The organism is Isoptericola sp. NPDC057391 (genome assembly GCF_042668085.1).
GTDB lineage: Bacteria > Actinomycetota > Actinomycetes > Actinomycetales > Cellulomonadaceae > Isoptericola.
Map to the genome: position 1 here is coordinate 1 of NZ_JBHVBO010000016.1, position 46,347 is coordinate 46,347.

At 75.5% G+C, this 46,347-nt stretch carries 35 protein-coding genes; 27 read left to right on the forward strand and 8 right to left on the reverse strand.

Annotated elements, in window-relative coordinates; all coding sequences use genetic code 11:
* Together ACFUVW_RS04095 and ACFUVW_RS04100 are read right to left on the reverse strand one after the other, a co-directional pair.
* The coding region (locus ACFUVW_RS04095; protein ID WP_430570079.1) for an amidohydrolase at positions 1-1,191 on the reverse strand (1,191 nt) is incomplete at its 3' end.
* A complete protein-coding gene (locus tag ACFUVW_RS04100) occupies positions 1,188-2,450 on the reverse strand; it encodes a YncE family protein (protein ID WP_430570080.1) in 1,263 nt (420 codons plus the stop codon). The genes ACFUVW_RS04095 and ACFUVW_RS04100, both read right to left, overlap by 4 nt.
* A 50-nt stretch (positions 2,451-2,500) precedes the next feature.
* On the opposite strand from ACFUVW_RS04100, the gene ACFUVW_RS04105 reads away from it, so the two are divergent.
* The 3 genes from ACFUVW_RS04105 (at position 2,501) to ACFUVW_RS04115 (ending at position 5,144) form a co-directional block, all read left to right on the forward strand.
* Positions 2,501-3,145 (forward strand): GntR family transcriptional regulator, encoded by a 645-nt coding sequence (locus ACFUVW_RS04105; RefSeq protein WP_430570081.1) that lies wholly within the window; start codon positions 2,501-2,503, stop codon positions 3,143-3,145.
* A gap of 197 nt (positions 3,146-3,342) precedes the next feature.
* Positions 3,343-4,518, forward strand: a complete 1,176-nt coding sequence (locus ACFUVW_RS04110) for a sensor histidine kinase (protein ID WP_430570082.1) — start codon at positions 3,343-3,345, stop codon at positions 4,516-4,518.
* Entirely contained in the window at positions 4,515-5,144 is a 630-nt protein-coding gene (locus ACFUVW_RS04115) for a response regulator (RefSeq protein WP_430570083.1), read from the forward strand. The genes ACFUVW_RS04110 and ACFUVW_RS04115 overlap by 4 nt, the downstream gene beginning before the upstream one ends.
* A 14-nt stretch (positions 5,145-5,158) precedes the next feature.
* Here the strand turns inward: ACFUVW_RS04115 and ACFUVW_RS04120 are convergent, their stop codons facing one another.
* Positions 5,159-6,553: an MFS transporter gene (locus ACFUVW_RS04120; RefSeq protein ID WP_430570084.1), complete on the reverse strand. Its 1,395-nt coding sequence runs from the start codon at positions 6,551-6,553 to the stop codon at positions 5,159-5,161.
* Positions 6,554-6,752: 199 nt separating this feature from the next.
* The gene (locus ACFUVW_RS04125) at positions 6,753-9,308 is read right to left on the reverse strand and encodes an ATP-dependent DNA ligase (RefSeq protein ID WP_430570085.1); all 2,556 of its coding nucleotides are present in this window, start codon (positions 9,306-9,308) and stop codon (positions 6,753-6,755) included.
* Between the two features lie 78 nt (positions 9,309-9,386).
* Between ACFUVW_RS04125 and ACFUVW_RS04130 the strand changes: the two genes are divergently transcribed.
* From ACFUVW_RS04130 to ACFUVW_RS04150, 5 genes are all read left to right on the forward strand, one after another.
* Positions 9,387-10,703, forward strand: coding sequence for an MFS transporter (locus ACFUVW_RS04130; protein ID WP_430570086.1), 1,317 nt, complete (start codon positions 9,387-9,389; stop codon positions 10,701-10,703).
* Positions 10,696-11,532, forward strand: coding sequence for a MerR family transcriptional regulator (locus tag ACFUVW_RS04135; RefSeq protein WP_430570087.1), 837 nt, complete (start codon positions 10,696-10,698; stop codon positions 11,530-11,532). The genes ACFUVW_RS04130 and ACFUVW_RS04135 overlap by 8 nt, the downstream gene beginning before the upstream one ends.
* A gap of 10 nt (positions 11,533-11,542) precedes the next feature.
* Positions 11,543-12,319, forward strand: coding sequence for an SDR family NAD(P)-dependent oxidoreductase (locus ACFUVW_RS04140; protein ID WP_430570088.1), 777 nt, complete (start codon positions 11,543-11,545; stop codon positions 12,317-12,319).
* A gap of 21 nt (positions 12,320-12,340) precedes the next feature.
* Positions 12,341-13,519 carry a winged helix DNA-binding domain-containing protein gene (locus tag ACFUVW_RS04145; protein WP_430570089.1) on the forward strand — a complete coding sequence of 393 codons (1,179 nt, stop codon included), beginning with the start codon at positions 12,341-12,343 and terminating at the stop codon, positions 13,517-13,519.
* Between the two features lie 63 nt (positions 13,520-13,582).
* Positions 13,583-13,861, forward strand: coding sequence for a glutaredoxin family protein (locus ACFUVW_RS04150; RefSeq protein WP_430570090.1), 279 nt, complete (start codon positions 13,583-13,585; stop codon positions 13,859-13,861).
* Between the two features lie 4 nt (positions 13,862-13,865).
* On the opposite strand, the gene ACFUVW_RS04155 is transcribed toward ACFUVW_RS04150, so the two are convergent.
* Together ACFUVW_RS04155 and ACFUVW_RS04160 are read right to left on the reverse strand one after the other, a co-directional pair.
* Positions 13,866-14,687: an ABC transporter permease gene (locus ACFUVW_RS04155; RefSeq protein ID WP_430570091.1), complete on the reverse strand. Its 822-nt coding sequence runs from the start codon at positions 14,685-14,687 to the stop codon at positions 13,866-13,868.
* On the reverse strand, positions 14,684-15,646 hold the full coding sequence (locus ACFUVW_RS04160) for an ABC transporter ATP-binding protein (RefSeq protein WP_430570092.1): 963 nt from the start codon (positions 15,644-15,646) through the stop codon (positions 14,684-14,686). Before ACFUVW_RS04160 ends, ACFUVW_RS04155 begins: the two co-directional genes overlap by 4 nt.
* 111 nt (positions 15,647-15,757) lie before the next feature.
* Between ACFUVW_RS04160 and ACFUVW_RS04165 the strand changes: the two genes are divergently transcribed.
* The 4 genes from ACFUVW_RS04165 to ACFUVW_RS04180 are packed head-to-tail and all read left to right on the forward strand — an operon-like array spanning position 15,758 to position 18,845.
* Positions 15,758-16,888 (forward strand): sensor histidine kinase, encoded by a 1,131-nt coding sequence (locus ACFUVW_RS04165; RefSeq protein ID WP_430570093.1) that lies wholly within the window; start codon positions 15,758-15,760, stop codon positions 16,886-16,888.
* Positions 16,885-17,559 carry a response regulator gene (locus tag ACFUVW_RS04170; protein WP_430570094.1) on the forward strand — a complete coding sequence of 225 codons (675 nt, stop codon included), beginning with the start codon at positions 16,885-16,887 and terminating at the stop codon, positions 17,557-17,559. Before ACFUVW_RS04165 ends, ACFUVW_RS04170 begins: the two co-directional genes overlap by 4 nt.
* A 41-nt stretch (positions 17,560-17,600) precedes the next feature.
* Positions 17,601-17,822, forward strand: a complete 222-nt coding sequence (locus ACFUVW_RS04175) for an SCO4848 family membrane protein (protein ID WP_430570095.1) — start codon at positions 17,601-17,603, stop codon at positions 17,820-17,822.
* Between the two features lie 39 nt (positions 17,823-17,861).
* Complete coding sequence (locus tag ACFUVW_RS04180) at positions 17,862-18,845, forward strand: Ku protein (protein ID WP_430570096.1); 984 nt, start codon at positions 17,862-17,864, stop codon at positions 18,843-18,845.
* A gap of 10 nt (positions 18,846-18,855) precedes the next feature.
* On the opposite strand, the gene ACFUVW_RS04185 is transcribed toward ACFUVW_RS04180, so the two are convergent.
* Complete coding sequence (locus tag ACFUVW_RS04185; protein ID WP_430570097.1) at positions 18,856-19,413, reverse strand: TetR/AcrR family transcriptional regulator; 558 nt, start codon at positions 19,411-19,413, stop codon at positions 18,856-18,858.
* 113 nt (positions 19,414-19,526) lie between these two features.
* Between ACFUVW_RS04185 and ACFUVW_RS04190 the strand changes: the two genes are divergently transcribed.
* The 10 genes from ACFUVW_RS04190 to ACFUVW_RS04235 all read left to right on the forward strand — a co-directional run bounded on the left by ACFUVW_RS04190 (position 19,527) and on the right by ACFUVW_RS04235 (position 37,056).
* The gene (locus ACFUVW_RS04190) at positions 19,527-21,104 is read left to right on the forward strand and encodes an MFS transporter (RefSeq protein WP_430570098.1); all 1,578 of its coding nucleotides are present in this window, start codon (positions 19,527-19,529) and stop codon (positions 21,102-21,104) included.
* Positions 21,105-21,233: 129 nt separating this feature from the next.
* A complete protein-coding gene (locus tag ACFUVW_RS04195; RefSeq protein ID WP_430570099.1) occupies positions 21,234-22,949 on the forward strand; it encodes a metallophosphoesterase family protein in 1,716 nt (571 codons plus the stop codon).
* Positions 22,950-22,969: 20 nt separating this feature from the next.
* The gene (locus tag ACFUVW_RS04200; protein WP_430570100.1) at positions 22,970-23,695 is read left to right on the forward strand and encodes a metal-dependent transcriptional regulator; all 726 of its coding nucleotides are present in this window, start codon (positions 22,970-22,972) and stop codon (positions 23,693-23,695) included.
* A 121-nt stretch (positions 23,696-23,816) separates the two neighbouring features.
* Complete coding sequence (locus ACFUVW_RS04205) at positions 23,817-25,034, forward strand: MFS transporter (RefSeq protein ID WP_430570101.1); 1,218 nt, start codon at positions 23,817-23,819, stop codon at positions 25,032-25,034.
* A 60-nt stretch (positions 25,035-25,094) separates the two neighbouring features.
* Positions 25,095-25,763 carry a vitamin K epoxide reductase family protein gene (locus ACFUVW_RS04210; protein WP_430570102.1) on the forward strand — a complete coding sequence of 223 codons (669 nt, stop codon included), beginning with the start codon at positions 25,095-25,097 and terminating at the stop codon, positions 25,761-25,763.
* Between the two features lie 43 nt (positions 25,764-25,806).
* A complete protein-coding gene (leuS, locus tag ACFUVW_RS04215; protein ID WP_430570103.1) occupies positions 25,807-28,764 on the forward strand; it encodes a leucine--tRNA ligase in 2,958 nt (985 codons plus the stop codon).
* Between the two features lies 1 nt (position 28,765).
* Positions 28,766-30,328, forward strand: a complete 1,563-nt coding sequence (locus ACFUVW_RS04220) for a DUF3375 domain-containing protein (RefSeq protein ID WP_430570104.1) — start codon at positions 28,766-28,768, stop codon at positions 30,326-30,328.
* Positions 30,325-31,095, forward strand: a complete 771-nt coding sequence (locus ACFUVW_RS04225) for a DUF4194 domain-containing protein (protein ID WP_430570105.1) — start codon at positions 30,325-30,327, stop codon at positions 31,093-31,095. The genes ACFUVW_RS04220 and ACFUVW_RS04225 overlap by 4 nt, the downstream gene beginning before the upstream one ends.
* The gene (locus tag ACFUVW_RS04230; RefSeq protein WP_430570106.1) at positions 31,092-34,529 is read left to right on the forward strand and encodes an ATP-binding protein; all 3,438 of its coding nucleotides are present in this window, start codon (positions 31,092-31,094) and stop codon (positions 34,527-34,529) included. The genes ACFUVW_RS04225 and ACFUVW_RS04230 overlap by 4 nt, the downstream gene beginning before the upstream one ends.
* Positions 34,530-34,584: 55 nt before the next feature.
* Positions 34,585-37,056 carry a glycogen/starch/alpha-glucan phosphorylase gene (locus ACFUVW_RS04235; RefSeq protein WP_430570107.1) on the forward strand — a complete coding sequence of 824 codons (2,472 nt, stop codon included), beginning with the start codon at positions 34,585-34,587 and terminating at the stop codon, positions 37,054-37,056.
* A gap of 16 nt (positions 37,057-37,072) precedes the next feature.
* Here the strand turns inward: ACFUVW_RS04235 and ACFUVW_RS04240 are convergent, their stop codons facing one another.
* Positions 37,073-38,896, reverse strand: coding sequence for a helicase HerA-like domain-containing protein (locus ACFUVW_RS04240; RefSeq protein WP_430570108.1), 1,824 nt, complete (start codon positions 38,894-38,896; stop codon positions 37,073-37,075).
* A gap of 150 nt (positions 38,897-39,046) precedes the next feature.
* Here ACFUVW_RS04240 and aztD point away from each other — a divergent pair, with 150 nt between their 5' ends.
* The 5 genes from aztD (at position 39,047) to holA (ending at position 46,306) form a co-directional block, all read left to right on the forward strand.
* A complete protein-coding gene (aztD, locus tag ACFUVW_RS04245) occupies positions 39,047-40,372 on the forward strand; it encodes a zinc metallochaperone AztD (RefSeq protein ID WP_430570109.1) in 1,326 nt (441 codons plus the stop codon).
* Between the two features lie 49 nt (positions 40,373-40,421).
* The gene (locus tag ACFUVW_RS04250) at positions 40,422-41,312 is read left to right on the forward strand and encodes a DegV family protein (RefSeq protein WP_430570110.1); all 891 of its coding nucleotides are present in this window, start codon (positions 40,422-40,424) and stop codon (positions 41,310-41,312) included.
* Positions 41,313-41,394: 82 nt separating this feature from the next.
* On the forward strand, positions 41,395-42,576 hold the full coding sequence (locus ACFUVW_RS04255; protein ID WP_430570111.1) for a ComEA family DNA-binding protein: 1,182 nt from the start codon (positions 41,395-41,397) through the stop codon (positions 42,574-42,576).
* Entirely contained in the window at positions 42,573-45,185 is a 2,613-nt protein-coding gene (locus ACFUVW_RS04260) for a ComEC/Rec2 family competence protein (RefSeq protein WP_430570112.1), read from the forward strand. Before ACFUVW_RS04255 ends, ACFUVW_RS04260 begins: the two co-directional genes overlap by 4 nt.
* Before the next feature lie 179 nt (positions 45,186-45,364).
* Positions 45,365-46,306, forward strand: a complete 942-nt coding sequence (gene holA, locus ACFUVW_RS04265; RefSeq protein ID WP_430570113.1) for a DNA polymerase III subunit delta — start codon at positions 45,365-45,367, stop codon at positions 46,304-46,306.
* Positions 46,307-46,347 lie beyond the last annotated feature (41 nt).

Consider the following 46,347-nt stretch of genomic DNA (forward strand, 5'->3'; position numbering starts at 1 on the left):
GGCGACCACCCGGCCGCCCGCGACGACGAGCGCCCGGCGCGGCGCGCGCACCACGGCGTCGGGCACGTTCTCGGCGTCGACGAGCACCACGTCGGCCGGGGCGCCCACGACGAGGTCGTGGACGTCGCGGCCCACGAACCGGGCGGCGTCGGCGGACGCGACGCGGGCCGCGGCGACGAGGTCCTCGTCGTACCGCAGGCCCGACAGCCGGGCGAGCTGCGTGGTGAGCGCGAGCAGGTCGCCCGTGCCGTACGGCGACCAGAGGTCGCGGATGCCGTCGGTGCCCAGGCCGACCGGGACGCCGGCGTCGCGCAGCGCCAGCAGCGGCAGGGGAGCGGTGCCGATCGGCGCCACCGTGGTCATGGTGATCCCCGCCTCGCCCATCGCGGCGACGAGGTCCGCCTGCCGCGAGGCCGGGAGCTGGCCGACCGCGAAGCCGTGCGCGACATTGACCCTGCCCTGGAGCCCGGCCCGCAGCGTGCGGTCGATCATCAGCTCGATCTGGAACGCGCCGAGCTCGCCGCCGTCGTGCAGGTGCACGTCGATCCCCACGCCGCGCTTCTCGGCGATCCCGAAGAGCCCGTCGAGCTGACCCACCGGGTCGCGGTCGATCGTCGCCGGGTCGAGGCCGCCGACGTGCTCGGCGCCCGCGGCCGCGGCCCGGTCCAGGAGCTCCAGGACGCCCGGCCGCCGCAGCACGCCGTCCTGCGGGAACGCCACGATCTCGGCGTGCACGGCGCCGCCCAGCGCCGCGACCGCCTCGCGGACCACCTCGATGCCGCGCAGCCCGACGCCGAGGTCGACGTCCACGTGCGTGCGCACCGCCGTCGTGCCGGTGCGGACCGACTCGCGCAGCACGGCGAGGGTGACGTCCACGCCGGGGATGCCGAGCTCGTCGCGGTGCGCGCGCTCGTGCGCGATGCGCGCCTGGACGCCGGGCTCGCCGCCGTAGCTCACCCACGGCTTGCCCCACCACGACTTGTCGACGTGCGCGTGCGCGTTGACCAGCCCGGGCAGCGCGAGCAGGCCGCCCCCGTCGACATCCCCGTCCGCCTCGCCGGCGGCCGGCGCAGCGGCGTCGTGCGGCACGACGGCGGTGATGACGCCGTCGGCCACGTGCAGGTCGGAGCGCTCGCCGCCCCAGGGCCGCACGTCGCGCAGTACGGTGACGGTGGTGGGGGAGCTGGTCATCGGGCTTCCTCCTCGAAGGGGACGACCACCTGCGGCCGTCCGGGGATGGTGATCTCGTAGCTCTCGTCGACGCCGTCGAGCGCCGCGTCGAGCGGGACGACGGTGGCGCCGTCCCAGGCCTCCTGCTGGGTGTAGCCGCCGGCGAGGACGCCGTACGCCTCGTCGTCGGGTCCGTGCCACACGGCCACGGTCTCGTGCCGGCGGTCGGTGGGCAGCACGACGTCGGTGCCGTCCGGCCCGACCACCTCGATGCTCGGGCCCGACCCGGCGTTGCCGAACGGGCCGTTGCCGGCGATCACGAGGGTGCCGTCGGCGGCGCGCGCCACGCCGTGCTGGTGGGAGTCGGCGGTCAGGTCGGTGGTCGTGACCTCGCCGCTCGCCGGGTCGACGCGTGCCAGGACGCGGCCCTGGTACGGCAGCAGCAGGTCGCCGTCGTCGTCGAGCACGGCGTAGTGCGGCTTCTCGAACGACGCGAGGCCGCCCTCGCGCCCGAACGGCGCCACCTCGACCGCGCGGGCGCGCTCGCGCTGCGGGTCCACGACCGTGACGGTGAACCCGTCGTGGTCGACCGTGTACACCTCGTCGCCGTCGTCGCTCACGAGGACGTCGAAGGGGCGCAGGCCCACCGGGACGGAGGAGACGACCTCGCCGCTGTCCGCGTCGAGCGTCTCGAGGAACGCCGCGTCGCCCGTGCTCACGGCGACGTGCACGCGCTCGCCGTCGGGGGAGACGGCCAGGCCGAGGCCGCCGCGCCGGTACTCGCCGAACGCGCGGCGCGTCGTCCCGTGCTCGTACGCGAAGAGGTCGGTGCGCTCGCGGGTGTCGAGGTCCACGACCGCGACGCCCTCGGCGGTCGAGACGTAGGCGCGGCGGGACGCCTCGTCCACGGCGACGTCCCACGGCGCGGTGCCCACGGTGATCTCGTCGACGACGGCGGAGCCGCGGCGGTCGGCCGGGTCGACCACGGCGAGAGTGTCGCGCTCCGCCTGCGTGGCCAGCAGCAGCTGCGCGGGCTCGCGCGCCGACGACGGTGCGGGAGACGGCGGTGCCGACGAGGGTGCCGTCGAGGGTGCCGACGAGGGTGCCGGCGTGGCCGCCGCCGTCGGGCGCGTCGACGGGCCCGACGGCGCCCGCGACGGGTCGTCCGCGGTGGCGGGGACCCCGGGTGCGGCGCAGGCGCCGAGGGCGAGCACGGCGGCGGCCATGGTCGTCGCTCCCGCCGCACGGGCCGGGCGGCGCGTCGGGCGGGGCGAGGTCACCGTCAGATGGTATGCCATATTCTCCTCCGACTGGCTGGCAAGATGTGCGCATGTCCTCCGAGCGCTCGGCCCCGTTCGAGCCCGAGTCCGTCCGGGTGGCGCGCGTCGTCCGCGAGCAGATCGTGGACGGCTCCCGGGAGCCCGGCAGCCGGCTGGTCGAGCGCGACCTGGCCGCCGAGCTGGGCGTGAGCCGCATCCCGGTGCGGGACGCGCTGCGCACGCTCGTCGCGGAAGGACTCGTCACCCCGCGGCCGCGCACGTGGGCGGTGGTCCGCGAGTTCAGCGACGCCGACGTCGACCACCTGCACGAGGTGCGGGAGGCCACCGACCCGCTGCACTTCCGGCTCGCGGCGACGCGGCGGACGCCGGAGCAGCTCGCGGGGCTCACCGAGGCGTGGGAGCGGGAGGACGCCGCGGCCCGCGCCGGCGACGGGCCGACGGCCCGGCGCGCCGGCGCCGACTTCCACGAGCGCGTCGTGGAGGCCGCGGGCAACCCGGTGCTCCTCGAGCTGCACCTGGTGATCGCCAGCCGCGTGCGCTGGCTGCTCGGGCAGCACCTCGACCTGCAGGCGATCGCCGACGAGCACCGCGAGCTCCTCGACGCCGTCCGGGACGGCGACGGCGAGACCGCCGCCCGCCTGGCCAGCGAGCACCTCGGCACCAGCCGGGCCGCGGCCCTGGAGCGCCGGGCCTGACGCCGCCGGCGTCCCGGTCGAGGACACTGGCGAGGACCCACGCGAGGACACACGCGAGGTCGCAGGCGAGGGCGGGGACGAGGACATGGGGCCAGGCTCGTCGGCCGCGCCCCGACGCCGCATCGGGCCTCCGGGGGGCGGCCGCTCATCCGAACGGATGAGGTGCGCGCCCGCCCCGGACGGCTAGCGTGCTGGTCGTGCCCGGTTCTCTCACCCGCGGCGTGCACCTCGCGTTCGCCGCGCTCGTCGCGACGTCCGCCGCGCGCTACCTCACCAACCACGGCCTCGACGGCCGGTGGTGGTTGGTCGTGGTGCTCGTCGCGGTGGTCGCCGCCGCCTACGCGGCGCTGGTGGTGCTCGCCCGGGCGCCGGGCCCGGCGGCCCGCCGCGTCGTGGTCGACGCCGTCCTGGGCGTCGTGCTCCTGGCGTGGGGAGCCCTCGTGCTCGTCGCGCCGAGCTTCGCCTGGTCCGCCATCCCGCTGTTCTTCGTCTGCCGCACGCTCGTGCCAGTGCCCGCCGCGCACGTCCTCGTCGGTGCCGTCGCGGTCGTGACCGGGGTCGCCCTCTTCGGCCTGTCCGGGCGCAGCGACTGGGCGGCCGCCGTCGCGCCCCTCGTCGTGGCGGTGCTGCTCAGCCTCGCGTACGACGCGATCGTGCGGCAGGCGGGCGAGCGCGTGCGGCTGCAGCGCGAGGTCGCCGTGCTCGCCGAGCGCGAGCGGGTGGCCCGCGAGATCCACGACACGGTGGCCCAGTCGCTGTCGTCCGCGGTGCTGCGGCTCGAGGCCGCCGACCAGCGCTGGGACGCCGAGCCCGACGCCGCGCGCGGCGACGCCCGGCAGGCCGCCGTCGCGGTGCGCGCCAGCCTCGGCCAGACGCGCGACCTCGTGCACGACCTCGTGGACCCGTCGCCGGCGACGGGCGGCGTGGCGCCGGCGGACGTCGAGGCGGCGGTCGTGGCCGCGGCGCGGCGGCACGTGACCGACGCGGCGCTGACCGTGGTCGGCGAGCCCGTCCCCGTCGGGCCCGACGTCGCGCACGCGCTGGCACGCATCGCGCAGAGCGCCGTGGCGAACGTGCACCGGCACGCGGGCCCTGCGCGGCTCGGCCTCACGCTCACCTATCTGCCGGACGCCGTCGCGCTCGACGTCTTCGACGACGGGCGCGGGTTCGACGTCGACGAGGTCGCCGCTCGTGCCGTGGGGCACGGCGCCGGCCGAGGCGGCGGGTTCGGGCTGCGGGCCATGCGCCAGCGGGTGGAGCAGCTCGGTGGCACGATCACGGTGGAGAGCTCGCCGGGCGAGGGGACCGTCGTCGGGGTGCAGCTGCCGGTCGGCGGCGCGACGACCGGCCCACAGGACCAGGAGGACGCATGAGCGACCCGATCACCGTGCTGCTCGTGGACGACCACCACGTGGTGCGAGCCGGGCTGCGCGCCCTGCTCGACTCGCAGCCGGACATCAGCGTGATCGGCGAGGCGGGCAGCGCCGACGAGGCCCTCGACGCCGTCGCGCGCCTTGCGCCCGCGCTCGTCGTCATGGACCTCGAGCTGGGCGCGGCGGAGGACGGGGTGGCCGCCACCCGCCGCATCCGGGCCGCCCACCCCGACGTGCCGGTGCTCGTGTTCAGCGCCTACGACACCGACGCCGACGTGGTGCGCGTCGTCGACGCCGGCGCCATCGGCTACGTGCTCAAGGACGCCCCGCCCGCCGAGATCTTCTCGGCCGTGCGCGGCGCCGTCGTCGGGCGCAGCGTGCTCTCCCCGCCGGTCGCCTCCCGGCTGATGCAGCAGGCCCAGAACCCCGGCAGCGCGCTCACCCCGCGGGAGGCGGAGCTGCTCACGCTGCTCGCCCAGGGGCTGAGCAACCGCGAGCTCGGGCGGCGGCTGTTCATCTCCGAGGCGACCGTGAAGACCCACCTCGCGCACGTGTACGCCAAGCTCGGCGTCGAGTCCCGGGCGGCCGCCGTCGCCCACGCGCTGCGCGGGCAGACGGTGCGCTGACGGCGGCCCCCGGCCTAGGCCTCGGCGGGGACGCGCCGCACGACCAGGGCGCCGGCGAGCAGCCCGGCGACCGCGAGCGCGGAGGCCACGAGGAACGGGTCCGCCGGGCGCAGGGCCGGGGCGAACCCGACGCCCACGAAGAGCGCGACGCCGGTGGCGCCACCGAGCTGGTCGGCCGCGCGCTGCACCCCGGAGGCGATGCCGGCGTCCTCGTCGGTCGTGCCGCTGACGGCGAGGTACTGCAGGCCCACGAGGCCGAAGCCCATCCCCGCCGCGACGAGCACCATCGCCGGGACCAGCCACGGCGCCCCGGCGTCGAGCACGGCGACGACGGCGATGCCGGTCATGGCCGCCGCCGCGAACCCGAGCCCCGCCACGACGCAGGCCCGCGCGCCCCACCTGCCGAGCAGGCGGGGGACGAGGGCGGCGGCCGCGACGAGCGAGACGGCCAGCGGCAGCATCGTGAGGCCCGCGCCCAGCGGCCCGATCCCCAGCCCGTCCTGCAGGACGAAGGTGAACAGCAGGAACGACGTGGACAGCGCGCCGCTGAGCAGCGCCGTGGTGACGTTCGCCGCCACCCGGGCCCGGCGGGCGAAGAACCCCGGCGGCACCAGCGGGTGCGCCGCGCGGCGCTCGGCGCGGACGAACCCGGCACCGGCGCACGCCGCGCCGGCCAGCGCGACGACGCTCACCCACGGGCTCGAGCCGGGCTCGCCCGCCTCCACCACGCCGTAGGTGAACAGCAGCGGGCACGCCGTGAGCAGGAGCGCGCCCCGGAGCTCCACGGGCGCGGCGGCGCGTGGCCGGGGGCGGTCGGCGCCGACCAGGAGCAGGGTCGCCGCGATCACGACGAGGATGAACGGCACCGAGACCAGGAAGGTCCAGCGCCACCCCCAGTGCTCGGTGACGACCCCGGACAGCACGAAGCCGAGCACCAGCCCGCAGCTGGCGACCGCGGCCCACACGCTCAGCGCGCGCGACCGGCGCGGGCCCTCGGGGAAGAGCAGCACGATGGTGCTCATCGCGGCGGGCAGGGCGACCGCCTCGCCGGCGCCCTGCAGGAGGCGCGCCAGCACGAGGACGGGAAAGGTCGGGGCCAGGCCCGCCAGCAGCGAGGCGGCGCCGAAGAGGGTCGTGCCGGCGAGCAGCACGCGCCGTCGGCCCCACAGGTCGCCGAGGCGGCCGCCGAGCGCGAGCAGCCCGCCGCCCGCGACCGTGTAGCCGATCACCACCCAGGTCAGGGCGTGCCCGGCGACGCCGAGGTCCGCACCGATCGACGGCAGGGCGATGTTGACCACGGTCACGTCGACCGCGACGAAGAACTGCAGCAGGGACATCGCGCACAGCACCAGCCGGGCGCGCGCGGGGGACGGGCCCTGCCCGCGGGAGGAAAGGATGCCTGGAGGCATGGGAAAGCTCCGCTCAGAGAGGATGCTGAGCGGCACGACGGTGCCGCTCCGGTCCGATCACGAAGCGGCTGGACGTCCCAGGGTGAGGTTCTCGGTGACTCGGGCGCCCGCCGCTAGCGGGTCGTCCTGGTCACGGCCGCGCAGGCGGCGGAGCTCGAGGCGGCAGACATGTGCTGGACCCTAGCAGCGGTCCCGCCGGTCACGGCTCGACGGCGACGTCGGCGGCTTGCTTGTCGTCGCGCCACCCGCGCCACACCGAGTGCCGCAGCCGCGGACCCTCGTCGTCGGCGCCGCCACCCTCGTGGGCGCCGTGCGCGCCCAGGTCGGAGGGGTCGCTCGTCCAGTCGCCGTAGGACACCTCGGCCACGCGCTCGGGTACGGCCCACCGCGCGTGCACCGCCTCGGCGCGGGGGACGCCGTCCAGCGGCGGGTCGTCCACGGCCCGCAGGCGTCGCACGACCTCGCGCCGCTCCGCCTCCTTGAAGCCCGTGCCGACCTTGCCCACGTAGCGCAGCACGCCGCCGTCGTCGGGCACCGCCAGGAGCAGCGACCCGGCCACCCGCGCGTCCTCGCGGCCCGTGCCCGCGTGCAGCGGCCGCCAGCCCACGACCACCACCTCCTGGGTGCGGGCGTGCTTGACCTTCAGCCAGTCGCGCGAGCGGCGGCCCGGGGTGTACGACGACCGGCGCCGCTTGGCGACCACCCCCTCGAGCCGCATGAGCCGGCTGGTCTCCAGCGCGTCGTCGAGCGTGCCCTCCAGGGCGTCCGGCACGTGCACCGGGCGGCGCGGCGACACGACGCGGGCCAGCTCCTCGCGCCGCTCGGTGTACGGCCGGTCGGTCACCGCACGCCCGCCGACGACGAGCGCGTCGAAGAGCACCAGGTCGACCCCGACCCCGCGGCGCGCCTTCTCGACGTCGCGCGGCCGCGTGAGGTTGGCCCGCTGCTGCAGGCGGCGGAACGACGGGCGACCGTCCGCGTCGAGCGCGACGATCTCGCCGTCGAGCGCCAGCGGCAGGTCGTCGTCGGCGACCATGTCGGCGACCGCCCGCAGCTCGGGGAACGTCACGGTGAGGTCCTGTCCCGAGCGGGACGTGAGCCGGACCGTGCGCTCGTCGTCGTCCGAGCCGGGGAGCACCTCCACCACCGCGCGGAAGCCGTCCCACTTCACCTCGAACGCCCAGTCGTCCGGGTCGAGCCGCGCGAGCTCGCCCGGCGGCGCCGTGGTCGCGAGCATCGGGCGCGGCGCCTCGGCGGGCGCGGGCGGCTGAGTCCGGTCGCGTCGGTCCCGGGGGGCCGCCCGGTCCTCGCCCTCCTGCCCGCCGTCGTCCTCCTCGTCGCCCGGCTGGGCCTTGGTGCGGTGGATCAGCCACGAGTTCTGGTCGTCCCCGCCGCGCCCGCCGGTGCGGATCAGCGCGAGCCTGCGCGAGCCGCGGCGCTCGCTGTGCAGGACGGCGATCACCTCGTCCTCGCGCCACTTCTCCAGGTCGTAGGTGCCCGCGTCCCAGATCGTCACCTCGCCGCCGCCGTACTCGCCGGCGGGGATGGTGCCCTCGAACGCGCCGTACTCGAGCGGGTGGTCCTCGGTCTGCACGGCCAGGTGGTTCTGCTTCGGGTCGGTGGGCTCGCCCTTCGGCAGCGCCCAGCTCACGAGGACGCCCTCGTGCTCCAGCCGGAAGTCCCAGTGCAGGCGGCGCGCGTGGTGCTCCTGGATGACGAACGTGGGGGAGCCGTCGGGCTCGGCGGGGGAGTCGGGGCCGAACGGCTCCGGGGTCTTGTCGGGGTCCCGCTTGGCCCGGTAGGTCTCCAGCTTGTCGAAGGTCGCCATGCGCTCCGGCGTGGGCTCGAGCTGGGCCAGGTGCCCGGCCGCGAGCGGCTCCAGCAGGTCGCCGTCCCGCTCCAGCCGCTCGACCACCTCGGTGAAGGTGAGGTGGCGCAGGTCCGGGTCGTCGAGCTCGTCCCAGGTGCGCGGCGCGGCGACGGTGGGCTCGTCGCGGCCGCGCAGCGAGTACGGCGCGATGGTGGTCTTGGCGCCGTTGTTCTGCGACCAGTCCACGAGCACCTTTCCCGCCCGCAGCGACTTCTTCATGTCGCTGACCACGAGGTCCGGGTGCTCTGACTCCAGGTGCCGCGCGAGCTCGTGCGCCACCGCCGAGACGGCGTCGGCGGTGCGGGACTCGTCGTGCCCGACCAGCGCCGCGTACAGGTGGATGCCCTTGGAGCCGCTGGTCACGGGCATCGGGTCGAGGTCCATGCCCTGCAGGATGTCGCGGGCCAGGCGCGCCACCTCGGCGCATTCGGCCAGGCCTGCGCCGGGGCCCGGGTCCAGGTCGAGGACGAGACGGTCCGGCGGCAGCGGCGTGCCCGTGCGGCCGAACCGCCACTGCGGCACGTGGATCTCGAGGGTGGCCGTCTGCCCCAGCCAGGTCAGCGTGGCGAGGTCGTTGACCAGCACGTAGTCGTTGGTCGACGTGCGGTGCTTGATGGAGCGCCGCGGCACCCACGACGGCGTCGACGCGTCCAGGTTCTTCTGGAAGAACATCTGCCCGGCGACGCCGTCGGGCCAGCGCTTGCGCGTCGCAGGGCGGTACGACGCGTGCCGCAGCAGCGCCGGCGCCACCTGGGCGAGGTACTGCAGCACCTCGCCCTTCGTCGTCCCCGTCGCCGGGTAGTAGACCTTGTCGAGATTCGTCAGCTGCAGGCGGCGGTCGTCGACCGTGACGGTCTGCGGCTTGCTCGACGACGTGCGTGCCATGCGGACATCGTGGCCTCGTCGCGCCGCCTGCGCACGGGGGGTTGACCCCGCCGTAGCGTCATAGTTCTCACTGGTCGCATGAACCTCGTGCCCGTGGCCTACCTCGCGTCCACCCTGCTCTCCCTGCTCGGCAACTCGATCGCCGGCATCGCGCTGCCCCTCGTCGTGCTCCAGGTCACGGGCAGCGCGCTGGGCGCCGGCACCGTCGCCGCCGCGACGGCGGTGCCCGCCGTGGCCGCCGGCCTGCTCATGGGCGTCGTGATCGACCGCGTCAACCGGCGCACGGCCTCGGTGGTGACGGACCTCGTGTCCGCGTCGTCGGTGGCGGCCCTGCCCGTGATCGACATGGTCGCCGGTCTGCACCTCGGCTGGTTCGTGCTGTGCGGCGTGGTCGGCTCGCTCGGCGACGTCCCCGGGATGACCGCGCGCGACGCGCTGCTGCCGGCGGTCGTGCGCCACGGTCGCCTCGGCGCCGAGCGGTTGCTGGGCCTGCGGGAGTCGCTCAGCGCGCTCGCCATGCTGGTGGGCCCGGCCGCCGCCGGGACGCTCATGGTGCTGCTCGACGGCTCCGCCGTCCTGTGGGTCACCGCCGCGACCTCGGCGGCCGCCGCGCTGCTCACCCTGCTGATCCCCCGCGAGGTGGGGAAGGTCCACGCCCCCGGGCACGACCCCCGGCCCGGCGCGGAGAGCCCCGCCGGGGGGTGGGCGCAGCTCCGCGAGGGCTGGCGCGCGCTCGGCCGCAGCAGGTTCCTGCTGGCGGTCACGACCCTCAGCGTCGTGGCGGCGCTGGTGCTCGCCGCGCTGCAGGGCCTCGTCCTGCCGGTCTGGTTCACGCTCGTCGACCGGCCGGGGATGCTCGGGTTCGTGCTCAGCGCCCTGGCGGCCGGGATGCTGCTGGGCGGGGCGGTCTACGCGGCTGCCGGCGCGCGCGGGCGACGGCGCACCTGGTTCCTCGTCGGGCTCGCCGGTTCCACAGCAGGGTTCGCGGTCCTCGTGCCGCTCGCCTCGGTCGCCACGGTGCTCGTCGGGGCGTTCGTGGTGGGGGTCTCGAACGGCCTGTTCGGAGGCCTGCTCGGCGTGCTCATGATCGAGCGGGTCCCCGAGCGGTTGCGCGGCCGGGTCTTGGGCACGCAGAACGCCGTCCTGACGGCCGCCGCGCCCCTCGGTATCGTCGTGGCGGCGGTGCTGGTCGAGGGATGGAGCGTCGAGGTCGCGGCGGCCGGCCTGGGCGCCGTCTGGCTCGTCGCCCTCGTCGTCGGGGTGGCCGCCCGGTCGCTGCGACGCCTCGAGCCTGTCGACGGCGCGGACGGCGCGGAGGGCGGTGACGACGCCGAGGTGCAGGGAGGACACGTGGGGGACGACGCGCAGGACAGGAGGCTGGTCCGCGATGCGTAGCGCCGACCTCGCCCGCCTCGCCGGGGTCACCGTCCGCGCGCTGCGGCACTACCACCAGGTCGGCGTGCTCGCGGAGCCGCCCCGTGCCGGCAACGGGTACCGCCGCTACGACGTGCACGACCTCGTCCGGGTCTTGCGCATCCGGCGCCTCGCCGCGCTGGGCATCCCCCTGGAGCGGATGCCCGCCCTCCTCGACGACGGGGCCGACGACGCCCACGGGCAGGCCGGTGCCGAGGCCGGTGCTGAGGCCGGTGCGTCCGCGGCGCGGCTGCTCGACGAGCTCGACCGCGAGCTGGCCGAGCAGATCGACCGGCTCGTCCGCCAGCGGGAGGTCGTGGCCCACCTCCGGGCCCACCGCGCCGCGCCGGACCTGCCCCCCGAGCTGGCCCCGGCCGCGGCGGCCTTCGCGGCGGCCTCCGGCTCGCCCGAGCTCGTGCGCGTGGACCGGGACCAGGCCGTGCTCGTCTCCCACCTCGTGGGAGAGGAGGGCGCGCAGCACCTGGCCGAGGTCTTCCGGCGCCTCAGCGCCCATGACGTCCTGTCCGTCCTGGCGCCCCTGTCCGTGCGTTTCGCCCGGCTCGACGCGGACACCGACGACGCGGAGGTGGACGAGGTCGTGGACGGCTTCGTCGAGGTGTTCGGGCCGGTCGTCGCCGAGCTCGCGACGACGGAGGCGCCGCCGGGTTTCGATCGCGCCGCCGTGTTCCTGGCGGAGCACTCCGCCGACGTGCTGGGGGCGCGCCAGCGCGAGGTGCTCGCCCGGCTCCAGGAACGGCTCGAACGGGTCGCCGCGTCGCCGGGCCGGGCCGGTCCCGGGGCGGCGCCCTAGGGTGTCGGTCGTGGCACGCGACTACCTCTCGTCCCTGTTCAGCCTCGACGGCCGGGTCGCCCTCGTGACCGGCGGCAGCTCCGGCATCGGCCGGGCGATCGCCGGCGCGCTCGCCCGCGCCGGGGCACGCGTCGTCGTGCTCGCCCGGCGGGAGGCCGCGCTGGACGCCACGGTCGCGGAGCTGCGCGCGGACGGCTGCACCGTCGACCGGGTCAGCGCCGACCTGAGCACCCGGGACGGCGTGCGGGCCGCCGCCGAGGAGGCGGCCGCCGTCTTCGGCGAGCCCGACGTCGTGGTCAGCTCCGCCGGGATCAACCTGCGCCCGCCGCTGGGCGAGACGGACGACGCCACCTGGGACGCGACGATGGCGGTCAACCTCGAGGCGCCGTACCTCCTGGGGCAGCGGTTCGGGCCCGGCATGGCCGAGCGCGGCTTCGGCCGCCTCATCCACGTGTCGTCCCAGCAGGCGCACCGCGCGTTCGTGCAGTCCGGCGTCTACGGGGTCTCCAAGGGCGGCCTGGAGTCGCTGGCCCGCTCGCAGGCGGAGGCCTGGTCGCCCTACGGCGTCACCGCGAACACGCTGGTGCCGGGCTTCGTCCTCACGCCGCTCAACGCCCGCCTGCAGTCCGACCCGGCGCGCGTCGAGGCGCTCGCGGCCCGGACCATGGTGGGCCGCAACGGTCTGCCGGAGGACTTCGCCGGCGCCGCCGTCTTCCTGGCAAGCGACGCCTCGGCCTACGTGACCGGCCAGGCGCTGCACGTCGACGGCGGCTTCTCGGTGCACTGAGGGCGACCAGCTCCGTCGACCATGGCTGTTCCGACGACGACGGGAGGCACGGTGTCCGTCCTCGCGCTGCGCGAGCTGAACCGGGCGACGCTGGCGCGCCAGCTGCTGCTCGCCCGCGCGGACCGCTCGCCGCTGAGCGCGGTCGAGCACCTCGTGGGGCTCAACGCGCAGGACCCCGACCCGCCGTACCTCGGGCTGTGGTCTCGGCTGGCACGGTTCGACCTCCAGGACCTGACGGCGCTGATGACCGACAGGTCGGTGGTGCGCGGCACGTTCCTGCGGGGGACGCAGTACACCGTGACCGCGGGCGACTACCTCTGGATCCGCCCGCTGCTGCAGCCGATGCTGGAGCGCCTCCAGCGCAGCGCGTTCCGCCGGGCCACCGAGGGGCTCGACCTGCCCGCGCTGCTGACCGAGGCGCGGGAGGTGATCCGGTCCGGCGACGAGGTCACCCGTCCGCAGGTGGGGCGCGCGCTCGCCGCGCTCCACCCCGGCCGGGACCCGGCGGCCCTGGCGAGGTCGGCCCAGTTCCTGCTGCCGGTGCTCCACCCGCCGCCGGACAGCACGTGGGGCAGGCGCGGCCCGACGCCGTTCGTGCTCGCCGAGGACTGGCTCGGGTCGGCGCTCGACGCGCACGCCCCGGTCGAGCGGCTGGTGCTGCGCTACCTGGCGGCGTTCGGGCCCGCCTCGGTCCGCGACGTCACGGCGTGGAGCGGTCTGACCCGGATGCGTGAGGTCGTCGACGGGCTGCGCCCGCGGCTCGCGACGTTCCGCGACCCGTCCGGCCGTGAGCTGGTCGACCTGCCGGACGCCCCGCGGCCGAGCGGCGACGTCGAGGCGCCGGTGCGCTTCCTCGCCCCGCTCGACAACGTCCTGCTCGGGCACCACGACCGCACCCGGATCGTCACCGACGAGCAGCGCAGCCACGTCTTCCTGGAGGCGGCGGTGACCGTCGACGGCTTCGTGCGAGGGCTGTGGCGGATCCGTCGGCGCGCGGGCACGGCGACGGTGGTCGTGCGGCTCTTCCGCTCCCTGTCCGCGGCGGAGCGCGACGCCCTGACCGCCGAGGCCGTCGCGCTCGCCCGCTTCGTGGCGCCGGACGCCGACGCGCACGACGTCGCGGAGCTGGAGGTGGACGCGCCGTGGCCGCCCGGCGCCCCGTGGGACCCCTCGGGGCCGGGGGCCGGCGTCCGGCGCTGACTCGTCGGTGCGGACACCGCCCCGGTCACGGCGCACTCACCCCAGGGGGGTATGGTGCTCGGCATGACCGACGACACCACGACCGACCTCCGCCGCCCCGCCACCCTCACGATGTACGGGGCCACGTGGTGCGGCGACTGCCGCCGCGCCAAGCGCGTGCTCGACTCCCGCGGCGTGGAGTACGTGAACGTGGATCTCGTCGCCGACCCCACCCGGGCCGACGACGCCGAGGCGATCAGCGGCCGCAAGAACATCCCCGTCGTGGTGTTCCCCGACGGCGAGTTCTTCGTCGAGCCCACCGACGCCGAGCTCACCGCCAAGCTGGACGCCGTCGGGCTCTGACGCGTCACTCCCAGCGGAACCACGCGGCGGCCGCGGCGCCCGCGACGACGGTGCTCACCGCGAGCCCGACGAGCGCGGAGCCCGGCACCGCGACTCCCGCCCACGCCGCGCCCAGCGCGTCGACGGCGGCGCCGAACGGGAGCCAACCGCCGAGGGTGGCGAGCGCGTCCGGAAGGTTCTCCCGGGACCCGAACATCCCGCCGAGCGCGCCGAGCGCGAAGAACGCGACGAGGCCGATCGCCACCGAGGACCCGGGCGTCGGCGCGACGGCCGCCACCAGCATCCCGACGGCGTACATCGCGGCGATCGTCAGCGCCAGCACCGCCGCGCCGACCCAGGGGCCGGCCGGCGGGGACGCCCCGAGCCACGCGAACGCGACGCCCAGCGCGAGCGCGATGCCGAGCAGGATCTGCGCCACCCCGACGAACGCCTGCGCCCCGAGCACCATGGCCGGCGACGCGGGCGTCACGCCCAGCCGCTTGAGGACCCCGGTGCGGCGGTAGTAGGCGAGGAAGCTCGGCATGTTGATCACCCCGACGGTCGCGACGACCATCGTGAGGGTCAGCGGGAGGACGTAGACGTCCAGCGCGGTGCGCCCGCCCGTGCCGGGCACCACCTGGTCCAGGCCCGGCGCCAGCCCGTTCATCACGAGGATGAGCAGCGGCATGCCGAGCGGGATCACGAGTCCGGCGGTGTCGCGGGCCACCATCCGCGCCTCGGCGACCGTGAGCGCGAGCCACGCCCCGGCCCCCGGTCGCACGGGGCGCGGCGGCGCGCCCGGCTCGGGCAGCTCCAGCACTCGGGGGGTGGTGGGGTGGGCGGTCATGAGGCCTCCAGGCGGCTTCCGGTGAGGGCGAGGAACGCGTCGTCGAGGGTCGGCCGGCGCAGCTGTGTCTCGGTCGCGACGACGCCCGCGCCGGCGAGCGCCGCGCCCACCGCGTGCAGCAGGTCGCCGCGCGTCGGGTCGTCGTCGGGACCGGCCGCCGCGCCGGTGACGACGAGCCGCGGGCCGGTCGCGTCGACGCGCTCGACGGCGGGCAGCCGGGCCAGGAGGTCGACGGCGCCGGGGTCGTCGGTGCGCAGGGTGACGGTGGGCCGCAGGCCGGCCCGGTCGACCAGCTGGGCGGCGGTGCCGCGCGCGACGACCCGGCCGGCGTCGAGGATCGTCACGTGGTCGCACAGCCGCTCCACCTCCTCCATGAGGTGGCTGACGAGCAGGACGGTGACGCCGTCGGCCCGCAGGTCCTCGACCAGCGCCCACATGCTGCGCCGCGCCTCCGGGTCGAGGCCGGTGGTGAGCTCGTCCAGGATGACGGCGCGCGGCGCGCCCACGAGGGCCAGCGCGACCGAGACCCGCTGCTGCTGCCCGCCCGACAGCTTCTCGAACCGGACGTCGCGCGAGGCGCCCAGGCCGACGCGCTCGACCAGGAGGTCGGGGTCCAGGCCGCGGGGGTAGAACGACCGGTACAGGCGCACGAGCTCGCGGACGGTCAGGGCGCCGTGGAGGGAGGCGCCCTGCAGCTGGACGCCGAGCACGCCGCGCACCCGCCCGCGGTCCGCGCGCGGGTCGAGCCCGAGCACGCGCACCCGACCGGAGTCCGGGGCCCGGGCGCCGGCCAGGAGCTCCACGGTGGTGGACTTGCCTGCGCCGTTGCGGCCGAGCACGCCGGCCACCTCGCCCGGCCCCACCGACAGGCTCACGTCGTCGAGCGCGACCACCGGCGGGCGGCCGCGGCCCCTGGTGCGGTACGTCTTGCGCAGGTGCTGCGCCACGAGTGCGGTCATGGCGCCGACGCTAGGGACGCGGCGGGCGCCGTCGCGCGTGCCGCCGGTCACGACCTCCACCCGTGACTTCCGGCACTCTCGCCGCGGCGACCGGCCCGCTAGCGTGGTGCCGTGCGCCGGCTGGGACCCGAGGAGACGTCCGGGCTGACGACCCTCGTCGTCTGCCTGGCGATCGTCGTGCCCGTGCCGTTCGTGGCCGACCCGGACCGGATGCTCGTGCCGCTCGCCGTGTGGGTGCTGCTGGCGGTGGCGTGGCTCGCCGCGACCGTCGTCGCGGCCGTCCTCCCGCCGCGCGGGCGCGCGGCGCTCGCCGTGCTCGCGGCGCAGACGGTCCTCGCGGGCGCCCTCGTGATCACCGTGCCGGGGATCGGCTGGGTGCCGATCCTGCTGGTCTACGGCGCGGCGCTGAGCACCTACGTGGCGCCCCTGCGAGTGAGCGTCGCGGTGATCGCCGTGAACAGCGTCGCGCTGCTCGTCGCGTTCCTGCTGGCACCGGGGCAGCCGCGGATGTTCGAGATCGTGCTGTCGCTGGGCCTCTACCTCCTGCTCCAGGTGGCGAGCGCGGCCATCAGCGTCGCCCTGCAGCGCGAGCAGCGGATGCGCACCGAGCTCACGGTCGCGCACGCCGAGCTCGCCGCCGCGGCCGTGCTGGGCGAGGAGGCCACCCGCGCCTCCGAGCGTCTGCGCATCTCCCGCGAGCTGCACGACCTCATCGGGCACCAGCTCACCGTGCTCACCCTGGAGCTGGAGTCCGCCGCCCACCTGCCGCCCGAGCGCGCGGCGGAGCACGTGGAGCGCGCCCGCACCGTGGCGCGCGAGCTGCTCGGCGACGTCCGCGCCACCGTGGGCGAGCTGCGCCGTCGCGCGCCGGACCTGCGCGACGCCCTGGACGCCGTCGCCGCGGCCGTCCCGTCGCCGCGGGTGGAGGTGGACGTCGCCGAGGACGTCGTCGCGGACGAGGAGCAGACGGCGGCCCTGGTGCGCGTCACCCAGGAGGTCGTGACCAACGCCGTGCGGCACGCGGAGATGGCGACCGTGCTGCGCATCGAGGTCGCGGCGGACGACGACGGCGCGCTCACCCTGGTCGCCCGCGACGACGGCCTCGCCTCGGGCCCGGTCCGGATCGGGCACGGGCTCGCGGGCATCGCCGAACGCGCCGAGGCGCTGGGCGGCGGCGCGACGTTCGACGCGTCGGCGGGGTTCACGGTGCGGGCCCGCCTCGCCGCACGGGCGGCGTCGTGACGGCGGACCCGGCGCCCGGCGGCGCACGAGGGCGGGTGCGCCTCGTGCTCGCCGACGACCAGACGCTCGTGCGGCACGGCATCCGCAGCCTGCTGGAGATCGCGGGCGGCATCGACGTGGTCGCGGAGGCGGAGGACGGCGCGACGGCGGTCGACGCGGTGCGGGAGCACGATCCCGACGTGCTGCTGCTCGACCTGCGGATGCCCGGCCGCGACGGGATCTGGGCGTTGGAGACGCTGCGCGACGAGGGGCTGGAGGTCGCCGTCCTCGTCCTGACGACCTTCGACGACGACGCGCTGGTGCTGCGTGCGCTGCAGGCCGGGGCGCGGGGCTACCTGCTCAAGGACGTGACGCTGGAGCAGCTCGCGGACGCGGTCCGGACCCTGGCCGAGGGCGACACGCTGGTGCAGCCCGCCGTGACCGCGCGGCTGCTGCGGGCGGTCCGCTCGGGGCCGGCGCCGGCCGACGTCGTGCCGGCGGAGCTCACCGGGCGGGAGCGGGAGGTGCTGCGCCTCATGGCGCAGGGCTGGTCCAACCGCGAGATCGCGGACGCCCTGTACCTGGCGGAGGGCACCGTGAAGAACCACGTGTCGAACGTGCTGCTCAAGCTCGGCGCCAAGGACCGCACCCGGGCGGTGCTGCTCGCGCTGCAGGGCGGCCTGCTGTCCTGAGGGTTTCGTCGCCGGGCGGGTCGTGGCCGATACTCGACGCCGTGGAGATCCCCGTCGTCTGGTCCGTCGTCCTGCTCGCCGCCGCCCTGTGGAACCTGGCCGTGTGGCCCTCGTTCTGGCGCCGCGTGACCAAGGACCCCCGCGCCCGCGACGACGCCGGCCGCCCCACCCGGTTCTTCACCGTGCACGCCGTGCTGGTGGGCGTCTCGATGCTGCTCGCGCTGCTGGTCGGCGTCGTGGGGGTGCTCGGCCTGGTGGGCTGACCTCTGGCGCGTATGCGCAGGTCGCGTGACGATGGACACATGAGGGCGATCTGGAAGGGCGCGGTGACGTTCGGCCTCGTCAACGTGCCGGTCAAGCTGTACAGCGCGACCGAGGACCACGACGTGCCGCTGCACCAGGTGCACGACGAGGACGGCGGGCGCATCCGCTACCGGCGCGTGTGCGAGCTGGACGGCGAGGAGGTGCCGTACCAGCACATCGACCGCGCCTACGACGACGGCGAGCGGACGGTGGTGCTCACCAAGGACGACTTCGCAGCGCTGCCCGCAGAGGCGAACCGCGAGATCGAGGTCGTCGAGTTCGTGCCGACCGACCAGATCGACCCGATCATGCTCGACCGCACCTACTACCTCGAGCCGGACTCCAAGAGCCCCAAGGCGTACGTGCTGCTGCGCCGCACGCTGGAGGAGACGGACCGCACGGCGATCGTGAAGTTCGCGCTGCGCCAGCGCACCCGGCTCGCGGCGATGCGCGTGCGCGACGAGGTGCTGGTGATGCAGACCCTGCTGTGGGCGGACGAGGTGCGCGAGGCCGCCTTCCCGTCGCTCGACGGCTCGGTGACCGTCTCCGACAAGGAACTGGCGATGTCGGGGCAGCTCGTCGCGAGCTACGAGGCCGACTTCGCGCCCGAGGAGTACGAGGACGAGTACCAGGTGCAGCTGCGCCAGCTCATCGACGCGAAGATCGAGCAGGGCGACGCGCTCGACACGTCCGAGACGTTCGGCGAGCAGCCGGAGAAGGAGGACGCCGACGTCATCGACCTCATGGAGGCGCTGCGGCGCAGCGTCTCCGGGTCGAAGGGCGGCGGTTCCCGCGGGAAGGCGGGGCAGGAGGAGTCGGGGTCGACGAAGGCCCCGGCGAAGAAGGCCCCGGCGAAGAAGAGCCCGGCGAAGAAGTCGTCGACGTCGTCGAGCACGAAGAAGTCCCCGGCCAAGAAGCCGGCGGCGAAGAAGGCCCCGGCCAAGAAGACGTCGACCAAGGCCCCGGAGCGCAAGACGGGCTGAGCGGCACCGGTCAGGCGGGCGTGCCCCCGGCGGGTGCGCGGGCGGCGGCGACCTCGCGCACGAGCGTCAGCAGCTCGTCGATCTCGTGGTCCTCGGGGCCCGTCGCGCCGACGGAGGCCAGGGTGTAGAGGCCCTCGCCCATGAGGGAGACGGCGCGCGCCAGGACGGGGTCGCCCAGCTCGTCCTGGACGGCCGCCGTCCAGGCGGTCTGCGCCTCGTCGAGGACGGCGCGGGCGCGCGGGGAGGCGCCCTGCGCGACCCGCGACGCGGCGAGGTAGACGACCTCGAACTCGCCGCCGATGACGGTCGAGGTGCGCAGCAGGTAGTCGGTCGCGCCCTCGGGTGCGGTGCGCATCGCCTCGACGTCGGCGGCGGTGAGGACGGCCAGGTGGTCGAGCAGCCCCTCGACGAGGGCGTCCTTGGAGGGGAAGTGGTAGAGCAGGCCGCCCTTGGACACGCCGGCCCGCTCGGCCACCGCGTCGAGGGTGGCGGAGCGCTCCCCGGACTCGACGAGGAGCTCGGCGAACGCGCGCAGGACCTTGGCTCGGGCGGCGGGGGCAGGAGGCATGTCGACAGCCTAGTGGCGAGGTGTTACTGTACCGGCTGGACGGTGCGGAAGTTCGGCGTCAACCACGTCGCCCCGGCCGTCCGCAGCGTGTGAAAGGCACCACAGGTTCAGTCATGGCTCAGACCCAGGTGACGACGCACCCCGCTCCCTCAGTCACGGACACGGCCACGCGCCGCGACACCCCCGCGCGCCCCGTGCGCCTCGCCGGCGCCGGGCGCCGCTGGGCGGCCCTCGCCGTGCTGATGCTGCCGGTGCTGCTCGTCTCGATCGACAACACGGTCCTCAGCTTCGCCCTGCCGCAGATCTCGGAGGCCCTCGCCCCGGGCGGCACGCAGCTGCTGTGGATCGTCGACGTGTACCCGCTCGTGCTCGCCGGCCTCCTCGTGCCGATGGGCTCCGTCGCCGACCGCGTCGGACGTCGCCGCCTGCTCCTGATCGGGGCCGTCGGCTTCGCCGTCGTGTCTGCCGTCGCGGCCTTCGCGCCGACCGCCGGCGCGCTGATCGCCGCCCGCGCGGGCCTCGGCTTCTTCGGCGCGATGCTCATGCCGTCCACGCTGTCGCTGCTGCGCAACGTGTTCACCGACCGCGACGAGCGCCGCCTCGCCATCGCGATCTGGGCCGCGGGCTTCGCCGCCGGCTCCGCCGTGGGCCCGATCGTCGGCGGGGTGCTGCTCGAGCACTTCTGGTGGGGCTCCGTGTTCCTCCTCGCGGTGCCGGTGCTGGCCCTGCTGCTCGTGCTCGCGCCGATCTTCGTGCCCGAGTCGCGCGACCCCGCCCCGGGCCCGGTCGACCCGGTCTCGATCGTGCTGGTCATGGCCGCGATGACCCCCGTCGTCTTCGGCATCAAGACCCTCGCCAAGGGCGCGCTCCCGTCCCTCGGCCTCGCCGCGATCGCGGTCGGCCTGCTCATGGGCGTGCTCTTCGTGCGCCGCCAGCTGCGCCGCCGCAACCCGATGCTGGACGTGCGGCTGTTCGCCGTGCCCGCGTTCACCGGCTCCGTGCTGGTGAACCTGCTGTCGGTGTTCTCGCTGGTCGGCTTCCTGTTCTTCGTGTCGCAGGACCTGCAGCTCGTCATCGGGCTCTCGCCCGTGCAGGCAGGGCTCGTGCTCCTGCCCGGCACCGTGGCGATGGTCGTCGCCGGCCTGGCGGTGGTGAAGGTCGTGCGGCGCGTGCGGCCGTCGCACGTCGTCGCCGCGGGGCTGGCCCTGTCCGCCGTCGGCTACCTCGTCACGGCGCTCGTCGCCGGCCGGGGCGAGGCCGGCTGGCTCGGGCTCGCGTTCATCGTCCTGGCGATCGGCGTCGGCTCGGCCGAGACCGTGTCGAACGACCTCATCGTCTCGACGGTGCCGGCGGCCAAGGCGGGTGCGGCCTCGGCGATCTCCGAGACCGCGTACGAGGTCGGCGCCGTGCTGGGCACGGCCGTCCTCGGCGGGATCCTCACGGGGTCCTACCACGCGAACGTCGTCGTGCCGTCGGGCGTGAGCGCCGCGGACGCCGCGTCGGCGGCGGAGACGCTCGGCGGCGCCACGAGCCTGGCCGCCGACCTGCCGGCCGGCCAGGCGCAGGCCCTGCTGGACTCCGCGCACGCGGCGTTCGGCAGCGGCGTGGTCGTGACGTCCGCGATCGGCTTCGTCGCGGTGCTCGTCGCCGCGGGGATCGCGCTGACGACGCTGCGCAGCACGGATTCCTGAACCGTGTCCTGAGCACCGTACTGAGCACCGTCCCGAGCAGAGCGCTGAGGGCAGGCTCACACCGCGCGACGGCGGCGCCACCGGCGAGGACGGTGGCGCCGCCGTCCGTGTTCGGCGAGGGTGGACGCGATGAGCGACGAGCACGACGAGCCCACCTCGGTCGAGGACCCGGTGGACACGGACGCCACACCGTCCGGTGCGCGGACGCTGCGCGAGCGCCGGACGCCGCCGCGCTGGGTGCGCTGGACCCTCGCCGGGGTGACCGCGGCCGTGGCCTGCCTCGTCTTCGGCGTCAGCTCCGCCACCGCGGAGCTCGGCTTCGGGCCCCACGAGGCCGTCTACTCCGTGACCAACGACAGCCTGGTCGTGGTCGACCTCGGCCCGCTGGGCACGCTGGAGATCGACTCGCCGCTCCCGCTCGGGCTCGGAGTGGACGTGGTGGTCAAGGAGATCCCCGCCGACCTGACGACGGTCGGCGCGGCGAACACCCTCACCGCCCTCAGCCAGGACCTCGAGAGCTACCTGCAGTTCTTCTCCAGCCCCGACGTCGCCGTGCGCAGCGTCGCCCTCGCGCTGGTGGAGAACGCCCTGTGGCGCTCGCTGGGCGCCGCCGCGGTGCTGGTCGCGGCCGGGTTCGCGGTGCGCTGGCTGCTGGGGCCCGCCCGACGGCGCGAGCTCGCCGACGTGATGGCCCCCCGCACGGGGGAGATCACCGCGGGGGTGGCGGTCGTGGCCCTCGTCGCGACGACGGTGACGTCCGGGGCCGTCGGCAGCACCGCCCAGGGCCAGCCCGCGTCGCCCGTCTTCGCCGGGACGGCGCTCGAGGGCGCACGGATCACCGGGCGCCTCGCGGGGGTCATCGACACCTACGGCGGGCAGCTCGTGAAGCTGTACCAGGACAACGAGGACTTCTACGCGAGCGCGGACGACGACCTGTCGGCGGCGTGGGACGCCCGGCTCGCCGCCGAGGCGGCCGCCTCCGCCGCCGAGTCCGGCACGCTGTTCGCGTCGCCCGGCCCTCCGCCGACCGCGCCGGCCGCCCCGCCGCGCGTGGCGCCCAGCGGGAACGGCGAGGACGAGCCGGTGACGTTCGTCGTCATCTCCGACCTGCACTGCAACACCGGGATGACGCCCCTGATCCGCACGACGGTCGAGCGTTCCGGCGCCGACGTCGTGCTCAACGCGGGCGACACGACCATGAACGGCACGTCGGTGGAGAAGGTCTGCGTGGACTCGTTCGCGTCGGCCGTGCCGCGCGGCGTGCCGATGGTGGTGGCGGACGGCAACCACGACTCGCAGGTCACGTCCGACCAGGAGGCCGCGCACGGCCAGAAGATCCTCGACGGTCAGGTGATCGAGGTCGAGGGGGTGCGCATCCTCGGCGACCGCGACGCGCTCGAGACGCGGGTCGGCGTGGGCACGAACGTCGCGCGCGAGCGGACGCCGGAGCAGCAGGCGGCGGACCTCGCGACGACCGCCTGCGAGGACCGGCGCGGCGTCGACCTGCTGCTGATCCACACGCCGCCCGTCGGACTCGAGGCCCTCGAGACCGGCTGCGTGCCGTTCCAGGTGTCCGGTCACACGCACCGCCGGGCCGGGCCGGAGCAGGTGGGTCAGGGCATCCGGTACGTCAACGGGTCCACGGCCGGGGCCGCGCCGAACCAGCCGACCGTCGGGCCGCTGCACGGCACGGCCGAGATGACGGTGCTGCGCTTCGACCCCGAGACGCGGCGGATGCTCGACGTGCAGGTCGTGAGCGTGACGCCCGACGGCGCGGCGACGGTGGGCGAGCGGGAGCCGGTGCCCGAGGTCGTGCCGCCGGCCGACGAGGCGCTCGGGTCGTAGCGCCCGGATAGGCTCGGAGGGTGCCCGAACCCACCTCGAACACCACCACCTCGGCGCCGCAGGCCGTCGACCCCGACGAGCTCACGCCCGTCGCGCAGGACTACCTCAAGGCGGTCTGGTCGGCGCAGGAGTGGTCGGACGAGAAGGTCACCACGGGGCTGCTGGCGGACCGGCTGGGCGTGGGTCCGTCCACCGTCTCGGAGACGGTGCGCCGCCTGACGACGCAGGGCCTGCTGGGCCACGAGCCCTACGGCGGGGTCTGGCTCACCGAGCTGGGCCGGCGCTACGCGCTGGTCATGGTGCGGCGGCACCGGCTGCTGGAGACGTGGCTGGTGCGCGACCTCGGGTACGCGTGGGACGAGGTGCACGACGAGGCCGAGGTGCTGGAGCATGCCGTGTCCGACCGGCTCGTCGAGCGCATCTCCGCCCGGCTCGGCCACCCGCAGCGCGACCCGCACGGCGACCCGATCCCGTTCGCCGACGGTCGGGTGGTGCGACCCGAGGCGGTGCCGCTGGTGGACCTCGAGGCCGGCGCCGGGGGAGTGGTGGCGCGGATCTCGGACGCCGACCCGGAGGCCCTGCGGTACCTGGCCGACCTCGGGATCGACCTGGACCTGCCGGTGCGGCTGACGTCGCGGCGGGAGTTCGCCGGGACGGTCGGCGTGACGTGGGAGGCCGAGGGGCGCGAGGTCGGCGTGGACCTCGGCCTGCTGGCGGCCTCGCGCATCTGGGTCGTGCCCGCGTAGGCTGTCCCGGTTCCCCGACGACGTGAGCGCTGGACGGCGCACCGCCGTCGACGCCTCGTCTCGAAACGATTCGAGCGCGCTCCGCCCGTGACGCGTGCCGACCGATCCCGAGGAGAGGCGAGTGACCTCGACGACCACGCCCGCGAACGACGCCACGGCCCGCGCCGGCCGTGCCCCGCGCCCCGAGCACGTCGGGGCCGCGCTGTTCGCGCTCGCCGTCGGCGGGTTCACGATCGGCACCACCGAGTTCGCGACGATGGGCCTGCTGCCGCAGATCGGCGCGGACCTGGGCGTCAGCGACCCGGTCGTCGGCCACGCGATCACCGCGTACGCCGTCGGCGTCGTGGTGGGCGCGCCGCTGCTGACCGTCACGGCCGCGCGCATGTCCCGCAAGCGCCTGCTGCTGTGCCTCATGGGCTTCTACACCGTGGCCAACGTGCTCTCGGCGGCCGCGCCCGGCATCGAGAGCCTGGTCGTGGGGCGGTTCCTCGCCGGGCTGCCGCACGGCGCGTTCTTCGGCGTCGGGGCCGCGGTCGGCGCGGCCGTGGCCGGGCCGGGGCGCCGTGGGCACGCCGTGTCGATGATGATGACGGGCCTGACGATCGCGAACGTCGTCGGGGTGCCGCTGTCCACGGCCGTGGGGCAGAACCTCGGATGGCGGGTGGCGTTCGTCGTGATGGGCGGCCTCGGCGCGGTCACGCTGCTGGGCGTCTGGCGCTTCGTGCCGGAGCGCGGGCCGGTGGACTCCAGCGTCCGCCGGGAGCTCGCCACCCTGCGCAACGGGCCGCTGTGGATCTCGTTCGCGGCCGGGGCGATCGGCTTCGGCGGGCTGTTCGCCGTCTACACCTACGTCGCGCCGACCGTCACCAAGGTGGCGGGCATGTCCGAGAGCGCCGTGCCCTGGGTGCTCGCCGTGTTCGGCGTCGGCATGACCGTCGGCACGCTGCTCGGCGGCAGGCTGGTGGACCGGAACGTGCTGCACACGGTGATCGGCGCGTTCGTCGCCACGGCGCTGTCCCTGGTCCTGTTCGCGCTGGTGGGGACGTCGCCCGTGCCCGCCGTCGTCGGGCTGTTCCTGCTGGCCGTCACGTCGCAGACCCTCGGCCTGGCGATGCAGACCCGCCTCATGGACCTCTCGCCCCGCGCGCAGTCGCTCGGCGCGGCCCTGTGCCACTCCGCCCTCAACATCGGCAACGCGAGCGGCGCGTTCTTCGGCGGTCTCGTCATCGCCGCCGGCTACGGGTACCTGGCGCCCGCCTGGGTGGGCCTCGCGCTCACGCTCGTGGGCCTCGCGATGGTGCTGGCCTTAGGCCGCCAGCGCGTAGCGCACGCGGGCTGACCTGCGCCCCGACGTTGCGGCGAGGCCGTGCGCCCAGGAACGTGCGGTACGGTCGCGCCCGTGAGCCCGAGCGTGCGCGACGCGACCCAGGACGACCTCCCCGACGACGCCGCAGGGGAGGGCGTGCCCGCGTCCGGCCCGCGGGGCCTCGCCGCCCGCACCTACGGCGTGCTGCTGACCGTGCTGGGCGGGATCGGGTTCGGCGCGGCGTCGTGGCTAGCGATCGAGGAGTACCTCAAGCTGCTGGACCCGAACCGGGTGACGAGCTGCAGCTTCAACGTGTTCCTCGACTGCGGCGTCGCGATGATGTCCTGGCAGGGCACGCTGCTGGGTTTCCCGAACCCGTACATCGGGGTCGCCGCGTTCCCCGTGGTGATCACCACGGGCGTGGTGCTGCTCGCGGGAGCGCGGCTGCCGCGGTGGTACCACCTGAGCCTGCTGACCGTGAGCGCGGCGGCGCAGCTGCTGATCCTCTTCCTCATGTGGTCGAGCTTCTACGCGCTGGTGCGGCTGTGCCCCGCCTGCATGGTGGTGTGGACGATCATGTGGCCGCTGCTGTGGTTCCAGGTGGTGCACGCCGTCCAGGAGGGGCACCTGCCCGCGCGCGAGGGGCTGCGCCGCGCCGTCGTGCGCAACCGCGGCCTGGTCCTGCTCATCGGCTACGTCGTCGCCGTGGGCTGGCTCCTCCTGGCCGTCGGGGGGCCGCTCGTGGAGTCGTTCGGGGTGTGAAAATCCGGCCGGGGCCTGCGGTCCCGGCCGGTAGACTCGCCGGGTGAGCACGCCCGACACCGCACCCTCCCGACCCGAGGCGCCGACCGCGCCTTCCCACGAGCCCGCCCACCGGTACACGCCCGCCCTCGCGCAGCAGATCGAGGAGCGCTGGCAGGACCTCTGGGAGGAGCGCGGCACCTTCTGGGCGGCCAACCCGTCGGGGGCGCTCACGGACGGCGACGGCCGGAACGCTGCCGGCAAGCCGTTCTTCATCATGGACATGTTCCCGTACCCGTCGGGCGCGGGGCTGCACGTCGGGCACCCGCTGGGCTACATCGCCACCGACGTCGTCGGCCGCTTCCGCATGATGTGCGGCGACAACGTGCTGCACGCGCTGGGTTACGACGCGTTCGGTCTGCCCGCCGAGCAGTACGCGGTGCAGACGGGCCAGCACCCGCGCACCACCACCGAGCAGAACATCGTCACCATGAAGCGCCAGCTCCGCCGCATGGGGCTGGCGCACGACTCGCGCCGCACGTTCGCCACGATCGACCCCGAGTACGTGCGCTGGACGCAGTGGATCTTCCTGCAGATCTTCGACTCCTGGTACGACGCCGACGCCGAGCGTCCCGGCGGCGGCAAGGGCCGCGCCCGCCGCATCGCCGAGCTGGAGGCGGAGTACGCCGCCGGCACCCGCGCGCTGCCCGACGGCCGGTCGTGGGCCGCGCTGTCGGACGACGAGCGGCGCGACGTGCTGGACGCGCAGCGCCTGGCCTACGTCGACGAGTCGCCCGTCAACTGGGCGCCCGGCCTGGGCACCGTGCTGGCCAACGAGGAGGTCACGGCCGACGGCCGCTCCGAGCGCGGCAACATGCCGGTGTTCCAGAAGTCCCTGCGGCAGTGGAAGATGCGGATCACCGCCTACGCGGACCGCCTGACCGACGACCTGGAGCTCATCGACTGGCCGGAGAAGGTCAAGTCGATGCAGCGCAACTGGATCGGCCGCTCCACGGGCGCCAACGTCCGCTTCGACGTGGTGGGGACCGGCGACTACGACGCGGCCGGCGCGGGCGCGCAGGTCGAGGTGTTCACGACCCGGCCGGACACGCTGTTCGGCGCGACGTTCATGGTCGTGGCCCCGGAGCACCCGCTGCTGGACGAGGTCCCGGCGGCGTGGCCCGACGGCACCCGCGACGTCTGGACCGGCGGGCACGCCACCCCCGTCGAGGCCGTCGCCGCCTACCGGCGCGAGGCGGCCTCGAAGACCGCCGTCGAGCGGCAGGCCGACGCCGGCAAGAAGACCGGCGTCTTCACCGGGCACCTGGCGATCAACCCGGTCAACGGCGCGACCGTCCCCGTGTTCACGGCCGACTACGTGCTGATGGGCTACGGCACCGGCGCGATCATGGCGGTGCCGGGCGGCGACCAGCGCGACTTCGACTTCGCCGAGGCGTTCGAGCTGCCCGTGATCCGCACGGTCGAGCCCGCGGGCGGCCTGCCGGAGGACTTCGCCGGCGCGTACACGGGCGACGGCGTGGCGGTGAACTCGTCCAACGACGAGATCAGCCTCGACGGGCTGGGCGTGGCCGAGGCCAAGGAGAAGATCGTCGCGTGGCTGCAGGCCCGCGGCGCCGGCGAGGGGACGACCACGTACCGCCTGCGCGACTGGCTGTTCAGCCGGCAGCGCTACTGGGGCGAGCCGTTCCCGATCCTGTGGGACTCCAGCGACCGCCCGGTCGCGATCCCGGCCGACATGCTGCCCGTCGACCTGCCGGACGTGCCGGACTACGCGCCCCGCACGTTCGACCCGGACGACGCGGACTCCTCGCCCGAGGCCCCGCTGGGCCGCAACGACGAGTGGGTGCACGTCACGCTGGACCTGGGCGACGGGCCGCAGACCTACCGCCGCGACACCAACACCATGCCCAACTGGGCCGGCTCCTGCTGGTACTACCTGCGCTACCTGGACCCGACGGACTCGACCGACGGCCCCGCGAAGGGCACCGCCGTCGTCGACCCGGAGCTCGAGTCGTACTGGATGGGCCCGCGGCACAACGCGACGTCCGGCCCGGCCGGCGGCGTCGACCTGTACGTGGGCGGCGTCGAGCACGCCGTGCTGCACCTGCTGTACGCGCGGTTCTGGCACAAGGTGCTGCTGGACCTGGGCTTCGTGTCCTCGCTGGAGCCGTTCGGCACGCTGTTCAACCAGGGATACATCCAGGCGTACGCCTACACCGACTCCCGCGGCGCCTACGTGCCCGCCGGCGAGGTGGAGGGCGACGAGCAGACCGGCTTCACCTACCGCGGGGAGCCCGTCAACCGTGAGTACGGGAAGATGGGCAAGTCCCTGAAGAACGTCGTCACGCCGGACGAGATGTACGAGCAGTACGGCGCCGACACGTTCCGCGTGTACGAGATGTCGATGGGCCCGCTGGACCTGTCGCGGCCGTGGGAGACGCGCGCCGTCGTCGGCTCGCAGCGCTTCCTGCAGCGGCTGTGGCGGAACGTCGTGGACGAGGAGACGGGCGCGCTGGTCGCGACCGACGACGAGCCCGACACCGCCACGCTGCGGGCGATGCACCGCGCGATCGCGGACGTGCGCGTCGAGATGGAGCACATGCGGCCCAACACGGCGATCGCGAAGCTCATCACGTACAACAACCACCTCACCTCGCTGGACCGGGTGCCGCGCGCGGCGGTCGAGCCGCTGGTGCTGATGGTCGCGCCCATCGCCCCGCACATCGCGGAGGAGCTGTGGCAGCGGCTCGGGCACGACGGCTCGCTGGCGCGCGAGCCGTTCCCGACGGCCGACGAGCGGTACCTCGTCGAGGACACGGTGACGTGCGTCGTGCAGGTCAAGGGCAAGGTGCGCGGCCGCCTCGAGGTGGCGCCGTCCATCTCGGACGCCGACCTGGAGGCCGCCGCCCTGGCCGAGCCGAACGTGGTCCGCGCCATCGACGGGGCACCGGTGCGCAAGGTGATCGTGCGCGCGCCGAAGCTCGTCAACATCGTCGTCTGAGTTGGCGACCGTCCGCCTCGAGGGCGCCCTGGCACGCAGCCGGGGCGCCTTCGGCACGCCCTCGCTCGCCCTCCTGCACCGCAAGGAGGGGCCGCTGGTCGTGGCCCTGCTGTCCCTGATCTTCACGCCCGGTCGGGCCACGGTGCCCACCGAGCAGATGCACGTGGAGGTCGAGGACCTGCTCGCCGAGGCGCGCGCCGCCGGCCACGACGTGCCCGACGACGCCGCCCGCGCGCTGTGCTCGCGCTGGGTCGCGGGCCGCTGGCTGGTGCGCGCGCTCGACGACGACGGCGTCGAGCAGTACCAGGTCAGCTCGCACGCGGCGGAGGCTCTCGCGTTCGTGGACCGCACCCAGGGCGCGCGCGCCCTGGTCAGCGAGTCGCGCATCCGCACGCTGCTCGTCGCCCTGGACGGGCTCGCGCGGGACGCCCGGCCCGACCGGGAGTCGCAGCAGCGGGCGCTGCGGGAGCAGGTCGCCCGCGCCCGCGACGAGATCGCCGAGGCGGAGGCCGAGCTGGCCCGGCTCGAGGCCGGCGGCCCCGTGGTGCAGGCGCCCACGGACCGGCTGGTCGAGCAGTTCGACAACGTGGCCGCGCTGGTGCGCGAGCTGCCCGCCGACTTCGCCCGCGTCGCCGAGTCGATCGCGGAGCTGCAGCGCAGCATCGTCACGAGCCTGCGCCAGGACGAGCGCCCCACCGGCGAGGTGCTGGGCGCCTACCTGGAGGCCTCCGACTCGCTCATGGAGCGCACGCCCGAGGGTCGCGCCTTCTCCGGCGCGATGGAGCTGCTGCGCGACCCGCAGCTGCTCGGCAAGGTCGACGAGCGGGTGCGGGCGGTGCTCGCGCACCCGTTCGCCGCGGACCTGCCGGCCGACCGCCGGGAGTCGGTGCGGGCCCTGTACTCCCAGCTCCTGGCCGCGGTCGACGGCGTCCTCGACGCGCAGGCGCGCGCCTCGCGGACCATCACGCAGCAGCTCACCGTGCACAACCCGCTGCGCGACCGCGAGCTGGACGCCGCGCTGCGCGAGGCGACCGCGGCGATGGCCGAGTGGTTCCCGACCTCGGTGCGGGCCGCCCGCGTCGAGCCGCTGCGCTGGCTCGAGCGGGCCCGCCTCGGGCGCTTCCGTGCCCAGCTGCACGACCTGCGCCCCGACACGCCGCCCGACGCGCTGGCCGACCTCGACGACCCCGGTCACGACGCCGGCGGCGAGCCCGGGCAGGTCCTCGGCGGGCTGCGCGGCATGGGCGGCCCACGCTACGAGGAGACCGCGGCGCACGCGGCGCGGGTGCTGCGGGAGCGCGGGGGCGCCACGGCCGACGAGGTGTTCTCGGCGGGGCCGGCGGAGCTGCGCCGGCCCGTGGAGCTGCTGGGCTACCTGGAGCTGGCGGGGCCGGACGCGCTCGACGAGGCGCTCGGGGACGACGACGGCATCGGCGACGTACCGGCGGCACGGCTGCGCCGCGTGACGGCGGTGCGCGCCGACGGCACCACCCGCGACCTGGTGGTGCCGAGGGTGGGCCTCGCAGTGCCCCCCGACGAGCCCGACGACGAGGAGGACGCATGACCGACACGACGACCGAGCCGGCGGTGGAGCACGTGGCCGATGCGGACACCGTGTCGGACACCCCAGCGGACACCCCAGCGGACGAGGCGCCGTTCGTCGAGACGCCCGCGCTGGCCGACGACGACGCGGCGCTGTTCGCCGGCGACACGGGGGTGCTGCCGTACGAGGCGCGCCGCGCGCTCGCGCTCGTGCTGCAGCGGCGGTACCTGTCCGCGGCCGCGCACCCGGCGGAGTGGAAGGCGCTGCTGGCGCACCAGAACGTGCTGGCGTCGCGCTGCCACGACCTGTTCGTGGAGCTCGTCGTCGACCGCGACTACGAGATCGCGTACAAGCGGCAGGTCCGCGAGGCCGGTCTGAGCATCCCGGTGCTGCTCAAGGACGAGCCGTACAAGCGGGTCGAGACGCTGCTCATGCTGTTCGCGCGCAACCGCTTCCGGCAGGAGCAGGGCGCAGGGGAGCGCGCCGCGCACGTGGACGCCGAGGAGCTGGTCGACTACGCGCTGGGCTTCCTCGCCGCGGACGAGACCAACCTGGCCGCGCGCCGCCGCGAGGTCGACAACGCGATCGCGACGCTCGTGCGCGAGCACGTGCTCGACGAGGTCGCCGAGGGCCGCTACCGCGTGCAGCCCGTGGTCGAGGTCCTGCTGCCCGTGGAGCGGCTGCGGGAGCTCACCGCGTGGCTGCGCTCGCCGTCGGTGGTCGAACCCGACGAGGCCAGGGACGACGAGACCGACGCGGTCGACGAGGACGAGGAGTCCCCCGCATGACCATCACGAGCGACCCGGCGGAGCAGGTCGCCGCCCCCCGCATGCAGCAGTCGCTGTTCGGGCTGATCCCGACGGCGTCGGACGGGCGGCAGTGGACGGCGCGCTCGATGCAGCTGGTGAGCTGGGGCGGCTACCACGGCTACCACGAGGTGCGGTTCGCCGGCGCGACGACGCTGCTCACGGGCGCGTCCGGGTCGGGGAAGTCGACGCTCCTCGACGCGTACATCGCCCTGATGATGAGCCACACGACGCCGTTCAACGGCGCGTCGAACACGGCGACCAGCGGCCGGGCCCGCGGGCAGGAGCAGCGCAACGTCGTCTCGTACGCGCGCGGCAAGCTCGACGAGGAGCGGACCGCCGGGTCGGCGCGTGCCAAGGACCGGGTGCTGCGCGGCGAGACGTCGGACACCTGGTCGGCGATCGCGATGACGTGGTCCTCGCAGGCGGGCGAGCGGTTCACGGCCCTGCGCGCCTGGTACGTGCCCCGTGGCGCGCAGCGCGCGGACGAGACGACGGCCGTCCGCGCCGTCGTCGACGCGGACTTCAGCCTGCGTGACCTCGAGCCGCTCGCGGCGCAGCGGTTCGGCAAGGCCGGGCTCACCGCGGCCGGGCTGACGACGTTCGACACGGACAAGGCGTTCGCGACCCGACTGCACGCCGCGCTCGGCATCGGCGCCGCGGGCGACGGTGAGAAGGCCATGCAGCTGCTCGGCCGCATCCAGGCCGGCCAGCAGATCACCACCGTGGACTCGCTCTACAAGGCGATGGTGCTCGAGGAGCCCGAGACGATCCGGGTGGCCGAGCGGGCCGTGGAGCACTTCGACGAGCTCAGCGAGGTGCGCGCCGAGATGGACACGGCGCAGCGGCAGGTGGACGTGCTGCGGCCGATGCTGGAGCACCGGGCCGCGATCGACGCCGCCGTCGCGCGCCGCCGTCTCGTGGACGCCCTCGGGCCGGACGGCGGCGCCGGGGGCACCGCACCCGGCACAGGGTCTGCCGGGATCACGCCCTTCACCGCGTGGCGCGACCGCACGCAGCTCGACCTGCTGCGCGCGGGCGAGGCGGAGAACCGGGCCCAGCACAAGGCGGCGGCCGAACGGGTGGCCGTCGCCGAGGAGCGCCTCGCCGCCGCGCAGGGCGAGCTCGAGCAGGTGCGCGCCGACCAGCGCCGCAACGGCGGCGACGCCATCGAGGCGGCGGAGCGCGACGTCCGCACCGCCGAGCAGCGGCTCGCCGAGACCCGGCGCGCCCGCGCCGAGCTCGAGGGTCACCTGGCGCCGCTGGAGCGGGAGGCCGGGACGCGGCGCGAGCTCGACGCCCTGCACGCCGACGCCCGGCGGTACCTCGACGAGCGCGACACCCACACCGACGCGCTGTCCGAGGCCGTCGTCGAGGCCGCCGCTCGCGAGCGGGAGGCGATGCGGTCCCTCGCCGAGCTGGAGCGGGAGGAGGCGTCGCTCAAGGCGCGGCGCGGCAACGTGCCGCGCGAGCTGCACGAGGCCCGCGAGGCCCTGGCGCGCGCCGCCGGCCTGCGCCCCGACGACGTGCCCTTCGTCGGCGAGCTGCTCGAGGTGCGCGGCGAGTACGAGCCCTGGCGGGACGCGATCGGGCTCGCCCTCGGCGGGTTCGCCGTCACCGTGCTGGTCGACGAGGCGCGGCTCGACGCCTTCCGGTCCGCGATCGACGCCGTCCGCTCCCCGGTCCGGGTGCGCTTCGAGGGCGTCCCCACCGGGCTCGCGCTGCACGAGGAGGCCGACCGCGCCCTGCTGCCAGGACGGCTCGAGGTCAAGGCCGGGCCGTTCGGCGGCTGGCTCGCCGGGCGCCTGGCGGAGCGGTTCGCCTACGTGTGCGTGGACGACCCGACCGAGCTCGCGCGCCACGCCGACCGGAACGAGCCCGCGCTGACGCGGTCGGGCCAGACGTCGGAGGGCCGGCGGGGCGCGCACGGCGGCCAGGGCCGGGCGTCGGTGCTGGGCTTCAGCAACCACCGCCGGCTCGAGCAGCTCGCCGAGCAGATCGCCGCGGCGCACCAGGAGCTGCGGCAGGCGTCCGAGGCGCTCGCGGGCGCGCGGCTGCGGCAGAAGGGCGAGGCCGACCACTTCGTCGCGTACAGCCACGCGCTGCGGGCCGCCTGGGACGACGTCGACGTGCGCGGCGCCGAGGAGCGGCTCGCCGAGCGGCGGGACCGGCTCGAGGCGCTCGTCGCCGGCTCGGACGTGCTGCGCGCGCTCAAGGCGGACGAGGACGCCCTGCGCGCCCGGGTCGACGAGCTGTACCGGGAGCGGGCCGCCGCGCAGCAGCGCGTCACGGAGCTCGGCGCCGCGTGGGAGCAGCTCAGCGACCAGGTGGACCAGGTCGCCGACGCCGTCGACCGCGCCGACGAGGAGGGGGTCGAGCTCACCGGCGAGCAGGAGCGGCGGCTGGCCGAGCTCATGGCGCAGGTCGGCTGGTCCGGGGTGTCGGGCACGTCGGGCAGCGGCCTCGCGGACCTCACCACGGCCGTGGCCGCCGTCGTGCGCGAGCTGCACCACGAGCGCGACGCGGCCGAGGAGTCGGAGCGCGCGGCGCGGGCGGCGCTCGCCGCCCTGTTCGAGCGGTTCAACGACACCTGGCCCGACCCCAACCGCAGCGCGGACCCGGACGGCGCGTACGCCGACTTCCTGCGGATCTACGAGGACCTGGAGTACCAGCAGCTGTACCGGCTGCGGGACCGATGGTCGGCGCACCTGCGGCAGATGTCCGGCGACCAGCTCACCCGGCTGAACAACGGCATCGCGCAGGCCGTCGCGGAGATCCGCGACCGCATGGAGCCCGTGAACGCGATCCTCGCGACGCTGCCGTTCCGCGACGACGCGCACCGCCTGCGCATCACCGCCACCCCGGTGGAGGCGGCCGACGTCGTCTCCTTCCGGCGGCGGCTGCGCGAGCTGGCCACCGCCCCGGCGGGCGACGTCCCGCTCGCGGACCACGAGCGCCGGTACGAGCGGATGCGGAAGCTGATCGACCGCATCCGCCCGGACAGCCCGGAGCGCCGCCGCCTGGTCGACGTGCGCGAGCACGTGCGGGTCAGCGCCGAGTGCGTGGACCTCGAGGGCAACCACGTGAGCGTCTACGACCACATCGCCGGCAAGTCCGGCGGCGAGTCGCAGGAGCTCGTCGCGTTCATCGTCGGGGCGGCCCTGCGCTACCAGCTCGGCGACGCCGGGGCGGAGCGCCCGCGGTACGCGCCCGTCTTCCTCGACGAGGCGTTCATCAAGGCCGACGCCCGGTTCGCCGGCCGCGCCGTCGGCGCGTGGCGCGGGCTGGGTTTCCAGCTCGTCGTGGGCGCGCCGCTGGACAAGGTGAGCGCGCTGGAGCCGCACGCCGACGTCGTGCTGCAGGCCATCAAGGACGCGACCGGGCGGTCGCGGCTGGTGACGCTCGTGGGGGAGTGACGAGTGGTCGGCGTCGGGTCGGGCCGGCCGCACCGAGGCTGTGTACTGTCGTGACGTGACCGAGACCACGCCTCTGATCACCAGCCCGGAACCGACCGTCGAGGGGTTCGTCCGCGAGTACCTGCACGAGCTCAACTTCTCCCAGGGCACGATCCTGGAGCGGGCCACGGACAACGACCGGTACCTCGCGCTGGCGCGCACGGTGCGGCACTACCTGATGTCCCGGTGGATGCAGACCACGGTGAGCCAGTACCGCTCGCAGGCGAAGGCGGTGGCCTACCTGTCGGCGGAGTACCTCCTGGGCCGGCAGCTCGACAACGCGCTGATCGCGACGGGGCTGCAGGACGTCGCCGCGGAGGCGCTGGCCAGCCTGGGGCTCGACCTGGACGAGCTGCGCGAGGTGGAGGTGGAGCCGGGGCTCGGCAACGGCGGGCTGGGCCGGCTGGCGGCCTGCTTCGTCGACTCGCTGGCGACGATGAGCGTGCCCGCGATCGGGTACGGCATCCGGTACGAGTACGGCATCTTCCGGCAGACCTTCGTCGACGGCCGCCAGGTCGAGGAACCGGACACCTGGCTGGACAACGGCGACCCGTGGGAGTTCGCGCACCCCGAGCACGAGGTCACCGTCGGCTTCGGAGGCCACACCGAGAAGTACACGGACGACGACGGCCGCGAGCGCTCGCGCTGGGTGCCGGGCTGGCAGGTGCTCGGCGTCCCGTACAACTCGATGGTGCCGGGCTACCGGAACGGGCGGGTCAACACGCTCCGGCTGTGGAGCGCGCGGGCCACGCACGCGTTCGACCTCAAGATCTTCAACTACGGCGACTACGCCGAGGCGGTGCGCGCGCAGACGTTCGCGGAGAACATCTCCAAGGTGCTCTACCCGGAGGACTCCACGCCGCAGGGCAAGGAGCTGCGGCTGCAGCAGCAGTACTTCTTCGTCGCCTGCTCGATCCGCGACTTCATCGACCAGCTGCTGCCGCCGGAGTTCGACCTGCACGACCTGCCCGACCGGATCGTCTTCCAGCTCAACGACACCCACCCCGTCATCGCGATCCCGGAGCTGATGCGGATCCTCGTGGACGAGCGCGGGTTCGAGTGGGACGACGCCTGGCAGGTGACGCAGCGCTGCTTCGCCTACACGTGCCACACGCTGCTGCCGGAGGCGCTGGAGGTGTGGCCGGTCGAGCTCGTGGGGCGGTTGCTGCCCCGGCACCTGGAGATCATCTACCGCATCAACGAGGAGTTCCTCGCCCAGGTGCGCGAGCGCTCGGGCGGGAACGAGCTGCTGGTGCGGCGCATGTCGATCATCGCCGAGCACCCCGAGCGGTCGGTGCGGATGGCGTTCCTCGCGACGGTCGGCGGGTCGAAGGTGAACGGCGTCGCCGAGCTGCACTCGCAGCTGCTGCGCGACAAGGTGCTCGCCGACTTCGCCGACTTCTGGCCGGAGAAGTTCACCAACGTCACCAACGGCGTCACCCCGCGCCGCTTCGTGAAGCTGGCGAACCCGGGGCTGTCGGGGCTGATCACGGAGGCCATCGGCGACGGCTGGGTCACCGACCTCGACCGGCTGCGCGAGCTGGAGCCCTTCGCCGACGACACCGAGTTCCGCCGCCGGTTCAGGGAGGTCAAGGCGGCGAACAAGGACCGGCTGGTCTCCTTCCTCGCGGCGCGCGACGGCGTCGCGATCGACCCGGGCACGATGCTCGACGTCATGGTCAAGCGGCTGCACGAGTACAAGCGCCAGCTCCTCAAGCTGCTGCACGTCGTGACGATCTACGACCGCATCACGTCCGGGGAGCTGGAGCTCGGCGACGTCACGCCGCGCACCGTCGTGTTCGGCGCGAAGGCCGCCCCGGGCTACGTGATGGCGAAGGAGATCATCGCGCTGATCAACCACGTGGGCGCCGTCGTCGCCGCGCACCCCGACGTCTCCCGGGTGCTGCGGGTCGCGTTCCCGGCGAACTACAACGTCACGGTCGCCGAGACCCTGATCCCGGCGGCCGACCTGTCGGAGCAGATCTCCCTGGCCGGCAAGGAGGCGTCCGGCACGGGCAACATGAAGTTCGCGCTCAACGGGGCGCTCACCATCGGCACCGACGACGGGGCGAACGTCGAGATCCGCAAGCTCGTCGGCGACGAGAACTTCTTCCTGTTCGGGCTGACGGAGCCGGAGGCGAGCGCCGTCGCCGAGGCGGGCTACCGCCCGTCGACGTACTACGAGGAGAACCCGTCGCTGCGCCGTGCCCTCGACCTCGTCGCGCGCGGCACGTTCTCCGGCGGGGACGCGTCGGTCTTCGAGCCGATCGTGTCCAACCTGCTCACCGAGGACCGGTTCATGGTGCTCGCGGACTACCAGTCCTACCTCGACGCCCAGGAGCGCGTGGAGCGCGCGTACGCCGACCCGGACGCGTGGAGCCGTGCGGCCGTGCTGAACGTGGCGCGGTCGGGCTTCTTCTCCTCGGACCGTTCCGTGCGCGACTATCTCGACCGCATCTGGCACGCCGCGCCGCTGACGACCGACTGACCACGGCGGGTGGGCGTCAGCGCCGTCGGCGCGTGCCGAGCACGGTGCGGGTGATCTCCCGGGCCAGGGTCGTGCCGACGGTGGTGAGGATGGCGTCCATCGGGCTGCGGGCGCGCGAGGTCGAGCCGGAGCGCGAGGCCTTCTGAGCCTTCCGGGCGTCGGCCTCCGCCTGCTTGCGCGCCCGCGTCGCCTCCTTCTCGAGCTCGGCGGCGCGTTCCGCCGCCTCGTGGGTGGCGGCGTCCTGCGCGGCGCGCGCCTGCAGCAGCTCGTACGCGGACTCGCGGTCGACGGCGGCGCCGTAGCGTGCCTGACCGGGTGACGCCGCGACGGCCGCGTCGAGGACCTGCTGCGGTGCCGGGTCCATCGACGCCTGCGGCGCGCGCACCCGGGTCCACGCGACCGGGGTGGGCGCGCCCTTCTCGTCCAGCAGCGTGACGACGGCCTCGCCCGTGCCGAGCGACTGCAGCAGTCGTTCGAGGTCGTACGGCGAGGTGGGGAACGTGCGGGCCGCCGCGCGCAGGGCCTTCGCGTCGTCGGGCGTGAAGGCGCGCAGCGCGTGCTGCACGCGGTTGCCGAGCTGGGCGAGCACGTCGGCCGGGACGTCCTTGGGGGACTGGGTGACGAAGAAGACGCCCACGCCCTTGCTGCGGATGAGCCGCACCGTCTGGACCACCTGCTGGAGGAACTCCTTGGACGCGCCGGTGAACAGCAGGTGCGCCTCGTCGAAGAAGAACACGAGCCGGGGCTTGTCGGGATCGCCCACCTCGGGCAGCTCCTGGAACAGCTCCGCCAGCAGCCACATGAGGAAGGTGGAGAACAGCGCGGGGCGGTCCTGCACGCCCGGGAGCTCGAGGGCCGAGATCAGGCCGCGGCCGTCGGGCGTGGTGCGCAGCAGGTCGGCGGTCTCGAACGCGGGCTCGCCGAAGAACACGTCGCCGCCCTGCGCCTGCAGCCCCACGATCTCGCGCAGGATGACGCCGGCGGTGGCCGCCGAGACGCCGCCGATGCCCTTGAGCTCCTGCTTGCCCTCGTCGGAGGTGAGGTGCGCGATGGTGGCCTGCAGGTCCTTGAGGTCGAGCAGGGCGAGCTTCTGGGTGTCGGCCCAGTGGAAGATCAGCTCCAGGCTGGAGGACTGCGTGGAGTTGAGGCCGAGCACCTTGCTCAGCAGCAGCGGGCCGAAGTCGGTGACGGTCGTGCGGATCGGCACGCCCGTGCCCAGGCCGCCGAGCGAGTAGAACTCCACGGGGAAAGATGTCGGCGTCCACGCCTGCCCGATGCTCGCCGTCCGCGCGGCGACCTTGGGGTTGTCCGGGCCCTCGACGGCCAGTCCGGACAGGTCGCCCTTGATGTCGGCGAGGAAGACCGGGACGCCCTGCGCCGACAGGCCCTCCGCCATGCCCTGCAGGGTCTTCGTCTTGCCGGTGCCCGTGGCGCCCGCGACCAGCCCGTGGCGGTTGAGCGTCGCGAGCGGGAAGCCGACCTGGACGGTCGCGTCGGCAGTCGGCTCGCCGCCGAGCGGGCCGGACAGCAGGGCACCGAGCGGCAGCGTCGGCGCGTCGGAGGCGTAGCCCGCGCGCACCTCGTCGGCGTACGACGGCGGCGCCGCGGGGACGGCGCTCGTGGGGTCGGCCGGCGCGGCGTCGGCGGGCGCGGGGTCTGCGGTCGTGGGGTCCGGCCGGCCGGCGTCCTGCGGAGCGTCCCTGCTCGCGGCCTCAGCCGCCTCCAGAGCCGCCTGGGCGGCCGCCGCCTTCGCCTCGGCCGCCTCGGCGGCGGCCTGCGCGGCGGCCGCGCGCAGGGCGGCGAGGTCGGCGTCGTCGCTGGGCAGTGTCCCCTCGGCCATGGCCCGCACGCTAGCGCGCGCCTGCACCGGGTGCGCGGCGAGGAGCGGGATGAGGTTGAGAACCGTTCTCACATCTGCTTCACTACTCGAGCACATGGGAATCGTTCTCATATGGTTCCTTTCGTGCTGCCCCGACCTGGAGAGAGACGCATGCCTGCCCTCACCCGCACCACCCGCACCGCCGGCCGGCGCCGACCGCCCGTCGCGGGCCTCCTCGCCCTCGCGATCCCCCTCACGCTGGCGGGTTGCGCGTCCGCGGACCCCGCCGACGGCGGAGCGTCGGTGGAGCCGTCCGCCGAGGACACCGCGCAGGCCACCGAGGCCGCCGCCGCGACCGCCCGCATCGCGCTCACCTACGACGGCGGCGTCGTCGTCCTCGACGCCCAGACGCTGGAGCAGGTCGCGGACCTGCCGCTGGACGGCTTCACCCGGCTCAACCCCGCCGGCGACGGGCGCCACCTGCTCGCCTCCACCACCGGCGGGTTCCGCGCCCTGGACCTCGGCGCGTGGGCGGAGGCGCACGGCGACCACCACCACTACTGGACCTCCGAGCCGCGACTGACCGACGTCACCTACGCCGCGGAGGAGCCCGGCCACGTCGTCGTGCACGGTGGCCGCACCGTGCTGTTCGACGACGGGACCGGCCAGGTCCGGGTGCTCGACTCCGCCCACGTGGCCGAGGGCGAGGCGCCCGCCCGCGAGCTGACGACGCCGTCGGCGCACCACGGCGTCGCGGTCGAGCTCTCCGACGACTCGCTCCTCGTCACCGAGGGCACCGAGGAGGCGCGCTCCGGGGTGCGCGTCCTGGACGCCGACGACCGGGAGATCGCCGCCAGCGACGACTGCCCGGGCGTGCACGGCGAGGCGGTCGCGGCCGACGAGGCCGTCGTCGTGGGCTGCGAGGACGGCGTCCTCGTCTACGCGGACGGCGAGCTCACCAAGGTGCAGGCGCCCGACGCCTACGGCCGCATCGGCAACCAGGCCGGGTCCGAGGAGTCGCCGATCGTGCTCGGCGACTACAAGGTCGACCCCGACGCCGAGCTGGAGCGGCCCACGCGCGTCTCGCTCGTCGACACGCGCACCGGGGAGCTGTCGCTGGTCGACCTGCCCTCGAGCTACACGTTCCGGTCCCTCGCCCGCGGCGACGACGGCGAGGCGCTCGTGCTGGGCACCGACGGCGCGCTGCACGTCATCGACCCGGAGAGCGGGAAGCTCGAGAGCTCGATCCCGGTGATCGACGCCTGGGAGGAGCCCCTCGAGTGGCAGGAGCCGCGACCGGCGGTGCTCGCCCTCGACGGCTCGGTGTACGTCACCGACCCGGCGACGAAGTCGGTGCACGCCGTCGACGTGGAGACCGGCGAGGTCTGGAAGTCCGTCCAGCTCGACGTCGCGCCGAACGAGATCTCCGGTGTCTCGGGCGACGCGGAGGCGCACGATGACGAGGCGCACGATGACGAGGCACACGAGCACGAGTGACGACGATGCCGCCCGGGGCGACCCGGGCGGCGTCGGTAGACTCCCGCCGATGTCCTTCGAGATCCCCGTCGAGCGTGGCGCGGTCCGCGTCGTCACCGACTCGACCGCCTGCCTGCCTGCCGCAGACGACGGCGCCGCCGCGCCGGTCGTCGTCCCGCTCCGCGTCGTCGCGGGGGAGGAGTCGTGGCGCGAGGGCGTGGACATCACGCCGCAGGAGGTGGCCGCGCGCATCGCCGCCGGCGAGCGGCTGAGCACGTCGCAGCCCGCGCCGTCCGAGTTCGCCGCGGCGTACCGGGAGCTCGCCGCCGACGGCGCACGGGCCGTCGTGGGCGTGCACCTGTCGGGGGCGCTGTCCGGCACCGTGGAGGTCGCCGCGGCCGCCGGGCAGCGCGCCATGATCCCGGTGCAGGCGGTCGACTCGCGGACGGTCGCGATGGCGCTCGGGTTCGCGGCGCTGGAGGCCGCCCGGTGCGCTGCCGACGGGCACGACGCCGCGACCGTCGCTGCCCGCGCGCGGCAGGTCGCGGGGTCGAGCACCACCGTGTTCCTCGTGGACTCGCTCGACCATCTGCGCCGCGGCGGGCGGCTCTCCGCCCCCGCGGCCGCGCTCGGCACCGCCCTCGGGGTGCGGCCCATCCTCGGCATGCGCGACGGCGTGATCGAGATGACGCAGCGCGTCCGGACGCGCCGTGCGGCGACCGACCGGCTCGTCGAGCTCGCGGTGCGGCGCGCCGAGACGTGCGAGCGGCCGGGGGTGGCCGTGCACCACCTCGGCGTGCCCGAGCGGGCCGAGGAGCTCGCCGCCCGGCTGGCTGCGGACACCGGGGCCGAGCTGGTCGTGACGCCCGTGAGCGCGGTGCTCGGCGCGCACGTCGGGCCGGGCGCCCTCGCCGTGGTCGTCGCCGAGCTGGGCGGACGTCCCGGCGACGCTGTGCGCTGAGGAGCCTGCCCCCAGGGCCGCGTCGTCCACAGGTTGCCGCGCGCGGCGCCCGTCGAGAGGGCGGCGACCCTAGCGTCGCCGCGTGACCACCACGCTGCCTCACGACCACGGCGGGGCCGACGCGCCGCCACCTCACACGCCACCGGACACCGTCCCGCCGCCGGAGGATGGCGACCGGCCGCGCGCCTCCGAGCCGGTGCCGGACCGGGCTCTCGGTGAGGCCGCCGCACGGCTGCGGGCCTGGCACGCCCTGCGCGAGGACGCCGGCGGGCTCCCCGGTCCCGTTTCCGGTGTTGTTCCCGGTCGTGGACCCGGGCGCGATCCCCTGGACGGACCCGACGGCGGGCCTCCGGCCGGTCCGGCACCGTGGGCCGCCCCCGCCGGCGAGGACGAGCTCGCCGCCCGCCTGCGGGCCCGGCGGTCGGCCCGGCACGTCGCCGCCGCGTACACGGCGGCGCACGGGCACCCCGTCGACGGGCACGACGACGGTGGCGGCCCGCGGCGCTGGTCGATCGGGCTGCGCGCGGCCGTCGTGGCCTCCGTCGCCGTCCTGCTCGTGGCCGTCGTCGTCGCGGTGGTCGCGACCGCACGGCCCGACGACGTCATCACCCTCGCCGACGCGGGGGCGTCGTCCGCGGCCCCCACCGGTCCGTCGTCGCCGTCCGCCGGCCCGACCACGACAGCGGGCACGACAGCGGGCACGACAGCGGGCACGACAGCGGGCACGGCGGGCTCGGGCGACCCCGACGCGGGCTCCGCTGCCGGCACCCCCGAGGCGGCATCGGCGCCGGGCACGGTGGTGGTGCACGTCGTGGGCGAGGTGCGCGAGCCCGGCCTGGTCACGGTCCCGTCGGGAGCCCGGGTGGCGGACGCCGTGGCCGCCGCCGGCGGCACGACCCGGCGCGCCGACGCCGCGGCCCTCAACCTGGCGCGGGCGGTCGTCGACGGGGAGCAGATCCGCGTGCCCAGACCCGGGGAGGCGGTTGCGGCGGCCGGCGGCTCTCCGGACGCGGGCGGCGGGGACGAAGCGGGCGGGAGCGGGAACGGAGGTGGGGTGGGCGAGCCGCCGGGCGGCGCCGTGAACCTCAACTCCGCAGGGGCGGCGGACCTCGAGGAGCTGCCCGGTATCGGCCCCGCCCTGGCCGAGCGGATCGTCGCGTGGCGCGACGAGAACGGGCCGTTCACCAGCGTCGACGAGCTCGACGAGGTGTCCGGGATCGGCCCGTCGGTCCTCGGGCAGGTCCGTGACCTGGTCACGCTGTGACGCGCCCGTCGCTCGGCGTCCCCGACGTGGCCCCGCACGGGACCGTGGCCGCCGCCCCGGACGAGGCCCCGGACGAGGCCTCCGACGAGCGACGGAAGGACCTTCCGCCGCCGTCTCGGCGCGTGGACCTGCGGCTGGTGCCCGCGGCCCTGGTGGCGTGGGCGGCGGCGTGGGCGCTCACCGGTCCCGTCCAGGGGTGGGCCGGCGCGGTGGCCGTCGGGGCGGTGCTCGGCAGCGCCGGAGTGGGCGCGGCAGCCCTCCTCCGGGCGTGGTCCGCACGCTCCTCCTGGGCTCGACGCGGCCCGCGGCGGGTGCCCCGGGCGGGTGCCGGCCGGCCCGCGACGAGGCACGTCGTCGTGACGCTGGCGTGCCTGGCGGCGGTGGCGCTCGGGGTGCACGCCCAGGCGGCGCGGCAGGCACCTCTGCGCTCCTTGGCAGGGCAGGGAGCGCACGCCGAGCTGGTCGGTCGCGTCGTGTCGGAGCCCCGGCCCGCCGTCTTCGGCGACGGCGAGCGCTGGCAGGTGGCGGTGCGGCAGGTGACGGCGCGCGGGATCGTGTCGTCCGCCGCCGGGCTCGTCGAGGTCACGGCGGCGGGCCCCGCGCCGCGGTACGGGGCGACCGTCGCGGTGTCGGGGGTGCTGCGCCCCGTCGAGGCGGGCGACGGCCCGCTGGCCAGGCTGGCGGCGGCGGGTCCGGTGGCCGAGCGCGCCCCGCCGACGGCCCTGCTGCGCGCGACGCACACGATGCGGTCGGCGCTGCTGGACGTCACCGACCCCCTGTCCGCGCAGGCGCGTGGGCTGGTGCCTGGCGTCGCCGTCGGCGACACGAGCCGCGTGCCCGACGCCGTCGACGAGGCGATGCGGGTCACGAGCCTCACGCACGTCACCGCGGTCTCCGGCGGCCACTTCGCGATCGTGGTGGCCGCGCTCACCGCCCTGTGCGCGCTGGCGCGGGCCCCGCGCGCCGTCCGCGTCGGCATCGTCGCGGTGGCCGCGACGGCCTTCGTCCTGCTCGTGCGGCCCGAGCCCAGCGTGCTCCGGGCCGCGTGGACCTGCGCCGCCGCGCTCCTGGCCCTGGCGCTGGGGCGGCCGTCGTCGGGTGCACCGGCCCTCGCGGCGGCTGCGACCGTGCTCCTCGTCGTCGACCCGTGGCTCGCGCGGTCCTACGGGTTCGTCCTGTCGTGCGCGGCGACGGCGGGGCTCGTGCTCCTGGCGGGCCCGCTCGCCCGGCGGCTGGCGCCGTGGACGGGCCGTCCGCTCGCGTTCGCGCTCGCGGTCCCGTGGGCCGCGCAGGCCGCGTGCGGGCCGGTGCTGCTCCTGCTCGACCCGCACGTGCCGCTGATGTCGGTACCCGCGAACCTGCTCGCGACTCCTGCCCTGGTCCCGGCCACCGTGCTCGGGCTCGTGGCCACGCTGCTCGCCCCGTGGGCGCCGGGGCTCGCCCTGCCGGTCGCGTGGTCGGCGGGACTCTCGACGGGATGGATCGCCGGCGTGGCCCAGTTCTTCGCCGCGGTGCCGGTCGCCCGCCTGCCCTGGCCCGCGGGACCGCTCGGGGTGGCGGCGCTGGCGCTGCTCACGGTCGGGGTCCTCGCGCTCGTCCTGCGCCGGCCACCCGGTGAGGGCTGGCGACGCGAGTGGCGGGAGGCCGCACCGCGCGCCGTGCGCCGGGTCCGGCGGCGGGTGCGGCGGGCGACGGCGCGGCACGGACGCGGGCGAGTGGCGGCGGTCGCCGGCCTGGCGGGCGCCGCGCTGCTGGCCGTCGTCGTGGTCGCCCTGCCCCGGCTCGCCGGCGCGGGCCACGCCGTCCCCGACGACTGGCAGGTCGCCGCCTGCGACGTCGGACAGGGCGACGCGCTCGCGGTGCGCACCGGCCCGGCGTCGGCGGTGGTGGTGGACGTCGGCCCCGACGGCGAGGCGGCCGGTCGGTGCCTCGACCGGCTCGGCGTCGAGCGCGTGGACCTGCTCGTGCTCAGCCACTTCCACGCCGACCACGTGGGCGGGCTCGCGTCCGTGCTGCGCGGCCGCACGGTCACGGCGGCGCTCGTCTCGCCGCTCGACGAGCCGGCCGGCCAGGCCGGGCGTGCGCGGTCGCAGCTCGCGGCCGCGGGGGTGCCGGTGCGGGCCGCGGCCGCCTGGGACGGCGGGACGGCCGGGTCGGTGACCTGGCAGGTGCTCGCCGCGCGGGGCGGGCCGTCCGGTTCGTGGTCGCGCGGGGCGGGCGGTGGTGACGAGGGCGACGGCGCCAACGACGCCAGCGTCGCGCTCGAGCTGCGCACGGCCGGCGGGCTCGACGTCGTCGCGCTCGGCGACCTGGAGGAGGCAGGACAGGACGCTCTCGCCGCCGACCTCGCCGCGACCGGGCGCGCGGCGGACGTCGACGTCGTGAAGATGGCCCACCACGGGTCGCGGTCGCAGTCCGCCACGCTCGCGAGGCACCTGTCGCCCCGCGTCACGCTGGTGAGCGTCGGCGCCGACAACACCTACGGGCACCCGACGGACGACGCGCTCGCCCTCTACGCGGCCTCGGGGTCCGCGCTGGTGCGGACCGACGAGTGCGGCACCGCGGCGCTCGTCAGCCGTGGCGAGGGGATCGGCCTCGCGTGCGGGTGACGGGCTCTCCGCAGACCGGCCCGGCACCGCACCGCACGGCGCGGGAGGCGCGAGCGAGCGGGAGAGTCGGCGGTTCGTGGCAGGCTGGGGGCGTGCCCGCCGCCTCCACGTCCCGCCAGTCCCGTCCCGCCCGCAAGGGGAGGTCCGCGGCGAACAGCCGGTCGTGGGACGACCCCACGCTGGCGCCGGTGCTCCTGGTCCGCGGGCCGGAAGGGCTGCTCGCCGAGCGGGCCGTGGACGGCATCGTCGGCCTGGCGCGCGAGCGCGACGCCAGCACCGAGAAGGCCGAGCTCGACGGCGGCACGTACGCCGCCGGCCAGCTCGCGGTCGCCGCCAGCCCGTCGCTGTTCGGCGAGCCGAGCGTCGTCGTCGTGCGGGGCGCCGAGGCGGCCACCGAGGACCTGGTCGCGGACGTGGTCGCGTACGTCGCGGCGCCCGACCCGGAGACGGTCGTCGTCGTGGTGCACGGGGGAGGGCAGCGGGGCAAGAAGATGCTCGACGCGATCGTCGCCAGCGGCGCCCCCGTGCTCGAGTGCGAGCCGATCTCCAAGGACGCCGACAAGGTGCAGTTCGTGACGGCGGAGTTCCGCGCCGCGCGTCGCCGGGCGGACGCGGCGGCGGTCCGCGCGCTCGTCGACGCCCTGGGCACGGACCTGCGCGAGCTCGCGTCCGCCTGCTCACAGCTCGTCGCGGACACGACGGGCACCATCAGCGAGGCCGTGGTCGACCGGTACTACGGCGGCCGGGTCGAGGCGACGGGGTTCAAGGTCGCGGACGCCGCCGTCGCGGGGGACACGGGGGGCGCGGTCGCGCTGCTGCGCCACGCCCTGGCGACGGGCGCCGACCCGGTGCCGATCGTGGCGGCCCTCGCCCTGCGCCTGCGCACCCTGGCACGGGTCGCGGCCATCCGCGGCGGCGCGGCCACCGCGCGCCAGCTGGGCCTGCAGGACTGGCAGGTGCGCAACGCCCAGCGGGACCTCTCCCGCTGGACCCCCGAGGGGCTCGCGACGGCCATCGGCGCCGTCGCCCAGGCCGACGCCGACGTCAAGGGCGGCGGGCGCGACCCGGTCTACGCCGTCGAGAAGGCGGTGCTGACGATCGCCCGCTCCCGCCGCGGCTGACACCGCCCGCTGCGCTCACAGCGGCCCGGGGAGGCGCGAAG

What these genes read in the sequence shown, in the direction of transcription:
- ACFUVW_RS04180 (WP_430570096.1), top strand. Translation starts at nt 17,862, where the DNA reads ATGAGGGCGATCTGGAAGGGCGCGGTGACGTTCGGCCTCGTCAACGTG.
- ACFUVW_RS04105 (WP_430570081.1), top strand. Translation starts at nt 2,501, where the DNA reads ATGTCCTCCGAGCGCTCGGCCCCGTTCGAGCCCGAGTCCGTCCGGGTG.
- ACFUVW_RS04125 (WP_430570085.1), bottom strand. Translation starts at nt 9,308, where the DNA reads ATGGCACGCACGTCGTCGAGCAAGCCGCAGACCGTCACGGTCGACGAC.
- ACFUVW_RS04130 (WP_430570086.1), top strand. Translation starts at nt 9,387, where the DNA reads ATGAACCTCGTGCCCGTGGCCTACCTCGCGTCCACCCTGCTCTCCCTG.
- ACFUVW_RS04190 (WP_430570098.1), top strand. Translation starts at nt 19,527, where the DNA reads ATGGCTCAGACCCAGGTGACGACGCACCCCGCTCCCTCAGTCACGGAC.
- ACFUVW_RS04240 (WP_430570108.1), bottom strand. Translation starts at nt 38,896, where the DNA reads ATGGCCGAGGGGACACTGCCCAGCGACGACGCCGACCTCGCCGCCCTG.
- aztD (WP_430570109.1), top strand. Translation starts at nt 39,047, where the DNA reads ATGCCTGCCCTCACCCGCACCACCCGCACCGCCGGCCGGCGCCGACCG.
- ACFUVW_RS04145 (WP_430570089.1), top strand. Translation starts at nt 12,341, where the DNA reads ATGGCTGTTCCGACGACGACGGGAGGCACGGTGTCCGTCCTCGCGCTG.
- ACFUVW_RS04160 (WP_430570092.1), bottom strand. Translation starts at nt 15,646, where the DNA reads ATGACCGCACTCGTGGCGCAGCACCTGCGCAAGACGTACCGCACCAGG.
- ACFUVW_RS04250 (WP_430570110.1), top strand. Translation starts at nt 40,422, where the DNA reads ATGTCCTTCGAGATCCCCGTCGAGCGTGGCGCGGTCCGCGTCGTCACC.
- ACFUVW_RS04225 (WP_430570105.1), top strand. Translation starts at nt 30,325, where the DNA reads ATGACCGACACGACGACCGAGCCGGCGGTGGAGCACGTGGCCGATGCG.
- ACFUVW_RS04150 (WP_430570090.1), top strand. Translation starts at nt 13,583, where the DNA reads ATGACCGACGACACCACGACCGACCTCCGCCGCCCCGCCACCCTCACG.
- ACFUVW_RS04135 (WP_430570087.1), top strand. Translation starts at nt 10,696, where the DNA reads ATGCGTAGCGCCGACCTCGCCCGCCTCGCCGGGGTCACCGTCCGCGCG.
- ACFUVW_RS04120 (WP_430570084.1), bottom strand. Translation starts at nt 6,553, where the DNA reads ATGCCTCCAGGCATCCTTTCCTCCCGCGGGCAGGGCCCGTCCCCCGCG.
- ACFUVW_RS04195 (WP_430570099.1), top strand. Translation starts at nt 21,234, where the DNA reads ATGAGCGACGAGCACGACGAGCCCACCTCGGTCGAGGACCCGGTGGAC.
- ACFUVW_RS04115 (WP_430570083.1), top strand. Translation starts at nt 4,515, where the DNA reads ATGAGCGACCCGATCACCGTGCTGCTCGTGGACGACCACCACGTGGTG.
- ACFUVW_RS04155 (WP_430570091.1), bottom strand. Translation starts at nt 14,687, where the DNA reads ATGACCGCCCACCCCACCACCCCCCGAGTGCTGGAGCTGCCCGAGCCG.
- ACFUVW_RS04185 (WP_430570097.1), bottom strand. Translation starts at nt 19,413, where the DNA reads ATGCCTCCTGCCCCCGCCGCCCGAGCCAAGGTCCTGCGCGCGTTCGCC.
- ACFUVW_RS04230 (WP_430570106.1), top strand. Translation starts at nt 31,092, where the DNA reads ATGACCATCACGAGCGACCCGGCGGAGCAGGTCGCCGCCCCCCGCATG.